Raw genomic sequence first — 57,671 nt, 5'->3', positions numbered from 1 at the left:
CTCTACGACTCGGGCCAACTGGTCTACCTTGCCGCCCCAATTGCGCATCCTGGGCCCGTACGCGCCGAGGAGTACGCCGTCGTCGGCGTACTGGCGCAGCCGCGCGTTGAAGTCGAAGATCCACGGGGCGTCAGAGCCGGACAGATGCCAGACGGTCTCGGCGACCGCGAACGCGGGATTCATGATCCTGGCCGGCGGCGCGTAGAGCAGGCGGGCTCGTGGCTGGGTGAGCTGCAGGTGGACGTCGCGGACTTCCCGGGTGGGCATGCCCCGAGGGCTGACCCGATCGCCGGATCTGACCAACGTGATCGCGCCCGAGAACAGCTCGGCCATCGTGTCGGCGGTGAAGTGCGTCATCGGGCAGGTACTCCTTCGGCCAGGGGCGGCGTTGAGGTCGCGGCAGAGGCATCGCGGTGAACGGGGGCGGATGATCCGACGAGGGTTTCGGCGCGGCGGGTGATGAGACGGGCGATCTGGGCCGCGCTGTCGCCACGCCACCGGCACACCTCGTCCATGGCCGTTCTCGGGACGCGCGGCCTCGGATCGCGTAGGGCGGAGAGCGCCTGTGCGACGTCACCGGCGTTGTGGCAGCGGGTCGCCAGACCGTGGGGTGCCAGGTCCAAAGTGCGTTCGCCAGGTGCGCCGATTTCGAGGACCGGGACGTCGAGCAACGCGGCCTCGATTCCGCATGTCGAGTACGTAGACGCCAGAGCATTGCCGCCGGCAAGGCAGCCCCGCGCGCCGATCCGTGGGTCGGCCACGGCGACGAGCGGACCCCCGCCCAACGTCAGCACCGAGGCGAAGACCTGGGCGTCCTGCGCCGGGTGCGGAGCGATGATGAGCCCCCAGTCCCCATCCGCCGCGCGCAGGCCGTCCAAGAGGAGCTCTGCCTGGGCCTTGAGATGATCGGGACGGAACGGCTGACAGGCCCACACTAGGATCCGGGCAGGAGAGCGACGGTTGCCCGCAGCCAGCAACTTCTCCAGATACCGCCTCTGTTCCTGACGGTCGAGGCCGGTGAGCGCGTCGAAGCGCGGTTGTCCCAGAACGTGCACCTCGGCGGCGGGGTGGCGTATCCATCCCTGGGCCAGGAGCCGGTCTCGTTCGCCCATGACGACGATGTCGCGGCTGTGCAGTGCCGGCCAGGCGACCGACTCCGCTGTCCACGCTCCGTGCTGGACGTGGACCGTGTTGACTCCGCGGCGTTCGGCCGTGTGCGCGGCCAGCGCGCCCAGCGGGCTGGTGTCGTTGCTCAGCAGGACGGTGTGCGGGCGGGACGCCGCCAGCACGCTGTCGAGCCAGCTCTCCGCCCGCACGATGGCGCGCCATGATGGCTGGGTGCACCCGCCGCTGGTCTCGAGGAGCACGGACAACAGCCGTGCGAGGCGAGCGAGCTGGAGGCCGTATCCCTTGACGCGGACGAGGCGCCCGTCGTCGGGCGGTTGCAGGCCCTCGACAGTGCCGGAGAGGGTGAAAAGGTCGCTTGGCGCCGACCAGAGGCCGATGCTCGCGGACGTCGGCGCGGAGCACCGTTCCGCCGGATCGGTGGCGAGGTCGAGCAGAAGGCCCGTCTGTCCGTCACGCTCCAGTTCCACAAGGACCGGCTTTAGGGTGCCCGCATGCCGAGAGGTCCAGGACAGTGCCACGACATCTCGCTGCCGCACATCCGAGGGAAGCGGATCCGGCTCCGTGTTCACCGTGCTGGCATGAGAACGGTTCCGCAATTGGACGGAGTGGGCGGGGTTGTGCGGAGCCTCGGCCCCGAGCAGGTACGCGATACCGGACCAGGTGACGGTATAGACCAGGTACTCCCGCGAACTGCTCGGACGAACGCCGACCAGACCCTCGTCCGGGACACAGGCCAGGGGGCCCGGGGCCGACGCGGATGGTTCCCAGGCGTCCAGGGCCGCCAGCTTGCGCACGATCTCGGCCACGAAGCGCCGAGCGGGAACATGCTGGACGTGGAGCCAGCCAGCGCCGCCCGGTGTGGACGCGAACGATGAGCTGTGATGCTCCAAGGCGTCCATGACGCTATCGACGAGATCGCGTAGTTCCTGCCGGTCGATGGCGACGGCCTCCGGTTCCGCGGTTCTGCTGTGGTCGGACGTAACGTGATCCAGGGCATCGTCGCCGACCAGAGCCCCTCGCTGGTGGCAAGTGACGTCAGAGCGGATCAGGCCCGCGCCGCTGGCCGCACGGGCGCTCACACCGAGCCCCCGTCGATGCACGACACGTCAGCGCTCAGCAGCGTCAACAGTTCCTTCGGTGCGGAGACGATCCGGGGGACGGGTGAGGCGGGCCGCCCATATCCCCAGCCGGCATGGACGTACGCGACACCCGCGCGGGCCGCCGCCTCCTGGTCCACCGCCATATCTCCCACGTACACGGCCGCACCGGGGTCGACGCCAAGGTCGACCAGCGCCAGGAGGATCGGGTCGGGGGCTGGCTTGGCCCTGCCTGCTCCAGCGGGGGTGCGGACGGTGCCGAAGGGGCACTCAAGGCGGGCGAGCAGCGGGGCAGCGCGGTCGACGTGCTTCGACGTCACCACGCCCAACCTCCAACCTGCGGTCACGAAGGCGTGGAGTACCTCCACAACGCCGGTGTACGCATGCGCGAGGTGGGCGGCGGCGACGGATTCCGCCTCGTACGTCTGGCGGACTCCGTCGATGTCGGCGACGCCCAACCGCTGCATGATGTCGCCGAACTCGCGCCCGAGATGGCACTCGTAGTCAGTGAACGGAATGACGACGCCGTGGTTCTCCTGAACCTTCTTCCACGCCCACTGCATCACTGATCGCGTATCGACCAGGACGCCGTCGAGGTCGAGAAGAAGCGCCCGCCGGACACAATCGGTGTGCCGTCTCCCGCCCGTGAGGATGCCGACTGCGCTTGTCGCTGGTGCCGATATCTGAGCGGGAGCGGACATGGTCGTCCTCCTCGTCGGGGGTCGTTACCGGCAGTCGTCGTGGCGACGTATCGACTACGATCTCCGAGCTAGGCCGCGCTGGGAATACCGACTTACGGTCCGACTTGCTGTACCGACTTAGTGTCCGACCTGGCATTGAGCAGCCAAAACGGATGCCGGCGGGGAGGCATGAATCCGCCGACTGGTTCCGGCACGAGTCGGTGGACTGATTGGATCGATGTGCCGCGGCACACGTTCTCGGCCCTACTGGGCATTGTCGTGGCGCAGGGACGCAACAACGCCGAGGCCGCGCGGGCCGCGCTGTAGAGGCCGAACGAGTTGCACGGGGTCATGTCCGGTTCCGGCGGCAGCCGATCGAGGACTGCGTATGCCTCGGCGATCGCTCGCTCGGCAGCCCGGCACCGGCCGAGTTTGCCCAGGGCCCGGGCTTCGCCGTTGACGGCCAGCCGGACGGCTTGTGGGCCACGACCGGCGTGGCGGCGTCCGTCCGGGGCGAGCGCCAAGGCGAGGGGATACCGTCCCGCGTAGTACTCGGCGCGGTCCAGATGCTGCACCGACCATATCCGCCGCTGGTGCCGCTGCCCGGCGTACCTGCGGCCGCCACGGGTGGCGCGAGGTTCATCTGGTTCGACGATTGTGCGACGATGGGCCGGTGGAGCATCGGGATGCTGGCCTTGTGGTTTGGGACGTGGACGGCACGCTGATTCCGGCAGATCTACGCTGGTTGCGCCGTTCTATCGCCCGAACGTACGGGATCGATGAGGCGGCCGTGACCTTCCCGGAGAAGAAGGTCCACGGCTACACCGACGAGTCCATCGTGATCGATACTGCGATCACCTCCGGCATCGCACCCGCCGAAGCCGAAGCCGGCGTCCCACACTTCCACCAGGTCCTAGCGGAAGTCATGGAGGCGGGCCGCGACGAGCTTGCTCACGTTCAGCCACCGTATCCCGGCGTCGCATGCAGTATCGCCGAGCTACACCGGCGAGGCTTCGTGCAGACGGTTCTCACCGGGAACTTGCGAGTGGCGGCCGAGATCAAGATCCAATCAATGGACCTTGGGGGCGAACTGGATCTGGAAATCGGGGGATACGGCTCCGACGAACGAGACCGGTTCCGTCTTCCTGGCGTCGTCGCGCGCCGCTACGAAGGCAAGTACGGACTGGCGGTCTTGCCGCACCGGACTGTGGTGGTCGGAGACGCTCCGAACGACATCGCGTGCGCGAGAAGCGCGGGTTTCCGTGCTGTGGTGGTCGCGCATCGGGCAAGCCGGGAAGAACTATCGAGCTATGGTCCGGATGCTGTGCTGGACTCACTCGAGCCCGACTTGGTCGTCGCGACGATCGCTTCCCTCGTCCAGCAGGTTTGACCTTCAGCTGCCTTCCCTAGACCGCGGCCATCCTCTCGTCCAGTTCCTGTACGGCACGTTCGGCGTTCCATTGGCTCAATCCCTCACGGGCGCGCCGGGCACGAGAGATGCCCCGAAGGTTACCGATCCGCTCAAGCTGTTCGTATGCGTCACCAAGCGTAGTGCAGGCCATGTCCAGGTGACCGGTCAGTGCGTAGGCGCTGGCGAGGTCGACGTGAGCGGCAAGCGCCACGTTCGTGTTGTCTGGGTCCTGGTCGAGGACTGCCGATGCTCGCTCAAGGTGCAGAATGGCGGCTTGCGGTTCTCTGAGCAGGATGCGGCACGTGCCTTCGTATACATCCAGGCGCGAGGGGTTCCAGTCACTGAAGAGGCCGGTCCGGTTGGACGACGTGATCCCGGCAGCTGCCTGCCGCGCTCGGTCCAGCGCGGCTTCAGTTTCCATCCGCATGTTCAGTGCCGCATAGGTCTGGGCCTGCTCCGCGGCGATCCTGGCTTGTGCGGCGCAGCTGAGGTGCTCGGCTGCGGCGGCGGCCTCGTCCAGCAGCCGCAGCCCGGTCATGATGTTGCCGTCGGCATGAATCAGTGTGGAGGCTCCGGAGTGCAGGTTGCTCTCGAAGATCCGGGCGGTCGCACCGAGCCGGATGTTGCCAAGCCGCTCGGCGAGAGTCCGTGCGTAGGCGCAATGGGCGAGCGCCATGGATCGGTTTCCCTGCGCGCTCCACAGCCGGCTAGCGACGATGGATGCTTCACCGACCATCGCGCCGATGGCGGCGCCCGCCGGATCCCCTTCCGCTTTTCGGAACAAGGTCAGTAAACAATCACGGTGCGCCTCCACGAGACTCAGCAGGGCCGCTGGGGCAACCGCTTGCCGCTGCTGGGCAAGCATGCTCGTGATGACAGAGAAGCTGTTCCAATCGTCGTACTCGCCGCTCTCAAGACGAGCTATCTCACCGGTGAGCACCCCGGAGATCCGCGGATCGCCGCTTCCTACCTCGCCGACTGGACGTACATTCATGCTTCCCAAGACCCAGCTCCCCGGCGTCGGCGTAGGCGTGCCGCCGCTGACGGGACCTTCGGTGTGGCGGGGGATGTAGAGGCCGAGTTCGGTGTCGGTGGCGGCGCCGAGGGCGTGGCGGAGGGCGGTGCGGCGTTCGTCGCTGGGCCAGCGGTGTTCGCCGCGTTCGAGTTTGCCGATCCAGCGGCTGTCGACGTAGTGGGCGGTGAGGTCGCGGCCGGGGTAGAGCTGGTCGAGGGCGGTGTTGACGGCGTCGGCGAGTTCGGTGCGGGACATGGCTTGCCCCGGCCGCCAGGGCGATGGTGTCCGCTCGCGGGCTTCGCGCAGGGTGGGGTTCGGTGTGATCACCGCATCGGGACGACGAGGCATCCATACCCCCTTCCATGTCCGGCCCAGGAGTGTTGATGGCGGCGCATCGATCCAAAGGGTGCCATGTCTGTGCGACTTCTTCAGCTGTGGCGTGAGGCGATCCCGGCCGTTCCGCTGTGCGCGCGGTCGCCCTCAGCGGGCGGAGCGCGGCGGCATGTGCAAGCCGAGCTCGGTGTCCGTGGCGACGTGGAGCGCCTGGCGCAGGGCGGCGCGGCGTTGGCCGTTCGGCTAGCGGTGTTCGCCGCGTTCGAGTTTCCCGATCCAACGGACGTCGACATGGTTGCCGGTGGGTCGCACTGCCGGGTCCGCCTGGTTGGGTAGACCGTTGACAGTGCCAGCGAGCTCTGCCCTCGACATGTACCGACCGGCTCTCACGGGTGAAGCGATCCGAAGGCGTGCAGCGGTGATCAAGACGTTGGCGATAACTATGGAGTGGCGGGTCGGAAGCATAGATCCTCTTCAGGAAAAGCCGGTTTGCCGTAGGTGGGCGGTGATGGTTACTTGGTCCGCAATGATGTCAACGATCTGGAAACCGGCGTCCGACAACTGATGGCTGATTGGAGTCGAGGCCCGCGGGGGATTGGTCCGGCAGAGCGCTAGCCACAGCTCGTCGATGAGCGGCAAGTAGCCGGGGGTTGGTTCGGGTTCCGAGCTGATGAGGAGCACTCGCCGAGCACCGTTGCGGTAGGCGTCGTCGAGCCACGGCGCGAGACCTTCACCGAGTTGGTCGAGGTCGGGCAGGCGGAAGTGCACCGCGCTGTGTCCGCCGGGTACCCCTTCGGACACGGCGGCGCCGTCCAGCACCACGTCGGCGGTGCCCCGCAAGATTGCAAGGTGCCGATCGTCTGCAGGACGGTCCGGTTCCTGCTGGCTTTTATGGGCCCAGGTGACGTAGGGGCACCGCCGGCGTGTCGCGGTGAGCCAAGGGCCGAGAACGGCGAAAACCTCTTCGTGCAGGACCCCGGTTTCGACATCGACGCCTGCGCCGGCCAGGACGGCTGCGCCGCCGTCGCCGCGCGAGGTGGGGTCGATGACGCCGAGGACGACTCTGGCGATACCGGCGTCGAGCAGTTCCTGTCGGCAAGCCGGGGTGACACCGACATGGTTGCACGGTTCGAGCGTGACCACGGCCGTGCCACCGCGGGCTGCCGTCCCGGCGGCGGCGAGGGCGTTGACCTCGGCGTGCGGTTCGCCTTTTCGCCGGTGGAACCCGGCCCCGACCGGTGTCCCGTGCGTGTCGAGGATGACGCAGCCGACGGGCGGGTTCGGGCTGGTCGTGCCGAGACCGAGCGCGGACAAGAGGATGGCCTGTCGCATCGCGGCGAGTTCGGCCTGTGACGCCATCAGGCACGCTCCTTGAGATCGTCGAGGAAGGCGCCCACGTGGTTGAGGTTGCGGTAGTCGCGGACGGCTGCGCCGATGTGAGCGAGCTGGTTCAGGGTCCGGCGGGTGCCGGCGTTGCGGGCGATCGGCAGCGCGGTGTGGGCGGTGGCTGCGGCCTGGTCTGGTTGGCCGGCGGCGATGTGCGCGGCGGCCTTGTTGACCAGGGCCGTGGTGTAGTCCTGGCGGTGCAGCGGTGACATCGACGGTAGGGCCGCGTCGAGGACGGCGATGGCTGCGTCCGGGCGTTCGGCCAGGCGCAGGCACGTTCCCCGGTACATTTCGATGTATCCGCTGGTGCAGTACGAGCCGTGCTCTCCGTCGGGTTTACTCGTGTGGCGGTCGGCGGCCCAGCGGTGGGCGCCGTCGAGCAGTCGCTCGGCGGCGCGGTGCTGACCGTTCGCGGCCGACGTATGGGCGTGTTGCACGCGAAGCGCGGCGCGCATCGGACCGGGAAGCTTGGCGTCCAGGCGCATCGCGGCTGCGGCGTCCTTCGCCGCTTTGTGCGGATCACCCGCGAACAGCCAGTGCTGACTGCTGCGATAGCGCGCCCACGCCATCATGACCGGATCCTGGGCCTGATCGGACCATCCCAGCGCTCTGCTCGTCCAGTGGAAGGCGGCGTCACGTTCGTCAAGGGACTGATGCAGCCATGCGGCCGATTCCGCGTACTGGGCAGCAACCCGAATCAGGTCCGGGCGGAACGTCACAGGACCTCCGTCGAGGACCTGCTGCAGGAGCGTCAACTGCGCGGAGACGCCGAGCAGCGCAGCGGCGGGACCGAACAGTCTGTCGGTCTGGACCAGCAGCCTCCACTGCTGCCGGAGCAGAACGGTTCGTTCCTCCCAGTCCCCAGACGAAGGTTTCGGCTTCAGCCCCGCGGGTGTGACGGCGTCTGCGGTGTGGCGGGGGATGTAGAGGCCGAGTTCGGTGTCGGTGGCGGTGCCGAGGGCGTGGCGGAGGGCGGTGCGGCGTTCGTCGCTGGGCCAGCGGTGTTCGCCGCGTTCGAGTTTGCCGATCCAGCGGCTGTCGACGTAGTGGGCGGTGAGGTCGCGGCCGGGGTAGAGCTGGTCGAGGGCGGTGTTGACGGCGTCGGCGAGTTCGGTGCGGGACATGCTCTGTCCTGGCCGCCAGGGCGATGGTGTCCGCTCGCGGGCTTCGCGCAGGGTGGGGTTCGGTGTGATCACCGCATCGGGACGACGAGGCATCGGCTTCCTCTCTCCGCGGCGCACCGCCACTGCCCGCCCGCCTCGTGCCCACAGGCTGGAGGGGGCTCAGCGACGTCCAGCCTATCGGTTGCCCCGGGCTTGTATGCTCCGCCAGCCACGGTCCGCATCCGAATGGTTATCGACCGTTCAGGTGGTCGAGGTGCTGCTGGAAGGATGCGACGAGGCTGGCGAGCAGCATTTGGCCCTTTTCAGGTGTTCCGGCGGAGGGTTTGCCGATGACGCCGGATTCGGTGTAGGCGCGCATGCCATCGACGAGCAGCATCGAGCGGGCGTCGGCGGCGTGATCTCCGTCGCGGTAGCCAGGGCCGACAAGCTGTGGTTGGACGTGCAGGAGGATGGAGACCTCCAGTTCGCCCGCGTGCATGTCGTGGTGGGCGTCGGTGTCGAGGTGCGCGGCGGTGCGGGCGGTGTCCCAGTCGGTTCTGGTGGGGAACAGGCTCATGGATCGTGGTGTGGTGGCGTTGGCGGTTTGGACGATGTTGCTCAGCACGTAGTTGCCGCCGTGGCCGTTGACGAGGATCAGCCGAGTGATGCCGCTGCCGGTCAGCGAGGTGCGGATGTCGTCGATGATGGTGGACAGGGTGTGGTGGCTGATGCTGACGGTGCCGGGCCAGGCGGCGTGTTCGTGGGAGCATGAGATGGTGACCGGCGGCAGGAGCAGCACGTTGTAGTGGGCGGCGGCCGCGCCGGCGATGGCGGTGGCGATGATCGAGTCGGTGGCCAGCGGTAGGAACGGGCCGTGCTGTTCGAAGCTGCCGATGGGTAGGACCGCGACCTGTGAGGCGCTGGCGGCGATGTCGGTGGTCGTGGCGGTCGGGAACATATCCACCGGGCTATCTTGGCACCGGTCCGGTGACGGCTTGGCGGTGCGCGTCGAGGAACGTCTGGATGGTGGGTAGGCTGCGGTGTCGGCGCAGGGCCACGGCGAGCGGTTGCAGGGCCCGGACGGGCCGGTAGGAGCCTGCTTGCGCGCCGAGCTGCAGGGCCAGGCTGCCGTGGTGGGCGGCGCGTTGCGGGTCGGTGGCCTGGTAGCAGTCGCCGAGGTGGGCATGCCACATGCTGGCGTCAAGGGGACCAAGCGCTGGCTCGGTGAGGAGTTCTTCGAGGATCGCGGCGGCCGAGGTGGTGTCGCCGAGCAGGTGCCGGCAGCGGGCGTCGACGGCCGTGACGTACCGCAGGTCGCAGTGATTGGCGAACTCCTCGGCCGGATCGGAGCTGGCGCTTCGGATGCCGCGTCTGGCCTTGGCGATGATCGTGGCGGTCGTGTTGTCGCCGCAGGTGGCTAACGCTTCGGCCGTCCTGGTCAGGCAGAGCACGTGGGTTCGGGCGGGGATCGGACCGTAGGTGAGGGATCGGCGGGCGAGCGTGATCGCGGTGCGGACATCGCCGCCGTCGAGTGCGTGCTGGCTTTGCCGCATCAGCGTGTACGCGCTGAGCACGGGGTCTGCTGCGGCGGTGGCGTGCCGATGTGCTCGGTGCAGCCAGGCGGCGCCGTCAGGCTCGCCGGTGTTATCGGCGAGCCAGCTCAGGAACTCCGACCAGCGTGCGTCGGCCTGCGCTAGGTCGGGACGGGCGCTGTCGCGTTGCAGCCGCTCAAGGATCTGCAGGTGTCGGCGGGCGCGTAGCAACGCATCGGCGGAGATCACGTTGCCGGCTTCGGTGACCAGGTCGCCGAGCCGGCGCAGCCACGCCTCGGCGGAATCCAGTGTCTCGATCCCGGGCTCCGCTTCGTGCAGGGGTGCTGGTGGTCGTCCGGGGTTCGGGACGAGTGCCGGCGTGTCTGGTGCGCGTCGGGTCGGGAACAGGCCGAGCTCGGCGTCGGTGTGGGCGTGCAGGACGTGGCGGAGTGCGGCGCGGCGCTCCTGGGCCGGCCAGCGGTGCTCGCCGCGTTCGAGCTTGCCGATCCAGCGGAAGTCGACGTAGAGGGCGCGCATGTCCTGACCAGGAAACAGCAGGTCGAGGGCCGCGTTGACCGCGTCGGCGACCTCCGAACGGGACATCGGCCGGCCCGGCCACCGTGCGGAGATCAGCCGGTTGCGGGCCTGCGCGAACTGGTCGTTCGGTGCCACCTCGGTATCGCGATGACGTGGCATATGAGCGCCTCCACAGGGTCAGCCTGAGAAGCCGCAGCCAGCTAGCGGCGGCGGGTCAGCGGTCAAAACGGCCGGCGCGGACGTGTCGGGTGAACGCCATCCAGCTGTCCTGGTCGAAGTCGAGCACGGGCCCGCCTGGGTCTTTGGAGTCGCGGACACCGATCGAGCCGCGATCGGAGTGGCCGACTTCGACGCAGTTGCCGTCGTCACTGCGGGGGGATTTACGCCAACCGGTATATGCGGGAGTGGTCACGCTGCTGCTCCTTGCATCGGTGTCAGGTCCTGCGCTGCTGCGGCCAGGGTGTGCAGGCTCGGCGCGGGATCGAGCGCGGCAGCCTTGAGCCGGGCGTGCAGGTGTTGGTACGGGTCGACTTGGTCCGGCTCGGTATGGATGTGGTCTTCGGTGAGGGTGTCGACCGCGACAGCGACCGAATGCTGCGGGTCGCGGTAGCGGTAGATCGAATAGGCAGACCGGGGCGCGCTGTGACCCTTGAGCGAGGCGCCGATCGGCAGCACCCGAACCGTGACGTTCGGATGCTGCGAGCACACGCTGACGATGTGGCGCAGCTGCTCGGCGACGATGTGCGGCTCGGCGGCGCACCGGCGGATCGCGGCCTCGTCGAGCACCACGTCGTAGCGGGGGCCGTCGGGCGCGAGCAGCAGCCGCTGGCGCGTGGCGCGAGCGGCGACTGCGGCCGACGGATCGAAGCGATCGCCGTACCGGGCCGGTTCGCAGCGCAACCGCGCGTCGGCGAACGCTGCCGTCTGCAGCAGACCGGGAACGAGCGCGAAGACGTACTCGGAGATGACGTCCGTGCCACTCTCCAGGTCGGCGTATAGCGCCTGTCGCGGGCCCATCCGTTCGGCGTCGGCCGCCCACCAGCCGCGGGCCCACCCGTCTGTCGCGGCATCCATGATCGCTGCGCGGCGGTTCGCGCCGATGCCGAGATAGTCACAGATGCCGCTGACCAGGTCGATGTCCGGGCCCAGGCGTCCGTTCTCGAGGGCACTGAGCTGCTTGCGCGGGAATCCGAGCACCCGGGCGAGCGGTTCCGCGGCGAGGTTGTACTCCTCCCGCAACCGCCGGATCTCCCGTCCCAACCATCGCCGGCGAATAAGCGGACTCGGGCGGGTCACCGGCAGCCTCCAACGGGTCACTGGGAGCCGGACGGTCGTGCTGCAACCGTCCGGACGATCACAATGTAACCCCGGACCCAGCGGCAGCCGACCGCCGAACCGCCGGGGTGCCGTGACATAAGCCCAGCTCAGCGGCCGGTCGGACAACAAGTCGGTACGGTAAGTCGGACCGTAAGTCGGTATTCCCACCACTCAGCCAGTGCGTGATCGTTGACTCGCACCGAGTCACTGATCAATGGACTGCTGATGGAGCTGTTCGACCAATGTCACCCCCGCGCCCGCACCAGCGCCCGGCATCTGCCGCGCGCCGCCGCCTGCACCGGTTCCCGTGTCGCAGCCGGCGACAGGCGGACCGCTTCGTCGGCCCGACACGCGTGAACGCCATCGGAACGGGACAGCTGACCGCGCTGCACCCGGTCCTCGCGGCGGCTCGGCAATCGCACGAGCTCGACAGCGTGCCGTCATCCATTGCCACAGACGGCAGAGGGCGGGTGCCTGCGGATACGCCGCCCGTCCTCTGCCCGCACACACGACCAGTACGGCCTTGCGGGTCGAAGGCCGGGCCGGGCCGGTCGTCGTTGTACTGCTGAGGCGATCGGCGAATCTCACCCTCAGCGACCGCCTGGGCGGCGGTTGTCACGTGCGTCGCCAGCCGGAGAAGTGCTCGGCACGACTCGGGGCGGACTGACCGCGCACGACGGGCATCGAGGCGGCTGATCAACCAACCAGGTGCAGCTGGATGCACAACAGCAGCCTTCCGTAACGGATAGCCAGCGCGGTCCACCCCGTGGGCCGGGCAATCGACATCTACCTGGGGAGCTTGCAGATGGGACCGACGAGACCTTCGTCGAGGAACATGCCCCCGCGCCGGCTACGCAGCAGCCTGCGCCGGGTGCTGCGACCGGACCCTGACCGGCAGGGCTTTGCGGTGCGGATCGACTGGCCGACCGCCGGCGGACTGGTGAGTCACGACTTCGTGCAGTTCACGGCGAGTTTGCCGCGGGCGCGGCGCCGCGCCGCGAGCGCAGAGAGGTTTTGGCGGCGGGGCCCGTTTCGGCCGCTTGCGGTGACGGTGGCGCCGATGACGTGGTCGGTGTTCGCCGCGCACCGGCAGGGGTGCGGTTCGTTGGCGTGTCCGACGGTGGCGCCGTTGTACGGGATGGCTGGGGGTGCGGCGTGCGTCCAGCGGCTGGGCTGATCCGTCGGCATATCAACGGTTTCAATGCGTGGCAGTTCATGGTGGGGGCGACGTCGCCGATGGCGGTGCTGGTCGGTGGTGTGGTCAATACCTACGCCGCCACTGGTGTGCTCGGCACGCCCCTTGCCTTCCTGATCGTCGGCGGGGCGCTGGGGCTGGTGATGATCGGCTATTTGGCGATGACGAACCGGGAGGGCAACGCCGCGCCGGCGTACGCGTTCCTGGCCTTGGGCCTTGGGCCGGGTTGGGGGATCGCGGGTGGGGCGTTGATGTTCGCGGCGACGAACGCGATCCAGATCTCGTTGTATGGGCTGATCGGCGCCACCGCCGTCGACCTCACCGGTGTCGGTCGCTGGACGTGGTGGGCGGTGGCGGCGTGGGTGGTGGTGGCGGTGTTCGGGGTGGCGAACTTCTCGCTGGGCAAGGTGTTCATCGCCGTGGTCGGGGTGGCTGAGCTGGCGATGATCGGGGCGGTGATCCTGGCCGCGTTCACCCACCCGCATGGCGGGCACGTCACCACGGCGCCGTTGGCGGTCGGGGCGTTGTGGGATCAGCGTGGCCAGGTCGGGTTGGTGTTCGCGTTGACGATGGCGGCGTTCATCGGGACGGAGTCCGGGGCGTCGTTCGCTGAGGAGGGCAAGACCGACAAGACGGTGGTCCGGGCGACGGTGGCGACGCTGGTGGTGCTGCCGGTGGTGTACTGCGCGATGGCGTGGGCGCTGCCGGTGTGGACCGGTCCCGGCCAGATCGTCGCCGCATCCCGGGATGCGGCGCAGACGGGGTTTCCGTTCACGATCGTGGCCGACGGTTATGGCGGCTTCATGGTCTGGGTGGCGCAGGGGCTGATGCTGTCCAGCTTCCTGATCTCGGCGTTGTCGTTCCATCAGGCGATCGGCCGGTACGTGCATGCGATCGCCCGGGAGGGGGTGATCCCGGGCTGGCTGGCGGATGTCGGCCGGCTCGGCGGGCGGATGGCGGGGGCGACCGCGCCCGCATCACTGCTGCAGTCCGTGATTGCCCTGGCCGTGATCGGGGTGTGCACGCTGCTGCAGGTCGACCCGATCGGCGGCATGTTCATCTGGCTGTCCTCGGCCGCGGCGGTCGGGGTCCTGGTGATGCTGATCGGGGTGTCGATCGCCACGATCTTCTACTTCCGTAAGGGCGGCGGCGGGCGTCACGACCCGGTGATCGTGCGGACGGCGGGGCCGGTCCTGGGCGCGATCGCCGGTAGCGGTCTCCTCGCTGTCATCGTGTCCAACCAGTCGGCTGTGCTGGGCGCGACGAGCGCCGGGTTGCAGGCGGTCATCCCGGTCCTGGTCGTCGTGGTCATCCTGGCCGGGTTCGGGTATGCGCGGCGGGTGCGGCGGCGATGGCCGGACCGCTACGCCGAGATCGGCCGGGGCCGCCCGGACGAGGTCACGGTTCCGGACCTGCAGGTGGGTTTCCGTGTCTAGCCGCCCGCACCCGAATCCCCACGACCACGACCACGGCGAGGCGCTGCCGCAGCGCCGACGCACCCGCGCACCGCTGTACCTGGTCCAAGGCCAAACCGACGAGCCGGCCGCGCCTGGCACCGGGGCAGCCGGGCAGGCACCCGGCAGCGTAGCCGCCGACGCGCAGACTACCTGGCTACCGCAGGTCGCGGCGTCCGGTGTGACGTCGGCAGGCGGGTCGTTGCCGCAGCCGCGAGCTCAGGACGGCTATCGGGATGAGGCGACGATGCACCAGCCACGGCAGCTGCCGCTGGCAGCGGTGGCCCGGGATGGGGCTGGCTCGGCGGCGATGCCTGGCCTGTCCTGGCCTGGCCAGCCCGAGCCCGGCCAGTTCGCAGGGTGGCCGGATCAGCCGCCGGCTGGTCAGCCAGGTCCGATGGACGTGCGTATCCCGGAGCCGTTGCCGCGGCTGGGGATGCCGTGGCCGCGCCGCCCGTATGAGCTGCTGCCGCCGTCGCCGGAACTGGCTGGGGAGGTTCGCCGCCGTCCGGACACGGAGATCGACCCGGCGGAGCGGGCTGGGGTGACGCAGTTGCGGTGGGCGGTGGTGCACCGGCTGACCGAGATCACCGTGAACCACGCGGAGGCGGCGTGGCAGCTGCGCTACAGCAAGCCGGTCGCGCCGACGCTGGTGGTGCTGCTGTTCGCGGTGCCGTACACGGATCAGGGCCTGTTGCGGTTCGCGTTGCGGGCGGATGCCCGCACGTGGCATCAGAGCGACCGGGTCGCGGACGCGGCGGCGGTGCTGCAGGAAATGGCGGGAATCGTGCACCGCGGCTGGCGGGACGTGTCGTTCGACGTGCGGGCGGCGCTGACCAACCAGCCCGACGAACAGTGGACCGGCGAAGACTGGCGACGCCGGCCCGAGTTTGTCGGGGTGGCGTTGTCGACATTGGACACCAGCGAGTACGGGACGTGGAACCGGGCACAGGGACGTGCCAGGTTCGGTGATGACGTGCCCTCCGAGGTCCTGGCCCAGTTCACCGACGGCGGCCGGCTGCGGATCATGCGCCACGCGGCCCGGCAGTACCACCGCATCGAACGGCAGGCCAGCATGTCGCTGCACCCGGACCGGCAACCACCGGCGCTGCCGTGGGAGTCCACCCCGGCCCTGAACCGGATCTGGTCCACCGACCCGACCGCCTACACCTGGCACTTCCTGGGCGAGCTGACCCGCACCGTCTACTGGGGGTGGCAGGCATGGCGGTGACCACCGACGGGCCGCTCACCGTGACCGCGGACGGGCCGCTAACCCTGGCCGGGGTGCGGGACCTGCACCGCCGCTGGCTGGACGGGGCAGCATTCGACATCGGCTACCCCAACGCCGCCGACTTCGACCCGTCGATGCTGCTACGGCTGTTCGATGTCACCCTCAACAACGTCGGGCACCCGTTCACGCCGACCAGCGGCTTCTCCGGCCACAGCCTGCCGCTGGAACAACAGCTGATCCGAGAACTCGGCGCGACGTTCCGCTGCCCGCCGGACCTGGTGACCGGATTCGTCACGTCGGGGAGCACGGAGGCGGTACGGGCCGCGCTGCTGGCGGCCCGCCGCCGGTTCCGCCGACGGCTGATCGTCTACGCCTCCACCGCCGCGCACACCTGCGTAGCGAAGCTCGCCGAGGAGCTGTGCCTGCCGCTGCGGCAGGTCCCGGCCCGCGCGGACGGGACGATGGACACCACCGCCCTGGCCGAACTGGTGCAGCAGCGGCGCCGCGGCGTGGCGGTGCTGGTGGTGGCCACGATCGGCACCACCATGCTCGAGGCCGTCGACGACGTCCCGGCGATCCACACGGCGCTCGACGCCGCCGGCGTCCCCGCCAAGTCCCGCTGGGTCCACGCCGACGCCGCCCTCGCCGGCATCCCCCTGGCCATGGCCGATCCGGCCGGCCGGCCCGGATTCGACATCGGCGACGGCGCCGACAGCATCAACATCTCCGGCCACAAGTACCTCGGGGTGCCAACACCGTGCGGGGCGATCGTGCTCCGCACCGACCGCTGCACCCCGCCGGACCTCACGCCCACCTACACCGGCGCGCCGGACCTGACCCCGGCCGGGTCCCGCTCCGGCCACACACCGGTGCTGATGCTCGCCGCGCTGCGCGGCTTCGGCACCGACGGGCTGCGGTCGCGGGCCGAGACCTGCCGGTCGCACGCGGCGACCCTGGTGGAACTGCTCACGGCGGCGGACGTGCCGGCGTGGCGGCACCAGGACGCCTTCACCGTCGTCTTCCCCGCCCCATCCGACCGGCTCCGCGCCCGCTGGCCGCTGCCGGTGCAGGACGGCTGGGGGCACGTCATCTGCATGCCCGGCAAACCCTTCACCAGATACGAACGCTTCGCCGCCGAGTACCTCGCCGACCGCCGCGACCACGGCGGCCACCCCCTGCCCGGCCGGCCACCGGCCGTGGCAGCCGACCTCGAGGACGCGATCGCATGCTGACCCTGCACACCCCCCTGCGGCTGCTACAGCACATCCCGGCCTTGCGCACACCCGCGGCCGCGGCCGACACCACCCTGTATGTGCTGCGCGCCGGGCAGCTCGTCCACATTGGCGCCGCGCCGGGCAGTGACGGCCGCTGGGCCGGCTGGCCACTGGGCGGCGGACACGGGCCGGACTGCCGGGTCATCCTTGACGATGTCGACCTGGCAACAGCCGTCCCGCCGGCCTGGCTGACCGTGGCCGGGTACCCCGACCCGGAGTGTCACCCGGCCGGATACCGGGTCGCCTGGTGCTCCAGCATCTGGCAGCAGCACGGTGCCCGACGCGGCCAAGCCGCCCGTCAGCTTGCCATCGCCGCGTACCCGAGCATGCCGCAGACCGGCACCCCCGCACCGTGGTTCGAGGTTCGTCACGGCCTGCACGGCTATGCACTCGCCGACCACGGCAGCATCCGCCGCTACGCCCTAGCCGCACACATGCACCCGGTCGGGTTCGGGCGCCATGTGACGGCGCTGCTAAAGGCCGGATGGCTGCTGCAGGCATCGATTGCCGGCGAGGAGGTCTTTCGACTTACGTTTCCGCGCGCGGCCGACGGCCCCGAGGCGGCCGCGCACATGCCAGCCCTGATTGGCCGCGCATGAGTGCGCCGCCGACCGATGCCTCGGCCATCGACGGCTGCTCGGGATGCACGGATCTCTTCGACCCGCCGTCGTACCCGCCGGACTGGCGGCCGGTCCAGCCGGGACGGCCGCGGTGAGCACCAACAGCAACGAGCAGCTGCGCCGGCTGCGGGCCGCGGTGCTGGATCTGCTCCCGGAACCGGGTCAGGAGCCGGTGTCGACCAGCGACCTGCGCACCGCGCTGCACCTGTCCGCCTACGAGCACAGCGCTCACCTGTGGCCGATCCTCAACGAGCTCGCCATCGACGGCGTCGCCGAGCGCATCGCCCGGCCCGGACAGACCGTGCGGTACTGGCGGCGCACCCCCGCACCGGCATCAGATGCCGCTTGGCAGCCGCAGGAGCCGCGATGAGCGGCCTGCCGTCCGCGGCCGGTGCCGGTAGCCCATGGACTGCACCCCCGGCGCATCGAGTCCCTGCTGCGCGTGCCGGTCACTCCAGCGCGCTGCAGCCTGTGGGTGGCTGCTGTGGCGTGCTCGCCGGGACGGCTGCGGGGAAACGGTGCCCCCCGCGGCCGTCCCCGCCGCCACCTGGACGCCGGGTGCCGGCCGCCGCCCCGGCCAACGGCGGGGTGTCGACGTGTTGAGCGGGCGGGCCCAGCTGACCGCCGCGATCGCTGTCCTCACCGCCGCCACGGCGGGACCCTGTTCAGGAGTTGCCCGATGAGCGCAGCCACACCATCCGACGACGAGTCGGGCCTGCCTACGGCCGACGACGTCCTGGCCCGGATCGACACGACGGTGGCGCACCCGGCCCGCCGCTACAACTATTGGCTCGGCGGGAAGGACAACTTCGCGGTCGATCGTGCCTCCGGCGACCTGATCGCCGGGCGGTTCCCGGCAGTTCCCGCCGCGGCCCGGGCCAACCGGGCGTTCGCCGGCCGGGCGGTGCAGTACCTGGCCCGCCGGGGCATCCGCCAGTTCCTGGACATCGGCACCGGTCTGCCCGGCCCGGGCAACACCCACGAAGTCGCGCAGCGTATCGACCCGCTCAGCCGGGTCGTCTACGTCGACAACGACCCGATCGTGCTCGCCCACGCCCGGGCGCTGCTCATCGGCGCGACCCAGTACACGGTCGCCTACCTGGACCGTGACCTGCGCGACCCGGACGGCATCCTGCACGACGAGGCCCTGAGCAGCACACTCGATCTCGCCCGGCCGGTCGCGGTGCTGCTGGTCGCGGTCCTGCACTTCATCGACCACCCCGAACCGCACGACATCGTCGCCCGGCTGCGGCAGGCACTCGCCCCGGGCAGCTACGTCGTGCTCAGCCACGGCACCGCCGACTTCCTCAACGAACAGGACCGGGCCGCCCTGCCCGGTCTGACCGCCCGGGACGCTACCGGGTTCTACCCGCGCAGCCGCGACGACCTCCTCGCCCTGCTGGACGGGCTCGACCTCGTCAAGCCGGGACTGGTGTCGGTCCGAGACTGGCGCAACCCCGACGACCCCGGGCCGTTCAGCGCGGAGGAAATCGGCGTCTACGGCGCCGTCGCCCGCATCCCGTAACGCCCGCCCCGCCGTCCCCACATGAGCAGCGTCATCACGCCCCTGCCAACACATCCACCGAGTGTGAAAGGTCGCACCATGCGCCTGCACCATGCCGCGTCGCCTGCAGCACCGCCGTGTCCTGTGGGCCTGGCGCCGGGCGTCCACCCGCTGTTGGACGGGCCGGCCTGGCTGGTGGATCTTGGCGCGGAGGCTGTTGGCCTGCCGGCCGGCCTGCGGCTGGTGGAGGCGTGGTGAGGACCGGTCACCCGACCCGGACCGGGCATCATCGTGGCGACCCGGACGTCGACGGCCCGGGCAGCGGCCAGCACGCGACCCCGCAGACCCCGTTTCAGTTGGTCGATCGGGCCGGGGTGCTGCTGAGCGCCTACGACTTCGGCGGCGCGTACCAGCTCCTTATCGAGCTCCGCTCGCGGATCGAACAGGGCGTGCCGGTCGAGCCCGTCGACGCGGCCGACGCCACCCGCATGCTCGCCGAAACGCTGCTGGCCCTCGGGCAGCCCGACGCCGCCGGCGACCTGCTCGCCGAGTTCGCCACGTGGCCCGGCCTCGGCCCGTACCAAGCGGCGATGCTCACCCTGGCCCAGGCGCGGCTGCTGACCGCGCAGGATCGGCTCGACGACGCCGCGGCCTGCTACCGCGACATCATCGAGCGTGGCACAGGCGGGCACGAAGCGATCCACTGGCCGGTGCTCCTGGCGACGGCCGGCGCCGCCGCGCTCACGGCCACGCAGGGACGTCCGGCGACCGCGGAGCCGGCGCTGCACCTGGCCTACACCCGCCTCGCCGACGAGTATGGCGGCGGCCACGTCGACACTGTCCGGGTCGGTCTCGACCTGGTCCGGGTCCGGATGCAGCTCGGCGGGACGTCCGCCGCCCGGCGGCTGGCAGCGCAGTTGCTGCCGGCGGCGGTCACTGGCCTCGGTGAGCACCATCCACTCGTCGACCGGCTGACTGTACTCGTCGATGACCTCACCGCCCCTCCCCGCGACCGCGGCGGGGCACCGGCTGCGGAACCAGGGCGGCGGGACGCGCTGCGCTCGGCGGCCGCGCGCGAGCCGGCCCTGGGTCGCCGGCGACCGGCCGGGCGGCGGCGGTGGCTGCCGCACTGGGCGATCGTGGCTGTAGTCCTGTGCCTGGCAGCCGTATCGGCGGCCGCGGTCATCATGCTCGCGATCCCCACGTCGACTCCCGCCCGGACACTCGGTGTGGCTCCACGACCGATCACCGGGCAGGCCTCGACCGGGGATTCGTGGACGTCTTCATACCGGCCCGCCGGTGACGTGCGCATCGTCCGGGCCACCGGCACAACGATCGACGTCGCGTGGACTGACCCCACCAACGGCACCCGGCCCACCATCCTGTTCCTCGCCAAAGACGACACCCCGGCGTTCGCCGCCGCGACGGTGCAGGCCGCCACCACCAGCTACCGGCTCACCGGCCTGGACCGTCGCGCACACCGGTACTGCATCGGCGTCGCGGTCGCCTACAGCCCCACCACAGTCGCGCGGGCCCCCGACGTCTGCACCAGCAGACCAGCCACCCACCGCAGCGGCGCGCCCGGACCACCATCGCCGAAAGACCCCGCATCATGAACCACCTCCCAACCGGCCGCGAACACGCCGCCACTGCCGGCTCTGGCCGGCTCGGGAGCTCCGGTCGAGCGTGCGACGGCTCGAGCACCGCACCCGCCGATATCCGGTCCGATGCACATGTGCGCGGCGTAGCCTCCCGCCGTCGTGGCCGTGGGATTTCCGCGCGGTTGTGGCCGTACTGGGCACGTCTGCTCGAGGCCGTGGCGGATGTCGGCGGCTGGCTGCGGCGGGTGTGGCTGCGGTCCGCGTACACCGCCGTTCGTGGTCTGCGCGGGCCCGGGCATCCGTGGACGGCGAACGTGGGGCAGCGTCTGGCGATGGCGTTGTTCCTGCGCCAGGACTATGAGGCCGCGCTCGTCATCCGCCGCGCCGTCGCGGACGCTTACGCGCGGACCGGGCGGTCCGCGGACGTGATCCGGGCCCGGTTCGACCTGGGCTGCACCCTGCACGCCGCTGGCCACTGCGATACCGGCGTCGACAGGGCCCGGCGAGCCTGGCAGGACTACCTGCAGCTGCACGGCGAGGACGTCACCAGCCTGACCAGACTGATCTCCGTCGCGGCGCTGCTGCGCGCCTGCAACCGCCCCGCGAAGCCACCCCGCTGCTGGCCCAGGCCAGGCCCTGGGTCCACCGCGCCGTGCGGGCGCTCTCGCCGGCCGGACGGCCTGGCGCGGCAGCGGTCCTGCTGGCCGTGCAGCCACCAGACCTCGACCGGCATCACCTCGTGTGCGCCCGCCGTGGTGATGCGCCGCCCAGCCACAGCGGGCACCGGCCGACCGCGTCGTACAGCGTCGTCCTGGACGACGTGCTCTGAGCACCGCCTGCGCAGGCCCTCGCACATCCCCGTCTTGTCATCGTTGAAAGGGACGCTGTCCGTTGTCCGTGCCGGCTTACGACCACCCGACCATGTGCACCGCACCGCCGTCATCCACCCCACCGACTGCCCGGCGGGAACGCGAAACCGCGTCCCGGCAGACCAGGCCGCGGCCGGTGCGCTCGGCCAGGGTCGTGGTCGCCGTGGCGCTGCTGGCGAGCGCGGCGCTGCACCCGGCGGCCGTCACCACGACCGCCGCACCGCGCACACGCTCAGCTGCGCACGTGAACGCTCAGGGGTTCCAGGTGTCCAGCGCGGCGCTGGCGTTCCTCGCCGACCGGCTCCAGCCCGCTCCGGTCGACCAGCAGCCCGGCAACACCGACTATGTCGAGTTCCGATTCGGCGACGACCTGTACGAGGTCAACGGTGGCCGGCCGATCCAGTACGCGCGGCTGCAGGCATGGGCCCGGGCAGGCGGCATCCACTGGACCCGGGTCCTACGCGAAACCGGAGACACCGCGCGCTGCGACGTGATGTGGCAGGACTTCACCGACTTCGACGACGACAGGCCGGCGTGGTTCGACGTCCCGCCTGACGACCCGGCCGCCCTGGACCGGTTCCTCCTAACCAACCCGTACCCGCCCGTTCGTGGCGACACCGCGGACCTGTACCTGCTGTACCGCATCAGCTGGCTCGCCCAGGAACACGTCGGCACCCTCCGGCAACGCCAGACAATCCTGCGGACCCTCGCCCGCCATCCCGGCCTGGCCGTACAGCTCGGCACCCGCGATGACGCCGGCCGGCCCACGATCACCGTCAGCGCGGCCGGGATCGAACACGACCCGGCGTTCCGAGAAATGTCCGTCCAGCCCGTCCGCCGGGTGCTGGTCTTCGACGCCGGCACTGGGCTGCTGCTGACCGAAACCCTCTACCAGCAGCCAACCGTGCTCCTCGCCGGACCGCACACGGCACCACACCCCCACGGATCGAGCGTCCTCGACCGCGTCGTCTTCGTCGACCGCCAGCACGTCCCCGACCCCACCACCCCGACACTCGGCTGCCCACTGAGCCCACAGCCATCCAGCGCGTAACACCCCACCCGGTCCGGCAACCGGCGACGGACACCGGGCGGAGCACCAAACCGCCCGGCGCTCCCGGCGGTGGGACTCGTCCCAATGAACGTCCACTACCTGCCCAATAGAGTCTTGCCAGGAGCTGACGTGTTTCTCGATCGCCCGACGGTGCTGCGCCCCCGCGCGCTGCCCGGTATGCCCGCTGGTAGCGAGGTCCTCCGGGTGCCGTTCGCGGATGTGGTCGCTACCGCGCTGGGTGTGCGGGCCGTTGCCCTCGCCCGACGCGCGGGCGGGGGGCGGCTGGTTATCGCGGTCTGCGAGGGCTGCCGGTCCTGCGAGTTGTTCGGCACCGCCCTCGCCGCCGCCGCCACACCACACGACATCCGTCTCACGATGCTGTATCCCAGGCACGGCGGCGGCCGCACCGGACCGGGCGGGCCGGGGGGTGCCGGGTCCGGGGGCGGGTGGGGTGCCGGCGTCGGGTGGCCGCAGTGGTTTCTGCTGGCGGACCTGGAGCCGTTCGCGGGCAGCTATGCCGGTGCGGTGCGGGCGAGCCGGGAACGCGCCCGGCAGCTTGCCGGCGCTGTGGACGGCAACGTTCCGGGCCCGGCCGGCAACCACGGCCAGTACGCGCTCGCGGTGCATCTGGTCGAGGCGCTGAGTGTCCTGCCGGATCCGCCGGCGACGATCTGGCTGCCGTACGATCCCGCCACCTGCGCCGCCCTCGACAGTGCCGTGCGCCTCCTCGGCTGGCCCAGCACCCTGGCCGCGGTTGCCGCCACGCCCCAGCCGGACGGGTGGCCGACCTCGGCGCTGGACCCGTACCTGTGCCCGCGCGACACCGACGCCGACCGGGTCGAGCCGCTCGACCCCGACCCCCGTGCCCGCGCCATCGCCCGGCAGATCCTTGCTGACGCCGCTATGCCCAGCGGCCAGGCGCGCTCCGGTGACGGCCTGGCCGGTCTGCTCACCGCCCACCGCACCGGCCGGCAGGTCAGCGGCGACCTCGTCCTGGTGCCGGTGCCCTCCCTGGCGGACATGTACGGGGATGCGTCGTGACGCCGTTCGGCGGGCCGCCGGCCCGGGATGGACGCGGCATCCACGGCCCGTCGCGAGCTGCGGCCGCCAGGCCGGAGGTGTGGGTCGCCGACGATCCGCGCGACAGCGTGCCGACCGCGGCCGAGGTGTGCAATGTGTTGTACGGCGGGTTCCACAACAGCACCGAATCCCGGCGCCTCGCCGGCGAACTCGCGGCTGCGTGGCCGCCGCTGCGCCACCACACCTACGCCGGAAGGGCCCTGGTGCGGCGGATGGTGCAGCACCTGATCGCCGCTGGCGTCGAGCAGTTCCTCGACATCGGCGGCGGCATCGCCCAACACGGCGCCACCCACGAGATCATCGCCGACACCATCACCGACCCCAGCGCCCGACCTCTTCCCGGTCTCACACCGGCTGGTGGTCCGGCGCAGCGGGCCCGGGTCGTCTGCGCCGACCTCGACCCCATCGCCACCGATGTGAACCGCCGCCACCTGGAGGATCTCGCCTGGGCGACGGCCGTCGTGGGTGACCTGCGCCGCCCGCACAGCATCCTGGACGACCCCGTGGTGAACACGACCCTCAACCTTGACCGGCCGGTCGGGGTGCTCCTGCTCGGCGTCCTGCACCACCTGCCACCCGACGCCGACCTGGTCCAGATCCTCCGCACCACCGCCGACGCGCTCACGCCGGGCAGCTACCTGGCCGTCTCCCTTCTCACCATCGATCCCGACCCTGCGGGGGCCGCCGCCCAGCGCCACGCCGCCGCCCTGTACACCCGCACCCCGACACCTCTGCACCTGCGCCCCGCCCGAAACATCACCGACCTGCTGCAACACCCGCAGCTGCCCGACCTGCACCTCGTCGACCCCGGCGTCGTCCCCGCGCACCACTGGCAACCCGATCCCGACGACGAACCCGGCTTCCCCGCACCACACCTGCTCGCCGCCCTCGCCCGGATCGGCCCCGCCGCACCCAGCGACACGGCCGGCTCCCGTCCGGGGCCTCCATGCTGAGCCACGCCGCCCAGCTCGGCAGGACACGGCCAGTCTGGGCGGTGGGTCCGCGGTGACGGGCCCCGTGGTCGCTACTGGCAGAGATCGGTGAGCATGGGGACGCCTGCCAGCACCCACCGCCCGGGCGGCAGATCAGTGCGGGCCACGGCCGGGCGGCAGTCGCCCGGCACCGGCGTGCTCATCGCCCGCTTCCGGGCGCTGTCCGTCGACAGGCACGCCCGATTCGCGGTCATCGACGCGTTCGGGCCGATCACCTTCGCCGAGCTGTGGCGGCGCGCCTACACCGTGATCACGCGGACACCACCAGTCCGGCCGGGCGCGGTCCAGCCGCTGCTCGGCCGGCCGACCGCCGACATGATCGCCCGCCTGGTCGCGGCGTGGCTCACCGACACCGTGCCGATGCCCATCCGCCTGGGCACCCCACCCGCCACGGTCGCCGCCGCGGTGCGGGCGGCGGCAAGCACCGGCCGACACGACTGCGGGCCGTGGCTGGCCCACCTCACCAGCCACGGCGCGGTCCTGCTCGGCGGCGCCCCACCCACCAGCCACCGCACCGCCGCCGCGTTCGGGCTGCACCCAGCCAGCTCACTGCTGCTCGGCGCCGACCCCGCACACCCCCTCGCTGCTGAACTCGCGATCCGGCAGCTGGTCCTCGGCGGCACGGTCGTCCTCGCCGGCGGCGACCCCGACGTGTGGCGCAGCACGCTGGACCTGTACCGGCCCACCGTCACCCTCGCCAGCAGCGAGCTCATCCGCCGGCTGCGCCACTACCCCCACGGCCTACCGGCCAGCGTCCGCACCGCCGGCACACTGCGCCGCATCCTCGTCCCGGCTGAGATCACCGACACCGACGCCGACTGGCTCACCGCCGCGGCCCCCGACATCACCGTCACCGCCGTCTACCACCGCCCCGGCGTTGGCACCGCCACCAGCACCCTGACAGCCGGCGCGCCCGCCGCGGCCGTGTTCACCGCCGTGGCGGGCACCGTACTACGCGTCGCGGGCCCAAACGGCCGCCACGTGCCCGCCAAACGCGTCGGGCTGCTCGAAGCCAGCAGCCACATCGGGGAAACCGCCCACCACGCCGGGCAGCCGTGCACCCCCGCCGGGACCTGGCGCACCGCCGGAGACCTCGCCACCACAACCGCCGACGGCGGCATCGTGCTGTGCCGACTCCCACCACCGGACACCTACACCGCCGCGGACGGCCAGCGCATCACCGTCGCCGCCCTGACCGCCGCCACGCAACGCCTCCCCGGCGTCGCCGCCGTCCACGTCCTGGCCCTGCCCGATCCCCAAGGAATCGTCCGGGCCCACCTCAGGGTCACAAGCGGCCGGCCCGGCCTGAACGCCGCCGCGGTAGCCACAGCCTGCGCTGCGGCCGGCACACCGATCCCGGCCCGTGCCATCACTATCACCCGCACCACGGCGCCGGCGTCGTCGCCGTGATCAAGGCTCCCGGCGGGACATCGTCGGGGCACGGCCGCGCATCACCTGGTTGCTACGGACAACTGCCACGCAGCCGGTAGCTGGCGCGAACCAGGCCCGGCATCCCTGACCACCAACACGATCATCAAAGGGGACCCATGACCATCGACCCCGGCAGCACGTTCCCGTCCCGGACGAAGATCCTCGCGATCCTCGGCGCAGCCGCGGCCACGTTGACGACACTCGCGGGCGTCTCCATCCTTGCGGCGTGCTCGAGCGTGCCATCTCCAGGCGAGGCGACACCCAGCGTCGGTCCGTCGCCGCGACCGGCCCGTACCGACGCGGTGTGCACCGCCCCGTACGGCTTCACCCCGCCAACACCGACCAGCAGCGACGAGGCGTCCATCCTGGAATTCGCCACCCGGCTGCACCCGTCCACCGACGACGGCGGCAGCGGCGACCACACCTACGTGCGCTACCGGCTCGCCACCGCTCAACCCGCTGGCACCGACGACCGGGCCGCTGACCTGGGCACCGTGGCCGGGTTCGTCGTCGTCGACTACGAGTACTGGATCAGCGACCGCCACGGCGGCGCCGCCGCCATCACCCACTACCCGGCCGGCGCCGCGGACCCGCAGCCCGGCACGCCAGGCGCGAGCACCGAGCACCACACCTACCCGCCCAACCGCATCTACCCACGGTTCCCGACCCCGTTCATCGGCGACCGCACCGCCGCGCCGGTCCCGTCCCTCGACCCCCATCACACCGACCGCGACGGCATCCGCGACGCCGTCGCGCTCACCGAAGTCGCCGCGATGCCCTGCCAGCAGCGGGTCGTCGTCCTCGCCGGCCTCGCCGCGACCGGCGTCACATACCAGGGCGGCAGCACCGACCGCGCAGGCCGGCCAGGCATCGCCATCACCGCCGGCATCGGCAACACTGCCGGCACGGCCGACGTCGGCGACTCCCGCGCCCGCGACACGCTCATCCTCGACCCGGACACCGGCACCATCCTCAGCTACGAACAGCAGACCATGCCCGCCCCGGGCTCCGCCGGGCCGTCCCGGACCACGCTGTACCTGCTGTTCTACGCCAATCGCCGCACCACCCTCCCCGCCTGGGCCACGTCATCGCCGCCGGCATGAGCCCGCCACCCAGCGGCGCAGACGCTGCGACTGCCGTGACCGACGCCGTTCCCGCCAGCGTGTGCATCCGATACCCGCCCCGCGGCCGCGGATCGACCCGAGGTAACCCAACCGGCAGAGCAACAGGAGGACTACCGATGCCGACCCTGGTCACGATCAACGCGTTGGACTTGTACGGCGACGACACCGACGAGCAGCAGCGCCGGTACGAGGGAGTGGAGGCGCTGCTGCGGGAGCTCGACGCGGACATCATCGCGGTGCAGGAGCTGCGGGTGCCCCGACCGGCACCCACGCCCCGCCGGGTGCAGCGGGCAGCTGCGGCGGCCCGGTTGCTGCGCCACGCCGAGGCGGCGCAGCAGGTCGGTGCGCAGGTCCGGTTACGGCGCCTCGCCGAGGCGGTCGGCCGCCGCTGCGACACCGGGGACCGCACCGACAACCTGCTGCTCGGTGTCGGTGGCGGCGTGCACCACGTCGGGCTGCTGTGGAACGACGACACCGTCGCCGCGCTGCCGGGCCGGGTACAGCGGTTCGGCCGGGACGCGGGCATGTGGCACTCGATGGTCACTGCCGTGTTCGACCTCGGCAACGGTGTCCTGGCCCGGGTCGGCAGCGTCCACCTGCCGCCGTTCGACCAGACCTGGGCGATCCGGGACACCAGCCAGATCCTGCGCGCCATACACGCCGATACCCTTCCCGGGTTCCTCGGCGGCGACTTCAACAACCTCTCCGCCGTCAAAGTCGCCGACCCAGCGGCACCCGGGGCCGAGGCGTACTTCGACCCCGACCCGTACGCCGGGCTGGCGTGGCATCCCCAGCACGTCTACCAGCTCGACGCCGACGGCGTGGCCGACCGGCGTGCCGCCCACCGCCTGGAGGCCGAGCACCTCGGCCGGATGCATGACTGCGCCGTCCTCACCGGCCAGCCGTGGACACCGGACGACCGGGCACCACCCCAGCGACGAGCATCCACCCCGGCGGCTGGACCGCTGGTACGCCACCCACCACGTCCCGGCCGCGGCGGTCCGCCGGCACTGGGTCGTCCCCGCCGCGCAGGTTGGCGTCCTGACTGACCACCGCCCAGTCGGCATCACCATCGACCCTGCCCGGCTCCGCGACGGTGGACCGTGACCGGAGCACCGAGGATCCGCGATCGCCCTCATGAACCGTTGGCGAACGGCGCCGCTGCACCGGCGGCAGTAGCGAGCCTGGAACCGACATCATCGCGCTGTAGCCGAGGTGCACACCATGCTGATCTCGTTCGGCCGAACGTTGCATAGGGTGAGCCAGCAGGGCATCCGAGCAGTGCGGCCGAGATCCGCTTCAGAACATCCGTTGCGCGTTGCTGTGGCCGGAATCGTGGCGCAGGTCGGTGACGTGGAGCTTGATTCCTTGGTACCGCCGTACGCCTCTGGTACCGCGGCCTGCTGTCACCCCGAGCCGTTGTAAACGCTGCGTGAGCACTTTCGCCGTCACCGGCGTCTCGTCGTTCTCGGCGCACCACAGCTCATACGCGTTGCGCAGCGTGCCGGTGGCCACGTGCACGGCGGGTTGGTCCACGGCCAGTGCGCAGCGGTCGGCGACGAACCCTGCAACGTTGTCCTGCTCTCTGGCGTAGGCGGCGGTCGCGGCCCGGACCGCGTCCGGCTCGCCGATCCCTTCACGCAGGTACGCGACCGCGCCCTGCACGACCCACGCCAGGACGGCCGGTGCTTCCTCCTGCAACCGCTCGGGCAGGTGCGGGTCTTGCCGGTCCTCTGGCACCGACTGGGAGAACGGCACCAGCCGCAGGCGCCGCCAGAACGCAGGCCCGCCGGCGCTGGCCGCAGGGCGGTGATTGCCGAGCAGGAACAGGGAGTGAGAGGGCCGGAACGAGAACCAGTTCCCGTGCATGAACCGCGCGGGGATGATGTCGGGGCTGGTAAGCAGTTTGACTCGGGCTTCGGCGAAGCGCCGCCCCTCGTCGAGCTCGGAGCACACGACGAGCCGTGCACCGGCCAGCTGCGCCAGCTCAGTGGGGTGGTCGGCATGCTGACGTTGGAGCAGCAGGTCCGAGGACGCCGCGATCGCGTACCCGGTCTTGTCGATGCCGAGGACGAGAGGCCGTTGACAGGCCTGGACCGTGAGCGTCCCGAGACCGCGGTGCGGTTACCGGCTGGAGGTCGCGTCTGCGGTACGCGCCTGAGGCCCGCGATGGTGGGGGTGATCTCGGTTCGGCAACGGATGCTGGCCGTTCGGCGCTGTTGTTGTGGATTGCCGCTTTTTCCGAATCACGAAAGCGGCTTGTTCGATGTCGGCGGACAGCATGTGCGGAACTCATGCAATGACGTGCAGCGACAACTCGTGACCGTCGAACACTGCGGTTTTCCGCAAGGCGCATCAGCGGTAGAGAATACGCAGCGTGACCGTGGTGGCGGGCGGTGGCACTCGACCGGCCAGTCCTGGCCCCGACCAGCGGGAAGAATTTCTTGGCAGAGTTTTCTGGCCAGTCCACACGCCGTCGGAGGGTTTGTCTGACCGCAGAAAAAGCTTCTAGTTGTCTTCGCTGAGCAGCCTTTCCCGTCCCTTGCCAACGTGTTCGAAAGCGTCCAATATCACGCGGGACGGCGGCCGGGCGGATGCAATTTGCATCTGTACCCGTTCGATGGTTCCTGTGGCCTGCCGCCGTCCGGCCACAGGTGGCCGAGGTTGGGAGGATATTGGTGAGTAGTGCACGACGGCCCGGCACTCGTACGGGCGGTCGCTGGCCGGCGGTGGTGGCGCTCGCGCTGCTGCTCGGGTTCACCCTCGCGGTGCTGGGCTGGGGGTTGTTGTCGCTGCAGAGCGCTGTTGTGGCGTGTGCGGCGTTGGCGACGCTCGCCGTTCGGGTCGCACCGGCCCGGGCGCGGCCGGCCGGTCGGCGTGGGCGGAGGTGGGGGTCTTCCGCTGCGACAGAAGACCCCCGTTCCCGCGCCCGCTGAATCCCTACGTTGGCCGTGAGGTCGGACCGGGAGTCTCAAGTGACGGCAGCGTCACCAGTGCCGTGGACCCTACCCCACGTTCAGGCACTGTCATAGCCCCGTACCGGGGGCACTGAACCGGCCAGGCGGTGGATGCCCACCCGTAGCAGACACCGGCTGGTCCACCCATACCCGAATGGGTGCCATCAATGCAGCTCACGACGCTGATCGATGGCGCCGATCCGCGCCCTGGCAGGCGCATGAATGGCTTTCATGCGCGCTGTTCATGCTTGCGATCTTTCGGCTATGTGTCGTTTGGGCTAGCGCCGGACCAACACAGATGGAAACATGTGCGACGGTCTCAGGCCCGGCACGTCGATGGCTGCGAACCGCGATGTGCCATATCAGGGCCTTGTTGACCAGCGCACAACGCTGAATCCCAACGGGGACGCTCCGCCTGGCCTCCAGCGGAGCGTCACCAACCCCTCGTACCAACGGCCGTGAATCCGGAAGGCAACGGTGCCGACCTACGAATACAGCGCCAATCCCAGACGGCGTGGGCTCGACCACGCCAACGGCCCGGTCCGGGCGTGCGTCGCGCAGCCGCGGCGCCGCCGCCCAGGGCACGCTGCACGCTGCCGATGGAGCGGGAGCAGTCGATGGTAGCGGCCAGCCGCGGGCCAGGCCGTCCGTTCGGCGAGCCGCACGAGTGCAGCCCGACCGTGCCGTTCCTCGACGATCTCCGCAAGACGATGAAACGGCTCCGCATTCCCGGATCACTGCTCGGCAAATACAGCACCCAGATCATGGCCGGAGCACGGTTCATTTCCGATGACGACCTGGTGGCGCTGTTCGCCGATCATCCGGAGGAGCTGCCGCGGCTGCGCGCCCTTCGCGACAAGGCGGACGCGGAGCTGGCCCGGCGCCTACCGCCGAAGGACAGCCAGTTCCGGAGCCCATCGGAGCTGCTGGACGGGGCGATTGTGATGGGCGACGCCCTCGGCATCGCCTTCGCCGACGTCGCCAAGCGTGCCACGGTGGAGTACAGATCGAGTGTCGTCGACCATCTGCGGGTCGGACCGCCACCGTCGGCCGACGACGTGACCGCCGAGCTTGTCGACCGGACGCGGACGCTGACGCCGACGATGCTGGCCCGCGTCGTGGCCGGCTACGGCGGTGGCCACGACGAGGTCGTCGCCTGGCGGAACGAGCTGGACGTAGTTCTCGGCCGACGGGCCGCAGCGTCGCCCAGCGATGCCCCGCCGCCCGAGCCGGCCGCGACGACGCCGGCCGGACAGCCGGACATCGCCCCGCTCGCGAACACGCCGGACCCGACCGGTGAGGGGCCTGCCGCGGCAGCCGAACCCGAGCCGGAATCGCCGCAACCGCAACCGCAACCGTCTCCGCGCCTGGCTCCTGTGCCGCCGGCGCGGGCCCGCCGACGGTGGTGGTCACCACCCGCCCAGCTGGCGGTCGGCGCGGCCGTGCTGCTGGTGCTCGCCCTCGTCGCCGGGGCATGGGCTGGCCTCTGGCCGGTCGCCTGGGGCCAGCATCACGACCCGGCGGCCACGGTCGCCGCCTCGGGCCCTGCATCGCTGGACGACACCCGTGAGCCCGACGGGAAGGGCCCGCAGCGCCTCCTCGAGCTGGCCGACGCGGCCAGGGCCTCGACCGATCTCGACCCGACCCCGGCGGGTCAGTACCGCTATCGCTGGCGGCTGGTCGAGTCGTGGCCAGCGGGCGCGACGCCGTCGGACGCGACGCGGACCGCCACCGAGGAGCAGACCTGGTGCGATGCCGAGAATATCGGCTTCCGCCTGGTCACCAGATCCGAGCCGGGCAAACCCACGTCCACGTACCCGGCCGACCCGGCCTGTCACGGCCCACTGCCGGACCCGCCGTCGACCGACTGCGCCGTCCTGCGCGGGCAGCTCGACCACCTGCGCCGCGAGCCGGCCGGGACGGCGGTGCGGTGGCTGCGCTCCTGGGCCGCGGTCAACGACGGCTTCTGGCTGACGCCGGCGCAGCGCGCCGCCGGTCTGTGCGTCCTGGCCAGCCGGCCCGGCCTTCGCTACGACGTCGACGCCTCCGACGCGCGGAACCGGCCCGGGATCGCCGTGAGCGCCGTCGATCCCAACACCGGCTTCCGGGAGACGCTCGTGTTCGCCCTCGGCGCGCTGCCCCGCACGGGGGACACCGGCCCGACCGGCGTGGGGTCCCTGCTCAGCTACGAGGTCGTCGAAACCCGCGGCGGGCCGGCGCGGGAACGGTTGCAGACCCGCACGCTGTACCTGGGCCAGGAACACACAGTCAGCCACGGGTGAGGCAAGCCAGCCGCCCGGCCCACCGGCACCGCGGGAGCGCTGCGGACGGCGCGACGGCGTCGGGGTCGGCTCGGCGCCGTCGTCGGTCCTGGACCTGTGTCGATTACTGGTAGCAGTAGCGGTACACGTGGGTGGCCCAACCGGCGTAGGCGCCCGCGTCGGGGAGGCCCCGGCTCGCCGTGCCGACCCGGAACAGCCCGTAGGAGGGGCCGTAGCGGAACTCGACGGAGCCGCTGTCGAGGTTGTAGTACGCGGACACCACCTGGTACTGCCAGCTCCAGGTGGCCAGGTCCTGCAGACCGCAGTCCTGCAGCTTGCCCATCCGGCCGGTGTAGCCGGCCTGGTTCCAGAAGCAGAAGTAGTTGCGCGGGCAGCCGGTCGGGGCGGCGTTCGCCACGTCCGCACGGCCCGCGTTCGCCGGCACCACGGCCGCGGCGACGCCGATCGGCACCCTCGCGGCGGTTGCAGTGCCAGTGACGGCGTTGACCGGGCCGGCCATGGCCGGACTGGACGAGATTGCCGTCAGCAGGCCGGCGACGAGGAGCACGGCCGCGCCGGACAGCAGCCACCGCCGCCGGCTCCTGATGGGGGGATGTCGACGTTGCATGTACGCCTCGCAGTTCTAGCACCACATGGAGTAACGGGATGGCGCAAGCGTAGGCATCCACGCTCAGTGATGGAAGGTGGGTTCACATAGCGTCACTCATGAATTTTCTGGAATTCATGTCGGCTGGTCAGCGGGTTTCTTGTCGTTCGGGTCCGAGACCGAACGATCAGCTCCAGAAAATGTTTGCCGACACCGTCCGTGACCTGCCTGCAGGCGCTCCCGCGGCACGGCCGTGGCGGCGCGACGCGAGCGGACAACGGTTGGCCTCTGCGCGCCCGCAATCGACCCCGGCGGACGGTTGTCCACAGCCCGCACCATCTGGGCGATCACCGCGAGCGCCGCGCTCGGCCGCAAGTTGCAGACGCTTGACCCATGCGGCGGACTTGGCCGCCAGGAGCGCAGAGACAGGCCGGGCGTATGGCAGGAACTTTAGGAATGGTTGCAAAGGGTTTGCGCGGGCCGCCCTGACGGGCGGCCGGCCGCGGGGATGAGGCTCAGGCGGATTTGGTCAGCCGCGCGCGGGCTGCGGCGTTAGCCGATGCCGTGGATGGCGGGGCGGTGGACCCGGTCGTGCGGCCGGCGGGCGGTCGGCTGTGCTGGTGACCGCGGGACCCTTAGGGGTGCCCCATTCCGCTCGCGGTTGCGGTGGCGAGCGCGCAGGTCGCCGCTGACATCGCGCCGTCCCGTCGTGTATGGCGGTTTCTCCCTGCCGCCGCGACGCTGCTTGCTTGCGGTCAGTGGCCGCGCACCCGGATGCGCGCTTCGTCGGCCGCAGTGAGGACCCTGGTCGGCAGGTGGGTGACCTGTCCGGCGGGCGCCTGCGGAATGTGGGCCGGGTGCGCGGCGTGGTGGGGTGGCCGGGAGATTGGCGGGAGTGGGGACATGCTGGGGCTCCTCGACGGTGCTGGAGGGATGGTGGTGCGGGCCATGGGCGGCTGTGCCCGGTCGAGCAGGGTCCGGGCACAGCCGCTGTGGGCTCGGGGGGTTGGGATCCGGTTAGGGCATGCCGACGCCGATCCACGCGGACGGGTGGCCGCGGACGATGGTCAGATCGCGGTGAGACAGGGCGATCAACTCGAAGACGAGGTGCGGATGGTCACCGGCGAGCCGGAACCCGTCGTCGCCGCAGCCGGCACCGGTCGGCATCTCCGCGTCCTGTCCGGGTTCCTGGACCGCGAACAGGTACGCCCGCGCGGTCTCGGGCCGGTACAGGAACCAGAACACGGTCCGGTCCTCGCCGATCACAGCGACCTGGCCCGGGTCACGGTCACTGGTGGTCAAGACCCGGTCGATCCGGGCCGGGCCGGTGCGCAGCGCCGCGTCGAACCGCTCTCGCATCGCGGCCGGGTCGGTGACGTTCATGCCGTCACACCCGTTCGGTTGCCGGAGTGCGCGTTCGCGCGCGTGGTCGTGGCAAAAGGCCTGGACGATGGCCGGTTGGCTTGGCGCCGGCCGGGGGGTGCGGCGAGCCCGGCATAAGTTCGGACGTGCCGTGGCAACGGGGGTGTCGGTGGCTGGCGATGGTGCGGTACTGGGCAATTGGCGCTCCCGGTGAGCGGTGCGGTTGGCGAGATGGCATAGAGCCGCTGCGGCGCCTGGGCGGCGGGTTTCTGGAGGGACGAGGGGCGGTTGAGAGATCAGCGCCGATGGAAAGCGTGATGCTGAGCTGGCGCGGCGATCTGTGGTGGAGTCGCGTGTGCTGAAGTGAGGCGGGGTGCCGTCGGACGCGGTCGATCACGGCAGGGCCGGACAGACGAGAACTGGGCAGTTCCGGCGCGCTGTCTGGCGGAGACCGGCGGCGGATCAACCATCTGTGTCGCGCCCAGCTCAAGGTTTCGGATGGTCAAGGCGCTGACCGGCTACTCGCAAGGTAGGTCCGAACGCTGGCGGAACCGGGTATCCGGACCTACCTTGCGGATTCCCGGCACCGAGCCGACACCAATGTGCCGGGGCAGACGGATTCGTGTCCCTGGCAGGGCGGCTCACCCGTGACGAAACTGCCCAATTAGCTCAAGCACGGTTCCCGCCGACCCGGCACGATCACATCCGTCCAGATACGTGATGGAGGGAGAGTATGAACATCCCGGACCTACGTCATGACCCAGTCGGGCACGTCCTGGCCAGTCTGCCGCAGAACGACCAGTTGATCATCGTGGCCGCATCCGTCATCGGGTGCTCGGATCGCGCCGTCGCCCGTCTCGTCCCCCGCGCAGCATGGCGTACCCCAGCGCACCATTACCGCGGGGCACGCCTGAGCCCGCAAGCCCACCGTATCCCGCGGCGTATCTCCGCGGCTCACAAGCGACTCCACCTGAAAGTCGTAGAGGTGGAGTTTGCCACCGAAGAGATCCGTGCCAGTTTCCGTATTGGGCCTGCCGCGTACCACGAATCTGCATACGTACGGGCGCTCTGCGCGGAACTGGACATACGACCCGCCGAGGTCCGCCAGTGCGCCGCAGCGGACTGCACGGTCACCTGGACGGTACTGCCCGGACCCGGTCGTCCACGGCGGTTCTGCTCGCCCGCGTGCCGGCAACGCCAGTACCGGCTCAGAGTTCGCCCGCGGACACCGACAAGTTCGCGCGGACAGGACATCTGATGTCCGTCAGGTTGAAGGTTGCGGATGACCAAGGCACTGACCAGCGCCTCGCAAGGTAGGTCAGGACATTGAACGCCTGGGCTCAGAGCCGGTCACACACCGCGGACCAGACCCGGTCGGCGTCCGGGGCGCGGCGGATCTGCTCGCCGACGTGTTCCGCGCCGATCCGATACGACGGGTCGGCGAGCACGCCGCGGACCGCCACACCGGCCTGGGCGGGGTCGTCGACGACGATGCCGGCGCCGGCCGCGGCGACCCGCTGGGCGTTCGTCGGCTTCTCGGCCCCTTAGACCGCGGGTCGCGCGCTGCCCGGGTGGAGCAGCCGGCCCAGTCCGAGGAGGTCGAGCAGCCGCCGGACCGGCCGGCTGGCGGCCGCCACGACGACACCGCCGCCTACGATCGCGAGGCGGCGCTCGGCGGCGCACAGCTCGGCAACCGCAGTGCCTGAGCAGAACGTCACCCCGCCTAGATCCAGTTCCAGCAGGCTTGGGTCCGCGGCAGCCGCAGCGGCCAGCGCCGCCCGCAGTTGCGGGCACGCTGCCGCGTCGAGCTCGCCGGCGACACGGACCTGGACCACACCCCGCCGCGTCGGATGCGCGGCCACCGCGACCTGCAGCACATCACCCGATGTCATCCCGCCGACGTTACGGACATCGACCCCCCGAATCACTCATCCGACAGGACGTGGTCACACCCCGTACCGGCAGACTGCCCGGGCCGACGTCCTCAACCGGTCAGCGGTCACCATCGCCACTATGGGCGGTGCGCTGCAACGCCGTGGCGGCCAGGTTCGGCCCACCGCTGGCGGGGCCGGCTACCCGACGCGGCGGGCCTGCCGCGGTGCCTCGCACGCCGCGCCCTGCTCTACCAGCTCTGGGCCTGCGCGGCACCGCTGTGCATACTCCGGCCGTCTTCCGCGACCGCAACCACGCCGTGGCCTTTGCCTGTACGCGCGACCTCGAGGCCTTGTGCGAATCGACCAGGCGATGGGGTAACGCGTCATCTCGGTGTCGCTGGCGCGTCGAGAGGAGCCACCCTGGCCGAACGTTTACTCCCCAACCTCGCGGGCAGGGCCGCAGGGTGGTGCGCAGTCGGCCACGCCCGCTTGGTGATGAAGTTCGCCTCCCGCGTGGTGAACGCATGCACAGTCCACGATCAACATACCGTCACTGCCTACCGCCAGCCCTGGCAATGGTCGGCCTGGGGCAGGGGAACCGTCCCGCCGATCTGCGGCGCTTCCGACTCCGCGAAGGCAGCCGGACGTGGAGGTTTGACGTCGATTTCATTGGTCCGCCGGAAGGAGTCATGATGGTCGACCTGCCGGGCCATGACCTGGTCGCCGACCGTGTCGCGTCGACCCGACTACCGACGTCCGTCGAGGCCGCAGCTCCCACGGCAACATCGTGGGCGCGTGCTGTGCGCTTGTCCTGGTTCGCGGGGGGCGAAGACCGGTTGCCCGTCTGGTTCTGGGCATTGCTGACCGGCTCGGCACTCGGCGGGTGGGGACTGCTCGCCTGCCTCGCCTGGGCCGCCGTCAGGCTAGCCTTGGCCCTTCATTGAGGGCTGCCCACATGATGGGTAGGTGAGAGACGGGTGCCTTCCAAACTGGGACGATAGGACTTGCTGAGGGCCTCGTCCATCCCGACGAGAGGCGCCGGCAGGGTGAAGGCTACCGGAACACGTCCGAAGGTCGTCGTGAGTCGAACCCCGCGACGGCGCCGAGATCTGCGAGCTGACCGGCCTCATCGGCGATGACGGGTTCCCGGCCGCCGGCGGACACGTCATGCTGGTTCTGGCACGAATTATGTGATGGGTGTTCAGCGATGATCGGCTCGATCTGCGTGTGGGCTGTTCGGACCATGCCTACAGGGGCAGTAACTCACACTAGACCGGGCGACCGACCAGTCCCCGGTCATAGGGACGATAACGGGCCTCAGCGGCTTGCGAGGTTCTCCCGGTAGAAGCCGGTGAGCAGTTCGACGGCTGGCCCGACGTACTCGGGCTTGTCGTAGAGGTCGTTGTGGCTGGCGCCGTCGATCCAGTGGAACGCCTTCGGACCGACAAGATGCTGGAACGCTGCGACGCTCATCCACGAGGTGACGGCCCGCCGTCCGGCGATGATCATTGCTGGACGTTGTCCGATCATCGGGATGGGCGAGTAGGCGTCGAACGTGGCCAGCTTGTCGATGCTCGTCCAGTCGAGCACCTTTGCGGAGCGCGGATGCTGCCCGCGCGGCGTGCAGTAGTACTCGAAGCCCTCGGCTCCGTATTCGCCGCCGTGCGCGCGGGCCTGCTCAATCGTGTCGGGGAACAGCCGCATGCTCTCCGGCTTCCCGCCGTATGCCCGCTCGGTGCGTGCGGCGGCCGCCCGGTCCAGCAGCGACTGGTACGCGGCCGGGTCGGCCGTGCCGTCAGGGCCGAGGCGGAAGTGGCGGGCGATGTCGACACCGCTGACCGTGGCGACGGCTCGGATGCGGTGATCGGTGGCCGCGGTTACGAGCGAGTACCCGCCCGATGCGCAGATGCCGAGGATGCCGATGCGGTCCGGGTCGACGCGTTTGTGTGTCGACAGGAACGAGACGCCCGCCTTCATGTCCTCGATGCGGTGTGCCGGGTCTTCGAGGTCTCTCGGCTGGCCGCTGGACTCGCCCTGGAAGGCGGAGTCGTACGCGAGCGTCACGAAGCCTTCCTCGGCCAGCAACCGCGCGTAGAGGCCCGCGGCCTGCTCCTTGACACCACTGCCAGGGTGTCCGACGACCAGCGCCGGGAGTAAGGCACTGCCGTCGGATGCTGGAGTGTAGAGATGGCCGGCAAGCGTGATGCCGGCGCTGTCGTAGCTGACGGGTGTCGGGTCCATGAGTGTTCTCCTGTTCGCAATGCCGTCGCTCTGTCCGCGGCCAGAGCCGTCTGGGCTCGAGCACCACTCTCGTAGCGATACGCAGCCGGGAAAATCGTCGACTCTTTGAGGGGTAAAGATCTGGGCCACCCTCCGCCGAGCCCGCGCGAGGACAATGGGGGCATGAGCAGTTCGGTGGATCCTGGGGCGCTGGGGGCCTTCCTACGCGCGCGACGGCAGGGGCTGACTCCTGAGGAGGTGGGGCTGCCGTCCGGCCCTGGTCACCGGCGCGTGACTGGGCTTCGGCGCACTGAGGCGGCGCAACTGGCGAACATCAGCATCGAGTACTACACCCGTCTTGAGCAAGGACGTGTGCGGGCGTCCGCCACGGTGCTCGCGAGCCTCGTGCGGGCGCTTCGGCTCGATGACGACGCCCAGCGGTATGTCTACGAACTGGCGGGCCGGGCGGACGGGCAAACACGGCGGCGCAGCGTGCGCGAGGCGCCTCGGCCGGCGATCCGGCGGCTGCTGGACCGGCTCGAAGGGACGCCGGCGATCGTGCTCGCCAGGCGACTGAACATCGTCGGCTGGAACGATGCGGCGGCCGCGCTGTACCTCGACTTCGGCGCGCTCCCAGTCAAGGAGCGGAACTATCTGCGGTTGATGTTCCTCCATCCCGGCTTCCGCGCCCTGCACCGGGAGTGGGAGCATGACGCGCGTACGGCGGTCGGCGCGGTGCGGCTGGAAGCAGCCGGCGACCTCCATGATTCCGCACTCGCAGAACTGGTGGGGGAGCTCTCGCTGCGAGACGATGACTTCCGCGCCTGGTGGGCCCAGCAGCAGCTTTCGGGCAGATATCAGGGTGTCAAGCACTATCGGCACCCGCTCGTCGGCGAGCTCGCCCTCGACTGCGACACCTGGAACAGCCCGGACGGGTCTGGTCAACGCCTGATGGTCCTCACCGCGGAGCCCGGAACACCATCCGCCGACGCGCTGCGCATCCTCACCGCCTGGCAGGAGCCGGGCGAGGCGTACCGACCCGAGCAGCACAGTGCACGGTGAGCCGGTGAACGAAAGCAGCGAGTGGACACGGGCGCAGCAGGAATTCTTCGAAGCGGCCGACCATCTCACGCTCGCCGTGGACGACGGTTCCGACCTGACGGTGGACGTAGGGATGGTCGTCGTCAACGGCAGGGTGTACGTCCGAGCCTTCGGCGGCAGGGGCTCGCAATGGTTTCGAGCGGCGGTCCGCCATCGCGCGGGAAGGATTACAGTGAGGCAGGAGACCTTCGCCGTTCGTCTTGCCCAGGCCGATGACGACATGGCAGAAGCGGTCGATGACGGCTATCGCCGCCGCTACGCGGAAAGCAGTGCCCTCGTGCTCAGTGAGCGCGTCCGCCAAGCCACGCTCTGCATCTATCCGCACGAAGACCGCGCTTCAGGTGAGGGCTGATGTCGCGGGTCGGCCAACGGGCTCACCGTGCATGGCGAGGTCGACGGAGTGAACACGATCTGGCAGGCCCACGCCGTCGCTGACGGCACGATGACCGTGGTGTGCCCAAGAACACGGGCCGGCTGAGCGCGTGCGGTGGCCAGTTCCTGGCCGATGCGCAGGACGAGCAGATCTCTGGCGGCGCAGGGCTCTCGCGCAAGCGCTTGCCCGGGGGATAGCTTCCGAGCTGAGGCCCTCGCGCGTGGCCGTGATGCCGCGGCGGCTTCCACCGGGCCGGACAAAGGGGTAAGGGTTGCCAGTGACGACGATGGCGGAGGTGGCCAGGCTCGCGGGGGTGTCGACGACGACCGTGTCGCACGTACTGAACAAGACGCGGAGGGTCGCGCCCGAGACCGAGGAACTGGTCCGGCAGACGGTTGCCCGGACCGGGTACCGGCATAACCTCGCAGCGCGAGCTCTGGCCACTCAATCGACCGACACGATTGGTGTGGCCATGTCTGTGGCCACCAACCCGTACTTCGCCGAACTGTTCCGATGCATCGACCGGCTACTGAGGCGCGCCGGGTACACGATAGTCCTGGCCGACACCAACGACGACCCCGTGGTCGAGGTGGACGTCATCAACCACCTGCTGGCGCGCCGGGCCAGCGGGCTGATCGTGAACCCGCTCGAGGGCAATGCCGAACTCGTTGGCTGCCTGCGCGGGCTGCTGGATGACGGGTTTCCGCTGTTGCTGCTGGACCGGCGGTCAACGCTACCCGGCGACCAGGTCTACTCCGAGTGTGTGGACTCGACCTACCAACTGACGGCGCACCTGGCCACGCAGGGGCACCGGCGCATCGGCTTCGTGCAGGGCAACCTGACCACCATGTCCGCGCATGACCGGCTCGAAGGCTATCGCAAGGCCGTCGCCGAACTGGGCCTGGACGACGACCCGCGGCTGGTCATTGCCGGCGAGTCCGACGAGCGCATTGCCGAGCAGCGGGTCGTGGCGCACCTGGCGACTGCGGACGAACCGACCACCGCGCTGGTCGTGTCCAACAACCAGATGACGCTGGGCACCATGCGAGCCATCCGGCACCGCCAGCTGAAGGTGCCTCGCGACATCGCGTTGGTCTGCTACGACGACTTCGAGTGGGCCGACCTGTGCGACCCGCAGATCACGGCGATGGCCCAGGACGTGGACGCGCTCGCTGCGACTGCGGTGGATCTCCTGCTGGCCCGGATCGAGGCCCCGGACCGCCCACCGCAGGCTGTGACGGTACCGACGGAGTTCCACCACCGCGACTCGTGCGGCTGCGGGCGTCGTAGGCGCCAGGGGACGGCCCGGTGACCGCGACGGCGCCGACTGCCCGCCGCGGCGCGGCTCGACCCGCCAACCCCCGGTAGCTCAGATACAAACCGCGTACCTAGCGAGGCAGGGTGGATGTCTGTGGCTCACTCACCGCTGACGGACCGCGCGTTGCGTGCCATCGGCATGCTCGCGGCCAAGGGGCTGCCAACTCAGACGGTCGTTGAGGAGATCGTCCATCGGGTGGTGGAGGTGGTCCATGTCGAGGCGTTCTTCGTGGCCGCGACCGACCCCCTCAGCGGTCTGTGCCTCGGTGCCGGGATGGCCTACAACCTCTCTCGCGATCTGTGCCATCCCTACTGGGAGCATGAGCTGCAGGTGCCGGATTACAACAAGTTCGTCGACCTCGGACCTGGCCGTGCGGTGGCCGATTTGCGTGAGGCCACTGGAGGGAGGCTGTCACGCAGCCCCCGCTTCCGGGTGCTCAACCGGATTTGTGATCTCGAGGACGAACTTCGAGCCGTTTTCCATGCCGGCGGAAGGACCTGGGGGATCCTCCAGCTGAATCGCAAGTCGGGAGGTCGCCCGTTCAGCGCCGCTGAACGGACGTTTGTATCAAGCGTCGCGCCGCTGGCCGGCAAGGTGCTCCGGGCGGCCGCGCTCACCGAGCCGACAACGCCGATGCCCGATCGGATGCCGGGGATATTGGTACTGGGAGCAGACGGAAAGGTTCTCGATGCAACCACCGAGGCCCGGGCCTGGCTTGAGGACGTCGCCGCGGGCTGGCGCATCTATAACGACGGCCTTCTGCTCCACCCCGAACTGCTGAACCTCGCCCTGGCCGCGGGCGAGCAACGAGCCGGGCTGCCACGCCGGGCCAGATTGCGGACCAGATCCGGTCTGTGGTTGACAGCGCAGGTGTCGCCACTGACCGGCTCCGGCAACGTCGCCGTCATGGTTCAGCCCGCCAAGGCGTCCGAAATGGCACTCCTGCTCGCCAACGCGTACGGCCTCACCAGCCGGGAGATCCAAATCGCGCAGTTGATCTCCCGAGGCAGGAGCACAGACGAGATCGCGAAGAATCTGTGCCTTTCACCGCACACCATCCGTGACCACGTGAAGGCGATCTTGGACAAGGTCGACGTGACATCTCGCGGCGGCCTCACATCCAAGCTGTACTTCGAACAACACTTCCCACTCGTCGAGACCGCCGTCCTCGGCGCGCTGGACCGAGTTCGCGTCGCGGATTCGCCCACCGAGTACCGACGGCAGGCGGGGATAACTGCCAGCCGGCAATTATCCACCCGCCCTATCGTTTCCTGAGTACTGCCGCTGGACGAATCCGGCTTCGTCGACGATTGGCCCACCGTCGCGGTCACCCAGATTCTCGCAAGACCAGCCGTACATCGAGACCCGCGCTGACCACAGCGGACGCTCGACGAGCGTAAAGGCGACACACCTCAATGAGACACGCGCGGGTAGGGAACGTGGCGGTCATGCGCCCTCGCGTCCGCCAACACGCCAGTGCCGCGATCAACCCGGCGGTTGATCGCAGCGCCGGGCGACGGGTCAGACCGCGGCGGCCTTCTCGGCGCCGAGGTGGGCGCCGTAGAACTCGGTTAGCTTCTCGATGGCGGGGTCGACGTATTCGGGCTTGTCGTAGAGGTCGACGTGGCTGGCGCCCTCGACCCAGATGATCTCCTTGGGCCCGGTGATCCTCTGGAAAGCTTCGACGGCCATCCATGCGGTCACGGCCTCGCGGCCGACGATGAACAGCGTGGGCCGCTGGCCGATGAGGGGGATGTCGTAGAAGGCGTCGAAGGTGGCCATCCGGTCGACGCTGGTCCAGGTGAAGAACTTGGCCGAGCGCGGGTGGAACGCCCGAGGGCTGCAGTAGTAGCTGAAGCCGTCGGCGCCGTGGGCGCCTCCCATGGTTCGGGCCTCGTCCTCGGTTCGGGGGAAGATCGGGAAGGTTTGCTGGCTGTCCTCGCCGCGGGCAAGGGCGCTGCGGGCCGTTGCGGCGGCGTCGAGCATGGCCTGGAAGACCGAGGGGTCCTGCGTACCGTCGGCCCCGAAGCGGAACTGGCGCGCGATGTCGACCCCGCTGACGGTGGCGATGGCCTTGATCCGGTGATCAGAGGCGCTGGCGGTGAGGACGTAACCTCCCGACGCGCAGATCCCGAGGACGCCGATGCGGTCGGGGTCGACCTCCTCGCGGGTGGTGAGGTAGGAGACGGCAGCCTTGATGTCCTCGACGCGGTGGGCCGGGTCCTCCTGCCCGTGCGGTTCACCTCCGCTCTCGCCCTGGAATGCCGCGTCGAAGGCCAGCGTCACGTAGCCGCGTTCGCTGAGCAGGCGGGCGTAGAGCCCGGCGGCCTGCTCCTTGACACCGCTGCCCGGGTGGCTGACCACGAGGGCCGGGCGGGGGCTGTCGCTGGGCGTGCCGGGCAGATACAGGTGTCCTGCGAGTCTGATGCCGGCGCTGTCGAAGGTGACGTCGCTCCTGCTCATGTTTCGTGTCTCCATTCTGCTCCCGCGCTCGGCCGAGCCAAGACGCACATGGTCTGTTTGGCCTGAATAGCAAGCCCGAGGAAGTCGACCAGGACTGCCTGGAGCGCGTCAGACCCGCTCGGACGGCCCCAAGCCGTGCCGGAGCTCGCCGGCCGGCTCGGAGACTTGAACGTCGTTGTGGTCGGATATTGGCTGTTCCGCGCGATCGGTGGGCCGGGCCTCCGGCTACGCAAGGGCAGCGCGGAGATACTCGGTGGCCTGCACGATGGCCGCCGATGCGGCGTTGGTGGACCGCAGTGCGTTGAGCATCACGAAGTCATGGATGATGCCCTCGTAGCGGACGGCCGTGACATCGACGCCGGCTTCGCGAAGCTTGCGGCCATAGGCTTCGCCCTCGTCGCGCAGCACATCTGCCTCGGCGGTGATCACGAGCGCCTTGGGGAGTCCGGCGAGATCGTCGGTGGACGCCCGCAGCGGCGACGCCGTGACCTCGTTGCGCTGACTCTCGTCGGTCGTGTACTGATCCCAGAACCATTGCATGGCGTCACGGCGCAGGAAGTAGCCCTCGCCGAACCGATGATAGGAGTCGGTGTCGAATGCCGCGTCGGTGACTGGGTAGAAGAGCACTTGGGCTGCCAGCTTCGGCCCTAGGAGCTGCTTGGCCATGAGCGTGATCGCCGCGCTCATATTGCCGCCGACGGAGTCGCCGGCGACCGCGATCCTCGAACCGTCCAGCCGCTTGTCGGTGCCATGCTGTGCGATCCACTCGAGGACCGCGTAGATCTCGTTGATCGCCGTGGGATAGCGAGCTTCCGGGGACAGGCTGTAGTTGGCGAACACCACCGCCGCGCCGGTGCCTGCGGCGAGCTCACGGATGAGACGGTCGTGGGTGTGCGCGTTGCCGAAGACCCATCCGGCGCCATGTGTGTAGAGGATGACCGGCAGGTTGCCGTCGGCACCGACAGGGCGCAGGACCCGCACCGACACCTCACCCGACGGTCCACCCGGAACGGTCGTGTCTTCGACGGCCACCTCGGGCCGCTCGATGTCGCCGGACTGGACCTCATCCACGACCTTCCGGCCTTCGATCGGCCCAAGGTCGAACAGGTAGGGCGGGTTGGCTGTCGCCCGGGCGAACTCCTGCGCCGCCGGTTCAAGCGCAACGCCTGAGGTGGACGTGTCGTCGCGCATAGCAATCTCCATTCCTCGATGGCTGGCACGTCGAACGAGCGCTCATGCTCACGCTGTGCCGTGCCCGACTGGCGCCGGTTCGGTCGCCGAACCGGACCACATCGGTGTGTCCTTGGAAGCTTCCGATCCAGCGATGATCCACGTCAGCCCCCCGTACGAGTGGACACGCACCACGAAGGACCCCTCATTTGAGGGATTCGTTTCCTACCGTGATGCGCTTGGCCTGCCCAAAGAGCTGTCGCCGCACTCGCTGCGCCACTCCTATGTGACCCACCTGACCGAGGACGGCGTCGATCGCCGGTTCATCCAGGAGCAGGTCGGCCATCGCTGCGACACCTCGACGGCGGTCTACACCCATGTCAGCGGGGACTTCATGAACACCGCGCTGCGCAAGGCGCTGACCCCGGCTTGAACCAGGACTGGCTGAGCGGGGAAGGATGCGGCGATGACACGCAAACTCGACTACCGGTGGCATCTGCGGCAGGTGATGGCGGCCAAGGGCATGTTCTCCACCACTGACTTGATCCCGCTGCTGGCACAACGCGGCATCGACCTGTCGTCCAGCCAGGTCTATCGGCTCGTCGTCGAGCGCCCCGAACGGCTCAGTCTCAAGATCTTGATGGCGTTGCTGGACATCCTCGACTGCACGATGGAGGACCTCATCGAGCCGATCGCCGTTGCTGCACCGGCTCGCCGGAAGAAGGCCGCCGGCGGCGAGGAGGCCGGTCTCGGCGATCTGCGGCCGAAGCGAGCTCGCATCGCCCCGGTCAACGACTGACCCGTGCCCGTCTTCGCCCCGGCGGTGCTCGCCGATCCGCTCGACGTCATCGTCGGCCTCGTCACCGGTATCGACCCCTCGCTGGACGCCGTGACCGTCCAGAAGATCACCGAGGCCACCGCCTCGGGCCGGGCCAAGCGACGCAAGCTCGCACAGGCCCTGCTCGAAAGGCCGTCGCTGCTGGTCGACGGCCGCTCGCCGGCGCCACGAGCGGTCGGCGACCTGCTCATAGCCCTGCGCCGGGCCGGTTCCATCGCCGTGTCGGCACCCGTCTGCACCGAGTGCGGAGAACAGCTGCGCGCCCTGCAACGCCGCGGCGAGGACTGGTACTGCGGTGTCTGCGGCCCGATCCGGGAACCCTGCACCGGCTGCGGCAAGGTCCGACGGTTGCACTCCCGCGACCGGAACGGCCGGCCCCGATGCGTCGCCTGCCGACCCGACAGCCAGGACGCGACCGCCACGGTGGTCGGCATTGTCGCCCGCATCGACCCCGCTCTGCAGGCCGAAGTGGTCGCCGCCGCGGTCATCGCCGCGGTGAGCCAGCCCGGGCAACGCCAGCAGCTCGGCTGGGCGCTGCAGGACCGGCCCGACCTGTTGACCGGCGCAGGCGCCGAAGCACCCGTTCCGTCGGTGCTGCGCCTCATCGACCTGCTCTGCGGCGCGGGTTCCACGAAGGTCGTCCGGCCGCCCTGCCCGCACTGCGGACGCGTGCTGTCCCTGGTCAAACCCTGCGACGGGCTGCGCCTTTGCCGCAACTGCGTCGCCAAATCCCGAGCCGAGACCTGCGCCGGCCGCGGGGTCATCCGGGAAGCCGCCACCCGCGGCGAACACGGCGAACCGCTGTGTCCGCGCTGCCTGATCACCGACCCCGCCAACCAGGAAATCTGCCTCGACTGCGGCCGCCACCGGCCGTGAGCATCCGCACCCCGGACGGGCCGATCTGCCCATCCTGCCGAACCGAACCCGTGTTGAACTGCGCCATCTGCGCACACACCGCACCCTGCGCGATCAACCAGGCAACCGGTGCACCATGGTGCAAGGCATGCCGGCAGTGGTGGGCGCGTTGCAGCCGCTGCGACCAGGTCCGCGGCGGCACCCGCGGCCAGCCTCTCTGCGCCACCTGCACTCGACCGGGGCCCGGTTTCTGGCGCAGTTGCCCAGGCTGTGGTCTGGAAGGCCAGTTCGGCGCCGGGCCATGCACCCGTTGCAACATCGACGCCCGGCTGCGCGAGCTCCTCGACGACGGCACCGGGAGCATCCGGCCCGAGCTGACGTCGCTGCACCACTACCTGCTGCACGCCGAACAGCCCGACACCGTGTTGTCCTGGCTGGCCAAGAACTCCGGCGCCGCCATTCTGCGCCAGCTCGCCGCCGCCGACCGCGCGCTCACCCACGAAGCGCTCGACGGACTGCCGGACACCAAGCCGCTCAAACATCTGCGTGCGATCCTCGTCGCCACCGGCGCCCTGCTCGCCCGCGACGAACACATGGCCACGCTGGAACAGACGGTCGCCCGCACTATCGGTCGGCGCGACAACCCCGACGAGCAGCGCCTCCTGCGTCGCTACGCGATCTGGTACATGCTGCGCCGCCTTCGCAGCCGCAACCGTGGTGCCGAGACGACCTCGATCCAGGCCGCGAACCTGATGCGGCATCTGCGAGGCGCGCTGCAACTGCTCGACTGGCTTACCGAGCGCGGACTCACCCTGCGAACGGCTCGTCAGGGCGATCTCGACAGATGGCTGACCAGCGACGGAGCCAACCTGCATCGAGAGGTGGGGCACTTCATTCGCTGGGCCAGGTCCCAGAAGCTCACCGACCTCGAGCTCCCCGCCGTCAAGTGGGCCGGTCCCCAGCAGGCCATCGACACCGAAACACGCTGGGAGCACGCCCGCCGGCTCCTGCACGACGACACGCTCAAACCTGAGGACCGGGTCGCCGGGCTGTTCGTCCTGCTCTACGCTCAATGGCCCGCGGCCATCTGCCGACTCACCACCGACCACGTCACCACCGACGGCCAAACGGTCCGGCTGCTCCTCGGCGACGAGCCTGTCGAACTACCTGAACCGCTCGCCGGTCTCGCCCTGCAACTCGTCGCCACCCGCCGCGACCATGCCCGGCTCGGTGACCAAGGCACCTCTCAATGGCTGTTCCCCGGAGGCCAACCCGAGCGACACGTCAGCTCTTCCCGCCTCACTGCACGACTCCGCCAACTCGGGCTGCGGCCCGGACAAGACCGATCCGCCGCGCTGTTCCACCTCAGCACCGAACTCCCGGCGGCTCTCCTCGCCTGCATGCTCGGCATTCACATCACCGTCGCGGTCGCCTGGCAACGCGCCAGCGCCGGCGACTGGACCACCTACGCCGCCCACGTCAGCCGCCGTCCCAACAGACAAGGAGCCCAACCCGGTGAAGCCCACTGACCGGTGGAAACAGCTGCTCGACGAACGACTCCACGAAGCCATCACCGTGCTCGGGCAAACCCCGGGCGTCCACGGACTCATCGTCGCCGGCAGCGTCGGGCGCGGGGAGCCCTGGCCCATGTCCGACATCGACCTGCTCCCCATCTACGACGACTCCACCGATCCGGCAGCATCCGCAGCCCAGCTCGACCAGCGCCGCGCCGCACTCGTCGATTGGTGGACCGGATCCGGCCGCGCCCAAGCGCTCGACGTCGGCTGGCTGGCCTTCACCACCACCGAGATCCGCGACGCGGTCGCCGCCGGGCCCGACCACGCAGTCGCCCGCATTGCCGAACCGCGCTGGTTCCACGGCATCGACAAGGCATACGGCGGGCACGCCGCCGACCCTGAGGACGAGCTCGGCAACACGTTCGCCACGTGGATACGAACCGTCCGGTTCCACCCCACGGTCGTCGCCGCGCGCATCAACATCTGGCGTCAGCACGCCACCGATGCCCTCGCCGAAGCGATCCAAGCCCAAACCGAAGACCCCGCCAATGCCACGCACCTGCTGCGTGTCTCCGCTCGCGCGCTGCGCCTGGTCCTCATCGAACGGTGGGGTGAACGACTCGGCTCCCTGGGCCGGGAATGGACCCGGTTCGAACGCATGGCAGAACGCCACGGCCAACCGGCTCTCGCCGCCCGGATCGCCGCCTTGGCCGCCGCTGACCCGGCGGCCGCGGAGCAACGCGCCGAACTCGCCCCAGCATGGCTGCAGGAACGTATCGACCTGTCCTACGCCGCCCGCATCACGGTCGGTGAGGACGTCAGCTGGGCCGAGAACGCCCGCGACCAGATCGCCGCCTTCACCGACCTCGTCTCCCGACGACCCCACTTCCGCGGACCCTGGACCGGCGCACCCGACCCCGCCCTCGACGCCCACCTGGCCGAACTCCGCGAACTGATCACCCAACACGGCTGATCCACAGCGCGGGAAGGCGGGAAGGCATTCGGACAGTTGCGATATCCGACGTCGCCAGAGAGAGGCGATCTACCCCGAGGACGTGATCGCGCATCACCGGGCCTTCATCGCCCGCCGCCGCGCCGAGCGACCCAGCGAGGAATACCGTGAGCTCACCGCCGCGGAATGGGACCAGTTCCTCGCGCACTTCGAGTTGCGGAAGGTCGCTCTCGGAACCTGCGGTCGCGACCACGGAACGCCTTGCCAGCACGAAAATGCGTGTGTCAGATGCCCACTCCTTCGGGTTGACCCAGCTCAGCTGCCGCGGCTGGAGGAAATCCATGCCAATCTCGCCGACCGGCTCCAGGAGGCCAAACAGCAAGGCTGGATGGGCGAGGTCGCCGCGATCGAGACGACCATGGCGGCCGAGGTGGCGATGAAGGACCCCGGCCGCCCAGGCGCCGATCCTCGCATCTCCCGGCAGTCATTCACTTTTCGCCGTCGTCTGAGGTGCTGCAGCCCGCCGGTGCGTGGCCGCAATCGCTGTGGGCACGGGCTGGTCGTGCAGATCCACGGCCACTCGAGCCGATACTCGCAAAAGATGTCGACTGGCAGGACTCGGCAGCGGTAGCATCCTGGTTCGATGTGGAGCGGAGCAACCCCGCCGACGACGACTCAGGTCCGCGACGCCTTCGGTGTCGAGGTGGGCGAGCTGCGGCCCCACCCGGGCGGGTTCGAAGCGGATGCGTTCACGGACGGGCGCTGGTTCGTGAAACTCTGGCGTCAGCAGCCCGACAGCGACGCCGCACTTGCGCTGACCGCTGAGCTGGCGGCTCGGGGCATCCCCGTTCCTGCGGCGCAGCGAGCGCTCGACGGCTCGTACACCTCCGAGCACCATGGCCGGCGCTACGCGCTGTTCCCGTTCGTCGACGGCCGCCAGGCAACGTGGAACGACGCCGACGCGATCGCGCGGGCGATGCGCGCCGTGCACGAGATCGCCGACCTCGTCCTACCCCGCACCGATATGGACGAGTGGTGCATCGAGGTGCTGCGCGACCGGCACGACCACCCGTGGATCGTCGACCGCCGCGACGAGGTCATGGCCAACGTCGACCGCCTCGAAGCGGTGATCGAACGGGCCCGCGCGATCGACGTGCCCCACATCGTGTGCCACCACGACCTGTTCCCTCACAACGTCCTCGTCGACCGCGACGGTCGCGTCGCGACGCTGCTCGACTGGGGTCAGACGATGCTGGCACCGCGCGAGCACGACCTGTTCGCCGCCCTGTGCGGACCCGACCCTGTGCGCTTCCTGCACGCCTACGGCGCGCAACGACTCGACCTCACCCACCTCGAGTACGCCCGGCTCGCCCGCTCGCTGCACGACCTTGCAGCTCGCATCTACAACGAGGTCGACCTGGACGGCGTCAACACGTGGGGTTTCGACCTGCTGCGCCGAGTGGACGCCGACCTCGCGCTCGCCCGACCATTTTGCGACCGCTGAGGCCGCCCGATACGCCGATCGACGAGATTACGGCGCGACCGACGCCGGATCACGTCGATCCGCGCTTCAGCGTCGGGACGGACTCCATCGCCTCGGCCAGCCGACCAAGCTTGCTTGCGGGGAGGTGTGTGGTCGACGACGCATGCTAGCGGTAGTTCGTTGACTTCAGGGTGGTAGGTAGAGGTCGATGCCGTGGCCGCGGGCGAGGGCGTCGAGGAGTTGTTGGAGTTCAGTGGGCGGGGGCTTGTCGGACCAGGCGTTCCACCAGCGTTGCAGGCGCAGCCAGGGGGGTCAGCCAGGCACGCACTGCGCGGAGCGTCTTGGGCCAGCACGGGTGTGGTGCTGGCTGCGGCGGTGGAGGGCCCCCTCTCTGCGGACGCGTCGGGTGACGGGTCCGCGCTCGGTTCTCTGGGAGTGTCGATTGTGGACGGTTGATCGGTGTCGTGGTCGAACCAGGCCTTCCAGCAGAACGAGAATGCGCAGTGGACCAGGGTCTGGTGTCGCCCGATCGCGACGGCGGAGCGGACCTGGAAGTCGGCCCAGCCGAGCTCGTCCTTGACCTGCTTGTAGCTCTGCTCGATCCAGTTCCGCATCCCGTATAGCCGCACCACCTCGGCCAGACCCGCGGCATCGTGCCGGCTTTCGGGTGTGTCATGGGGGCCGCCGGGGCGGGGCAGGTTGGTCGCCAGGTTCACCAACCCGACCAGCCGCCTGCGGCCCGGACACGCTCCCCGCACCGTGCTGCTACCCTGACCGAGCAGGACTACCGGGATCTGAGCGCAGCCTGCACCAGCCCGATGCACGACCTGGTGCTCGCCCTCGCCGGGGTGCACGCGGCCAGTCCCCACCAGATCCGGCACCTGCTGCTCGAGGACATCGACGTCGGCAACCGCCGGTTGCTGATCGGCACGGTGGAACGCCACCTCGACGGCTACACCATGCGCGCGCTCGACGCATGGCTGCGGCACCGCCGCGAACGATGGCCCTACGCGATGAACCGGCACCTGCTCATCAGCAACTACACCGCCCGCACGTCCGGACCGATCAGCAGCTACACCCTCACGCACCTGTTCGGGCCCCCGCTTCCGGCTGTGGACCGGGTTCGCCGGGACCGGCAACTCGAAGAAGCCCTCAGCCATGGGCCCGACCCCCTGCACCTGGCCATCATGTTCGGCATCAGCGGGACCACCGCCGCGTTCTACGCCGACAGCGCCCGGCAACTACTCGAGCAAGCGACCACGCCGCCGTCGTGATGACCGGGCTACGGCAGGCGGCGGCCTCAACGCATCTCAGCCGTGGGTCAAGCAGCCGACACCGGGAAGGAACCAGCCGGCGTGTCGGCGTACACGTTGCAGTGCAGAGACCCGTACGCCACCGCATGCACAGCCGCCATCGACATCCGGTTCGGGGTTGAAGGCAACGACCCCATCCTCAGTTCGTTCCGCGCGCCCAACCCAGATGGCGTCTTCGAAACGATCGGCGCCCCAATGCCGTAGACGAACCACGCAGGCTGGGCTCTCGATGTTGCAGCCACGTGCCCGTCGGAGCCGACGGCCCCAGGTCCCTACCGGATGAGCTTGGTTCGCAGGTTTCGCCAGCACAGTGGTGAGCGGCGGTGACCCGTATCGGCGTGGCCCCGCCAAACGCACGCTTCTTGCCGCGATTGGGAAGGCGACCGACAGGGCCTCGGTGGGCTGCTCCTCATCAAATGGTTCGTCGCTCCAGCGCCGCCACGCAGTATCCCCGTCGACATGCAAGAGGAACTCGGGGACTTCGCCGGCATGGGGGTAGCGGAGGGTGAGGGCCGCTCGTATGGCGGCGTAAGCGGCCTCCCAGGCGTCCACATCGTCGTCGACTCGATCGAGCAGTCGCAGTTCCTCGGCGAACAAAAGCCCAACGTCCTCGAACGCCGTTTGTGCGCGGACTTGAGCTTCGAGCCGAGGGAAGTCGCTGCCAATTGAAGACGAGGTCGGCGAGCCCGCTCATCGCCGCGGTACAACGACCAGACATCGCCATCAGACGGGCGGCGCGACGGGTATGAACACGCCACTATCTGGCGCATCCCCACGAGGTGAACCGCAGCCGACACCACGCCCGGAGGTCGCGGGGTGATGATCGAGAACACGTGACGATGCGTAGCGCGCGGTCCATGGGTCCGATGTGGACAGTGTCATCCCGGAGGGCATACGAGGCTGCCAGGGCTTGGTGAGGCGCTGTCGCAGGGATGACTGTGTCATGACCTTCCGACGCGCCGTCTTGTCAGGCCACCGCAGCAGTGCCCCGGCTTGGCCGATACCCGACATGGCACTCTGCCCGCGCTGGGCCTGCAATTCCGCTTGTGTAACTACCGTGCTGACTGTATATAGTGTATATGTACAGGCGAAGGAGGGACGGAGGGCTCTCGTGCGGGTGGTGTTGTCCAACAGCGCTGGCGTGCCGCTCTATCAGCAGATCAAGGAGCAGGTCGGTACGGCCATCCTGTCAGGGGAACTCGCTGAGGGCAGCGCTCTGCCCTCCGTGCGGGCACTTGCTCGTGATCTGCGGATCAGCATCATCACCACCACCCGCGCCTACGCGGAGCTGGCCGGCGAGGGGTTCATCGCAACGGTCCCCGGCAAGGGCGCCTACGTCCTGCCGCTGGACTCGGCGCTCGTACGCGAGCAGCTGCTGCGCCGGGTGGAGGACGGCCTGCAGACCGCTCTGGACGCCGCCCTTCGGGCCGGCCTCGACCGTGAGGATCTCATCCAGATCCTGGACGGATTAATACAGGCCGAGCATGAGTACGCGTCAGCTCAGGAGGGGATGAGTCGGTGACCGGCGATCTCGCGTTCGCCCTACGTGGCGTGGGCTGCGTGGTGGGCAACGGCTTCGCGTTGCGTGATGTGAGCTTCGAGCTGCCGACCGGCTATGTCATGGGTCTGATCGGTGCGAATGGGGCCGGCAAGACGACGACGATCCGTTGCCTGCTGGGCATGCGCGGGATCGAGACCGGCGATATCGAGCTGCTGGGCCACCGGGTGCCCGGACCGGTCGCGCTCCGCCAGGACGTCGGGGTGGTGCTCGACCACACCTATCTCGTGGGCGACTGGCGGCTTTCCGAGGTCGAGCGGACGCTGCGGCCCTTCTACGACCGGTGGGACGCCGTCCGCTATCGACAGTTGCTCGAGGAGTTCGGCCTGGATCTGCGGGCGAAGGTCAAGGACCTGTCCCGCGGTATGGCGATGAAGCTGATGATCGCCGTGGCGCTGTCGCATCGGGCGCGGCTGCTCGTCTTCGATGAGCCGACCAGTGGCCTTGACCCCGTGGCCCGCGATGAGCTCGTCGGTATCATCGGGGACTTCCTGCTCGACGAGGGGCACAGCGTCCTGTTCTCGACGCACATCACCGCCGACCTGGATCGCATCGGCGATTACGTGACGCTCATTCATGGCGGTCGCATCGTCCGAACCGGCAGCAAGGACGAGATCCTGGATGCTTACCGGGTTGTGCGGGGCGGGCCCCACGATCTGAGGGACCTTGTCGGCGTCGAGCTGATCGGCGTCAAGGAGTCATCGAGCGGGGCGCAGGCTCTGGTCCGCACCGAAGAGGCCGACTTTCTCGGCGGGGGCGTCCTCGTTGAGGTTCCCACACTGGAGGAGATCGCCGTCCACATCGGATTGTCGTCAAGGAAGCCAGCGGGAGGAGTGCCCAACGGCCGGCACGAGGAGTGCGCATGACCGCCGTCGCCCGCATGACCGTGCTCCACCTGCGCACCGTTGCGCCGTACCGGACGCAGGGCCTACTCGTGTTCGGCGTGATCGTCCTGATTGATTCCCGCAGCTTGGTAGGTCTCCTACCGGCGCTCGCGCTGCTGCTCGCCCCGTTGGTCGCCGCACAGCCGTTCCTGGTCGCCGACAAGGCGGACCTGCAGACGCTGTACGCCGTCCTGCCCCTGTCTCGCCGCACGGTGCTGCTCGGGCATTACGCCTGGGCCCTGATGAGCTTTTTCGCCATCGTCATCACGGGTACAGCCCTGGCCGCTCTCCTCGCGCAGGCCCAGCACATGGCGTTCGGCGGTCGTAGCCTGGCAACGCTGCTGACGCTGTCCTGGGCGCTGTTCGCCGTCAACATCTCGATCCAGCTCCCATTGCTGATCCGATTCGGATACACCCGCATCAGCGTCCTGGCCACCACCGTGCCGCTGGCGCTGGTCATGCTGGCCGTCATTCGGGTCCACCTGGACCTCGAGTCGATCCAGGACTGGCTGCCACTCTTCTGGGCGGCCGGCGCGGCCGCGATAGCGACGTCCGCTGCCCTGGCGTCGTGTGCTTCGAGCCAACTGCAGCGCTCCTGAGATGGCACTGCCGCCGGACGCACACATGTCCTCGTTCCAGCATCCAAGGGGTTCCCGATGGTGGCCGGTGCCATGGCCGGTGTGGCTGGTGGCCGGGCTGATGGTCGCCGGGTTGGTCAGCCTGTCGCGGGCCTATGGCTTCCATGGCGACGAGATGTACTTCGTGGTGGCCGGGCAGCATCCCGCGTTCGGGTATGTGGATCAGCCGCCGCTGACGCCGTTGCTGTCGGCGGCGTCGGTCGCGGTCTTGGGGGTCTCGCCCACGGCGGTGCGGATCCTGCCGGCGCTGGAGATGGCCCTGGTCGTGATCATCGTGGGGTTCATCGCCCGTGATCTGGGTGGCTCACGCCGGGCGCAGGTGCTGGCCGCGGTGACGGCCGGCGTCTCGGGGTATCTCGCCGCCGGGCATCTCGACACCACCACCGAGCCGGACCTGCTGATCTGGGCGGCGGTGATGTGGTTGCTGGTGCGGGTGCTCGCCGGTGGGGACCGGCGGCTGTGGGTGGCGGTGGGGGTGAGCGCGGGCATCGGGCTGGAGAACAAGGACACGCTGCTGTTCCTCGCCGCGGGGCTCACCGTCGGGGTACTGCTGTGCCGGCGCTGGGAAGTCGTCCGCTCGTCGTGGGTGTGGGCCGCGGTCGTGATCGCGGCCGTGATGTGGGCGCCGAACCTGGCGTGGCAGGCCGTGCACGGCTGGCCGCAGCTGACGATGGCCTCGCAGATCGCCGGGTACGCGGCGACGAACCGGGCCCAGGTCCTACCGTTCCTATGGCTGTTCTGCGGTCCCTTGCTGTTCCCGGTCTGCATCGCGGGCCTGGTCTGGGTGCTGGGGTCGCGGGCGGCCGCGCCGTGGCGACCGCTCGGGCTCGCCGCCCTCGTGGCCATGGCCCTGGACCTCGTCAGTGGCGGCAAGGCGTACTACGTGATCGGCAGCGTCTCGCTGTTCATAGCGGCTGGCGGGATCGTCCTGGACGGGTGGATCGCCCGGGGCCATCGACGGCTCAAGACCGGGGGGTTCGCCGCAGCGGCCGTCGCCTCCGGCGGGCTGATCGCGATCCTGACCCTGCCGGTCCTGCCGGTCGCCGATTACGCCAAGACCACCCTGCCGGCCACGGTGCCCGACGTGGCCAACCAGATCGGCTGGCCACAGTTCGTCGCGACCGTCGAACAGATCGTGGCCGGGCTACCCCCGGCGCAGCGCGACCATGCGGTGATCCTGAGCAATGACTACAGCGAGGCCAGCCCGCTCATCCTCCTCGGCAAGGGACTGCCGCCGGTCTACTCCGGTCACAATTCCTACTGGACCTGGGGACCCCCACCCGCCGAGCGCACTGTCGTGGTCCACGTCGGGGATTGGCGACCGACCAACTGGGCCCGGTACTTCACCGGCTGCCGGGATGTCGCCCATATCGACAACCGGCTTGGAATCGACAACAGTGAACAGGGCGTCCCGGTCACGGTGTGCACCGGCATCAGCGCCCCATGGACGACGATCTGGCCTGCTCTCCGCACCGTCAGCTGACCCAGCAAGCCCGCGCTCACTACCGCTCGGCAGGTCGGCTCGGCAAGGAAAGCGCCAAGCACAACATCCGGAATGCCGCGACCCGGGCGCCGGCCCGCCCCACCGGTAACTCAGGGTGAGTAGCGGAAGCGAATCGCCGAGCCGGCGATCGTCGCAGGACCGGGAGTACTCCGCGTCCTCGGCCTATGCACATTCGGCGTACTTGACTCTGCACCCGGAACCCGTACGCCGACACGGCGTGTGCCGCGTACTCCCGATACGCCGGCCTGTGGGGTGCCCAGCAGGTAAGGCTCCTCGACCGCGCGGACCTGAATCTGCACCTGTCGCCCGCCATTGCGCGATCGATCGCCAGCCGAATGCGGTGGCCAGCGCGAGCAGCAACATCACCAACGCGGTCACGGCAGCGGCGGTCATCGGCGCGCCCCACCAGAACAGCAACCGTCGGTGCAGCCCGGACCGCAGCCGTCCGGTTCGGCGCCGCCGGCCGGCAGGGCGCAGTCCTCGCAATGCTCCCCGCGCCACGCCTCAACACCTTCACGGACCGCGACCGCGGCGATGGCCAGGGCGGCAACCGGATCCGCCCACCACCAACCGACGGTGGCGTTGAGCAGCAGACCCACCAGCACGATCACGGACAGGTAGGTACACAGCATCGTCTGCATGCTGTCGGCCACGACCGTTGCCGAGCCGAGCTCCCGGCCGGTCCGCCGTTTCGCCCACACCAGCAACGGCATGACCCCCACAGACACCGTGGCGATACCGATGCCGACCGGCGAAGCGTCCGGCCGCTCCGCTCCGCACCGACCAATGCGGTGACCGCGTCGAAGCTGATCCACACCGCGAGAGCGAAGAACGACACCGCGATACCGCGCAGCGCCAGCCGCTCCCGGGCCTCGGGAACACGCGACCGGAACTGCCAAATCACCACCAGCGCGCTGGAAACCTCGACGAAAGAGTCCAGACCGAAACCGAGCAACGCCGTCGACGACGCCGCAGCGCCCGCAGCGACCGCGACGACCCCTTCGACAAGGTTGTAGCCAGCCGTCGCGTACGCCAGGTGCAGGCTGCGCCGGCTCAGCAGGCGCCGCCGTTCGGCGGTCAAGCCCGCAGTGGACATCAGCGTGCCTCCCTCAGGCGAACCGTGTGGTGTTCCTGCCGGCCGCTGGCAGCCCGCGCTCCCGGCCGCGCCCGCCGCCACCGTGGCCGGCACTCACGCGCTGAGCTCCTGCTCGCCATGCCCATAGACCGGGCACAGATCCACCGCGTTGCCGGTCGCCGCGAGCAACTCCTCGGCCGAACCCAGCAACGTCAACAGCTGCGGATGCGTCAACCGATACAGCATCTGCCGACCCACCGCCCGACCCTCGACCAGGCCGCAGTCGCGAAGGCACGCGACGTGCGCACGCGGTGACCTCGACTCGTTCGGGCAGTCGCCGGTCGATGTCCCGCTCTGGTGATCTCGACGAGTTTGGCGCGGCC

The 57,671-nt window shown here is 69.8% G+C and carries 53 protein-coding genes and 1 pseudogene (1 of these 54 only partly in view); 32 read left to right on the top strand and 22 right to left on the bottom strand.

All coding sequences use genetic code 11. The features are described from left to right. The 3 genes in view from ABD352_RS13065 to ABD352_RS13055 are tightly spaced (each overlapping or abutting the next) and all read right to left on the bottom strand, a layout consistent with a single transcriptional unit that may run on beyond the window. Positions 1 to 357, bottom strand: the 5' end (the start) of a protein-coding gene (locus ABD352_RS13065) for a thymidylate synthase (protein WP_344612566.1). 594 nt of this gene lie to the left of the window's left edge; 357 of the gene's 951 nt are visible here — the first part of the coding sequence; the start codon lies at positions 355 to 357; its stop codon lies beyond the left edge, outside the window. Continuing rightward, a complete protein-coding gene (locus ABD352_RS13060) occupies positions 354 to 2,207 on the bottom strand; it encodes a hypothetical protein (protein ID WP_344612565.1) in 1,854 nt (617 codons plus the stop codon). Before ABD352_RS13060 ends, ABD352_RS13065 begins: the two co-directional genes overlap by 4 nt. Then, on the bottom strand, positions 2,204 to 2,926 hold the full coding sequence (locus ABD352_RS13055) for an HAD family hydrolase (protein ID WP_344612564.1): 723 nt from the start codon (positions 2,924 to 2,926) through the stop codon (positions 2,204 to 2,206). Before ABD352_RS13055 ends, ABD352_RS13060 begins: the two co-directional genes overlap by 4 nt. Before the next feature lie 652 nt (positions 2,927 to 3,578). On the opposite strand from ABD352_RS13055, the gene ABD352_RS13050 reads away from it, so the two are divergent. Continuing rightward, a complete protein-coding gene (locus tag ABD352_RS13050; RefSeq protein ID WP_344612563.1) occupies positions 3,579 to 4,295 on the top strand; it encodes an HAD family hydrolase in 717 nt (238 codons plus the stop codon). A 16-nt stretch (positions 4,296 to 4,311) separates the two neighbouring features. On the opposite strand, the gene ABD352_RS13045 is transcribed toward ABD352_RS13050, so the two are convergent. From ABD352_RS13045 to ABD352_RS13015, 7 genes are all read right to left on the bottom strand, one after another. Then, positions 4,312 to 5,679, bottom strand: a complete 1,368-nt coding sequence (locus tag ABD352_RS13045) for an NsdA family TPR-like regulatory protein (RefSeq protein WP_344612562.1) — start codon at positions 5,677 to 5,679, stop codon at positions 4,312 to 4,314. A gap of 459 nt (positions 5,680 to 6,138) precedes the next feature. Further along, entirely contained in the window at positions 6,139 to 7,023 is an 885-nt protein-coding gene (locus tag ABD352_RS13040) for a bifunctional diaminohydroxyphosphoribosylaminopyrimidine deaminase/5-amino-6-(5-phosphoribosylamino)uracil reductase RibD (protein ID WP_344612561.1), read from the bottom strand. Beyond that, a complete protein-coding gene (locus tag ABD352_RS13035) occupies positions 7,023 to 8,174 on the bottom strand; it encodes an NsdA family TPR-like regulatory protein (RefSeq protein ID WP_344612560.1) in 1,152 nt (383 codons plus the stop codon). The genes ABD352_RS13040 and ABD352_RS13035 overlap by 1 nt, the downstream gene beginning before the upstream one ends. A 229-nt stretch (positions 8,175 to 8,403) precedes the next feature. Continuing rightward, positions 8,404 to 9,117: a creatininase family protein gene (locus ABD352_RS13030; protein WP_344612559.1), complete on the bottom strand. Its 714-nt coding sequence runs from the start codon at positions 9,115 to 9,117 to the stop codon at positions 8,404 to 8,406. A 4-nt stretch (positions 9,118 to 9,121) separates the two neighbouring features. Beyond that, entirely contained in the window at positions 9,122 to 10,357 is a 1,236-nt protein-coding gene (locus ABD352_RS13025) for an NsdA family TPR-like regulatory protein (RefSeq protein ID WP_344612558.1), read from the bottom strand. Positions 10,358 to 10,436: 79 nt separating this feature from the next. Continuing rightward, the gene (locus tag ABD352_RS13020; RefSeq protein ID WP_344612557.1) at positions 10,437 to 10,634 is read right to left on the bottom strand and encodes a DUF397 domain-containing protein; all 198 of its coding nucleotides are present in this window, start codon (positions 10,632 to 10,634) and stop codon (positions 10,437 to 10,439) included. After that, a complete protein-coding gene (locus ABD352_RS13015) occupies positions 10,631 to 11,518 on the bottom strand; it encodes a helix-turn-helix domain-containing protein (protein WP_344612556.1) in 888 nt (295 codons plus the stop codon). Before ABD352_RS13015 ends, ABD352_RS13020 begins: the two co-directional genes overlap by 4 nt. A 1,131-nt stretch (positions 11,519 to 12,649) precedes the next feature. Here ABD352_RS13015 and ABD352_RS13010 point away from each other — a divergent pair. From ABD352_RS13010 to ABD352_RS12950, 13 genes are all read left to right on the top strand, one after another. Beyond that, complete coding sequence (locus ABD352_RS13010; protein WP_344612555.1) at positions 12,650 to 14,170, top strand: APC family permease; 1,521 nt, start codon at positions 12,650 to 12,652, stop codon at positions 14,168 to 14,170. A 415-nt stretch (positions 14,171 to 14,585) separates the two neighbouring features. Then, positions 14,586 to 15,419 carry a hypothetical protein gene (locus tag ABD352_RS13005; protein WP_344612554.1) on the top strand — a complete coding sequence of 278 codons (834 nt, stop codon included), beginning with the start codon at positions 14,586 to 14,588 and terminating at the stop codon, positions 15,417 to 15,419. Next, complete coding sequence (locus ABD352_RS13000; RefSeq protein WP_344612553.1) at positions 15,410 to 16,651, top strand: pyridoxal-dependent decarboxylase; 1,242 nt, start codon at positions 15,410 to 15,412, stop codon at positions 16,649 to 16,651. Before ABD352_RS13005 ends, ABD352_RS13000 begins: the two co-directional genes overlap by 10 nt. Then, positions 16,645 to 17,292 carry a hypothetical protein gene (locus ABD352_RS12995; RefSeq protein ID WP_344612552.1) on the top strand — a complete coding sequence of 216 codons (648 nt, stop codon included), beginning with the start codon at positions 16,645 to 16,647 and terminating at the stop codon, positions 17,290 to 17,292. The genes ABD352_RS13000 and ABD352_RS12995 overlap by 7 nt, the downstream gene beginning before the upstream one ends. Positions 17,293 to 17,404: 112 nt before the next feature. Beyond that, positions 17,405 to 17,683 carry a hypothetical protein gene (locus tag ABD352_RS12990; protein WP_344612551.1) on the top strand — a complete coding sequence of 93 codons (279 nt, stop codon included), beginning with the start codon at positions 17,405 to 17,407 and terminating at the stop codon, positions 17,681 to 17,683. Positions 17,684 to 17,992: 309 nt separating this feature from the next. Next, a complete protein-coding gene (locus tag ABD352_RS12985) occupies positions 17,993 to 18,838 on the top strand; it encodes an SAM-dependent methyltransferase (protein WP_344612550.1) in 846 nt (281 codons plus the stop codon). A gap of 233 nt (positions 18,839 to 19,071) precedes the next feature. Continuing rightward, positions 19,072 to 20,433, top strand: a complete 1,362-nt coding sequence (locus tag ABD352_RS12980; RefSeq protein WP_344612549.1) for a tetratricopeptide repeat protein — start codon at positions 19,072 to 19,074, stop codon at positions 20,431 to 20,433. Positions 20,434 to 21,423: 990 nt separating this feature from the next. After that, complete coding sequence (locus tag ABD352_RS12975) at positions 21,424 to 22,338, top strand: hypothetical protein (RefSeq protein ID WP_344612548.1); 915 nt, start codon at positions 21,424 to 21,426, stop codon at positions 22,336 to 22,338. Between the two features lie 129 nt (positions 22,339 to 22,467). After that, on the top strand, positions 22,468 to 23,379 hold the full coding sequence (locus ABD352_RS12970) for a hypothetical protein (protein ID WP_344612547.1): 912 nt from the start codon (positions 22,468 to 22,470) through the stop codon (positions 23,377 to 23,379). Further along, a complete protein-coding gene (locus ABD352_RS12965) occupies positions 23,376 to 24,371 on the top strand; it encodes an SAM-dependent methyltransferase (RefSeq protein ID WP_344612546.1) in 996 nt (331 codons plus the stop codon). Before ABD352_RS12970 ends, ABD352_RS12965 begins: the two co-directional genes overlap by 4 nt. Before the next feature lie 93 nt (positions 24,372 to 24,464). After that, positions 24,465 to 25,820 (top strand): acyl-CoA synthetase family protein, encoded by a 1,356-nt coding sequence (locus ABD352_RS12960; RefSeq protein ID WP_344612545.1) that lies wholly within the window; start codon positions 24,465 to 24,467, stop codon positions 25,818 to 25,820. A 137-nt stretch (positions 25,821 to 25,957) separates the two neighbouring features. Further along, complete coding sequence (locus ABD352_RS12955; RefSeq protein ID WP_344612544.1) at positions 25,958 to 26,944, top strand: hypothetical protein; 987 nt, start codon at positions 25,958 to 25,960, stop codon at positions 26,942 to 26,944. A gap of 137 nt (positions 26,945 to 27,081) precedes the next feature. Then, on the top strand, positions 27,082 to 28,014 hold the full coding sequence (locus tag ABD352_RS12950; RefSeq protein ID WP_344612543.1) for an endonuclease/exonuclease/phosphatase family protein: 933 nt from the start codon (positions 27,082 to 27,084) through the stop codon (positions 28,012 to 28,014). Positions 28,015 to 28,264: 250 nt separating this feature from the next. Here ABD352_RS12950 and ABD352_RS12945 read toward each other — a convergent pair whose 3' ends face one another. Further along, on the bottom strand, positions 28,265 to 29,008 hold the full coding sequence (locus tag ABD352_RS12945) for a DNA primase family protein (protein ID WP_344612592.1): 744 nt from the start codon (positions 29,006 to 29,008) through the stop codon (positions 28,265 to 28,267). 1,531 nt (positions 29,009 to 30,539) lie between these two features. On the opposite strand from ABD352_RS12945, the gene ABD352_RS12940 reads away from it, so the two are divergent. After that, positions 30,540 to 32,204: a hypothetical protein gene (locus ABD352_RS12940; RefSeq protein WP_344612542.1), complete on the top strand. Its 1,665-nt coding sequence runs from the start codon at positions 30,540 to 30,542 to the stop codon at positions 32,202 to 32,204. A gap of 103 nt (positions 32,205 to 32,307) precedes the next feature. Here ABD352_RS12940 and ABD352_RS12935 read toward each other — a convergent pair whose 3' ends face one another. From ABD352_RS12935 to ABD352_RS57630, 5 genes are all read right to left on the bottom strand, one after another. After that, on the bottom strand, positions 32,308 to 32,811 hold the full coding sequence (locus tag ABD352_RS12935) for a peptidase inhibitor family I36 protein (protein ID WP_344612541.1): 504 nt from the start codon (positions 32,809 to 32,811) through the stop codon (positions 32,308 to 32,310). Positions 32,812 to 33,545: 734 nt separating this feature from the next. After that, entirely contained in the window at positions 33,546 to 33,695 is a 150-nt protein-coding gene (locus tag ABD352_RS12930; protein WP_344612540.1) for a hypothetical protein, read from the bottom strand. Positions 33,696 to 33,807: 112 nt separating this feature from the next. Next, positions 33,808 to 34,173, bottom strand: coding sequence for a hypothetical protein (locus ABD352_RS12925; RefSeq protein ID WP_344612539.1), 366 nt, complete (start codon positions 34,171 to 34,173; stop codon positions 33,808 to 33,810). A 1,319-nt stretch (positions 34,174 to 35,492) separates the two neighbouring features. After that, positions 35,493 to 35,615 (bottom strand): hypothetical protein, encoded by a 123-nt coding sequence (locus ABD352_RS57635; protein ID WP_425553532.1) that lies wholly within the window; start codon positions 35,613 to 35,615, stop codon positions 35,493 to 35,495. 81 nt (positions 35,616 to 35,696) lie between these two features. After that, entirely contained in the window at positions 35,697 to 36,044 is a 348-nt protein-coding gene (locus tag ABD352_RS57630; RefSeq protein WP_425553531.1) for an STAS domain-containing protein, read from the bottom strand. 671 nt (positions 36,045 to 36,715) lie between these two features. Here ABD352_RS57630 and ABD352_RS12915 point away from each other — a divergent pair. After that, positions 36,716 to 36,970: a hypothetical protein gene (locus ABD352_RS12915; RefSeq protein WP_344612537.1), complete on the top strand. Its 255-nt coding sequence runs from the start codon at positions 36,716 to 36,718 to the stop codon at positions 36,968 to 36,970. Between the two features lie 373 nt (positions 36,971 to 37,343). Here the strand turns inward: ABD352_RS12915 and ABD352_RS12910 are convergent, their stop codons facing one another. Beyond that, a complete protein-coding gene (locus ABD352_RS12910) occupies positions 37,344 to 38,396 on the bottom strand; it encodes an alpha/beta hydrolase (protein ID WP_344612536.1) in 1,053 nt (350 codons plus the stop codon). Positions 38,397 to 38,429: 33 nt separating this feature from the next. On the opposite strand from ABD352_RS12910, the gene ABD352_RS12905 reads away from it, so the two are divergent. The 4 genes from ABD352_RS12905 (at position 38,430) to ABD352_RS12890 (ending at position 42,313) form a co-directional block, all read left to right on the top strand. Beyond that, on the top strand, positions 38,430 to 39,308 hold the full coding sequence (locus ABD352_RS12905) for a helix-turn-helix domain-containing protein (RefSeq protein ID WP_344612535.1): 879 nt from the start codon (positions 38,430 to 38,432) through the stop codon (positions 39,306 to 39,308). Positions 39,309 to 39,312: 4 nt separating this feature from the next. After that, on the top strand, positions 39,313 to 39,699 hold the full coding sequence (locus tag ABD352_RS12900) for a DUF2255 family protein (protein ID WP_344612534.1): 387 nt from the start codon (positions 39,313 to 39,315) through the stop codon (positions 39,697 to 39,699). Positions 39,700 to 40,006: 307 nt separating this feature from the next. Then, on the top strand, positions 40,007 to 41,032 hold the full coding sequence (locus ABD352_RS12895) for a LacI family DNA-binding transcriptional regulator (RefSeq protein WP_344612591.1): 1,026 nt from the start codon (positions 40,007 to 40,009) through the stop codon (positions 41,030 to 41,032). A gap of 93 nt (positions 41,033 to 41,125) precedes the next feature. Then, a complete protein-coding gene (locus ABD352_RS12890; RefSeq protein WP_344612533.1) occupies positions 41,126 to 42,313 on the top strand; it encodes a LuxR C-terminal-related transcriptional regulator in 1,188 nt (395 codons plus the stop codon). A 246-nt stretch (positions 42,314 to 42,559) separates the two neighbouring features. On the opposite strand, the gene ABD352_RS12885 is transcribed toward ABD352_RS12890, so the two are convergent. Both ABD352_RS12885 and ABD352_RS12880 read right to left on the bottom strand, forming a co-directional pair. Beyond that, positions 42,560 to 43,501, bottom strand: a complete 942-nt coding sequence (locus ABD352_RS12885) for an alpha/beta hydrolase (RefSeq protein WP_344612532.1) — start codon at positions 43,499 to 43,501, stop codon at positions 42,560 to 42,562. Between the two features lie 225 nt (positions 43,502 to 43,726). Beyond that, positions 43,727 to 44,692, bottom strand: a complete 966-nt coding sequence (locus ABD352_RS12880) for an alpha/beta hydrolase (protein WP_344612531.1) — start codon at positions 44,690 to 44,692, stop codon at positions 43,727 to 43,729. A 133-nt stretch (positions 44,693 to 44,825) separates the two neighbouring features. On the opposite strand from ABD352_RS12880, the gene ABD352_RS12875 reads away from it, so the two are divergent. The 5 genes from ABD352_RS12875 to ABD352_RS12855 are packed head-to-tail and all read left to right on the top strand — an operon-like array spanning position 44,826 to position 48,854. Beyond that, entirely contained in the window at positions 44,826 to 45,104 is a 279-nt protein-coding gene (locus ABD352_RS12875) for a tyrosine-type recombinase/integrase (protein WP_344612530.1), read from the top strand. Positions 45,105 to 45,137: 33 nt separating this feature from the next. Further along, positions 45,138 to 45,470, top strand: a complete 333-nt coding sequence (locus ABD352_RS12870) for a helix-turn-helix domain-containing protein (RefSeq protein WP_344612529.1) — start codon at positions 45,138 to 45,140, stop codon at positions 45,468 to 45,470. Between the two features lie 3 nt (positions 45,471 to 45,473). Then, positions 45,474 to 46,385 (top strand): hypothetical protein, encoded by a 912-nt coding sequence (locus ABD352_RS12865; protein WP_344612528.1) that lies wholly within the window; start codon positions 45,474 to 45,476, stop codon positions 46,383 to 46,385. Beyond that, entirely contained in the window at positions 46,382 to 47,893 is a 1,512-nt protein-coding gene (locus tag ABD352_RS12860) for a hypothetical protein (protein WP_344612527.1), read from the top strand. Before ABD352_RS12865 ends, ABD352_RS12860 begins: the two co-directional genes overlap by 4 nt. Then, positions 47,880 to 48,854 carry a nucleotidyltransferase domain-containing protein gene (locus tag ABD352_RS12855; RefSeq protein WP_344612526.1) on the top strand — a complete coding sequence of 325 codons (975 nt, stop codon included), beginning with the start codon at positions 47,880 to 47,882 and terminating at the stop codon, positions 48,852 to 48,854. The genes ABD352_RS12860 and ABD352_RS12855 overlap by 14 nt, the downstream gene beginning before the upstream one ends. Here the strand turns inward: ABD352_RS12855 and ABD352_RS12850 are convergent. Next, complete coding sequence (locus ABD352_RS12850; RefSeq protein ID WP_344612525.1) at positions 48,838 to 49,215, bottom strand: hypothetical protein; 378 nt, start codon at positions 49,213 to 49,215, stop codon at positions 48,838 to 48,840. The genes ABD352_RS12855 and ABD352_RS12850 overlap by 17 nt on opposite strands. Positions 49,216 to 49,476: 261 nt before the next feature. On the opposite strand from ABD352_RS12850, the gene ABD352_RS12845 reads away from it, so the two are divergent. The 7 genes from ABD352_RS12845 to ABD352_RS12815 all read left to right on the top strand — a co-directional run bounded on the left by ABD352_RS12845 (position 49,477) and on the right by ABD352_RS12815 (position 56,192). After that, positions 49,477 to 50,337 (top strand): phosphotransferase enzyme family protein, encoded by an 861-nt coding sequence (locus ABD352_RS12845; protein ID WP_344612524.1) that lies wholly within the window; start codon positions 49,477 to 49,479, stop codon positions 50,335 to 50,337. Between the two features lie 797 nt (positions 50,338 to 51,134). Beyond that, the gene (locus ABD352_RS12840; RefSeq protein ID WP_344612523.1) at positions 51,135 to 51,590 is read left to right on the top strand and encodes a hypothetical protein; all 456 of its coding nucleotides are present in this window, start codon (positions 51,135 to 51,137) and stop codon (positions 51,588 to 51,590) included. 498 nt (positions 51,591 to 52,088) lie between these two features. Further along, positions 52,089 to 52,298 (top strand): hypothetical protein, encoded by a 210-nt coding sequence (locus ABD352_RS12835; RefSeq protein WP_344612522.1) that lies wholly within the window; start codon positions 52,089 to 52,091, stop codon positions 52,296 to 52,298. A gap of 442 nt (positions 52,299 to 52,740) precedes the next feature. After that, a complete protein-coding gene (locus ABD352_RS12830; RefSeq protein WP_344612521.1) occupies positions 52,741 to 53,151 on the top strand; it encodes a GntR family transcriptional regulator in 411 nt (136 codons plus the stop codon). Further along, on the top strand, positions 53,148 to 54,053 hold the full coding sequence (locus ABD352_RS12825; RefSeq protein ID WP_344612520.1) for an ABC transporter ATP-binding protein: 906 nt from the start codon (positions 53,148 to 53,150) through the stop codon (positions 54,051 to 54,053). Before ABD352_RS12830 ends, ABD352_RS12825 begins: the two co-directional genes overlap by 4 nt. After that, a complete protein-coding gene (locus tag ABD352_RS12820) occupies positions 54,050 to 54,670 on the top strand; it encodes an ABC-2 transporter permease (RefSeq protein WP_344612519.1) in 621 nt (206 codons plus the stop codon). The genes ABD352_RS12825 and ABD352_RS12820 overlap by 4 nt, the downstream gene beginning before the upstream one ends. A gap of 67 nt (positions 54,671 to 54,737) precedes the next feature. Beyond that, positions 54,738 to 56,192, top strand: a complete 1,455-nt coding sequence (locus ABD352_RS12815; RefSeq protein WP_344612518.1) for a glycosyltransferase family 39 protein — start codon at positions 54,738 to 54,740, stop codon at positions 56,190 to 56,192. Positions 56,193 to 56,602: 410 nt separating this feature from the next. Here ABD352_RS12815 and ABD352_RS12810 read toward each other — a convergent pair. Together ABD352_RS12810 and ABD352_RS12805 are read right to left on the bottom strand one after the other, a co-directional pair. Then, a pseudogene (locus ABD352_RS12810) lies at positions 56,603 to 57,309 on the bottom strand (cation efflux transmembrane domain-containing protein). Between the two features lie 93 nt (positions 57,310 to 57,402). Beyond that, positions 57,403 to 57,671: ArsR/SmtB family transcription factor (locus tag ABD352_RS12805; protein WP_425553530.1), on the bottom strand; the 269-nt coding region annotated here is incomplete at its 5' end.

Origin of the sequence: Dactylosporangium salmoneum (genome assembly GCF_039532525.1) — a bacterium.
Classification (GTDB): Bacteria; Actinomycetota; Actinomycetes; order Mycobacteriales; family Micromonosporaceae; genus Dactylosporangium; species Dactylosporangium salmoneum.
This window is presented reverse-complemented; position numbering and strand designations above follow the sequence as displayed.

Excerpts from the sequence above, each read along its gene's own strand:
- ABD352_RS13055 (WP_344612564.1), bottom strand. The coding sequence starts at position 2,926 with ATGTCCGCTCCCGCTCAGATATCGGCACCAGCGACAAGCGCAGTCGGC.
- ABD352_RS13045 (WP_344612562.1), bottom strand. The coding sequence starts at position 5,679 with ATGCCTCGTCGTCCCGATGCGGTGATCACACCGAACCCCACCCTGCGC.
- ABD352_RS13040 (WP_344612561.1), bottom strand. The coding sequence starts at position 7,023 with ATGGCGTCACAGGCCGAACTCGCCGCGATGCGACAGGCCATCCTCTTG.
- ABD352_RS13035 (WP_344612560.1), bottom strand. The coding sequence starts at position 8,174 with ATGTCCCGCACCGAACTCGCCGACGCCGTCAACACCGCCCTCGACCAG.
- ABD352_RS13005 (WP_344612554.1), top strand. The coding sequence starts at position 14,586 with ATGGACGTGCGTATCCCGGAGCCGTTGCCGCGGCTGGGGATGCCGTGG.
- ABD352_RS13000 (WP_344612553.1), top strand. The coding sequence starts at position 15,410 with ATGGCGGTGACCACCGACGGGCCGCTCACCGTGACCGCGGACGGGCCG.
- ABD352_RS12995 (WP_344612552.1), top strand. The coding sequence starts at position 16,645 with ATGCTGACCCTGCACACCCCCCTGCGGCTGCTACAGCACATCCCGGCC.
- ABD352_RS12985 (WP_344612550.1), top strand. The coding sequence starts at position 17,993 with ATGAGCGCAGCCACACCATCCGACGACGAGTCGGGCCTGCCTACGGCC.
- ABD352_RS12960 (WP_344612545.1), top strand. The coding sequence starts at position 24,465 with ATGGGGACGCCTGCCAGCACCCACCGCCCGGGCGGCAGATCAGTGCGG.
- ABD352_RS12955 (WP_344612544.1), top strand. The coding sequence starts at position 25,958 with ATGACCATCGACCCCGGCAGCACGTTCCCGTCCCGGACGAAGATCCTC.
- ABD352_RS12950 (WP_344612543.1), top strand. The coding sequence starts at position 27,082 with ATGCCGACCCTGGTCACGATCAACGCGTTGGACTTGTACGGCGACGAC.
- ABD352_RS12940 (WP_344612542.1), top strand. The coding sequence starts at position 30,540 with ATGGTAGCGGCCAGCCGCGGGCCAGGCCGTCCGTTCGGCGAGCCGCAC.
- ABD352_RS12935 (WP_344612541.1), bottom strand. The coding sequence starts at position 32,811 with ATGCAACGTCGACATCCCCCCATCAGGAGCCGGCGGCGGTGGCTGCTG.
- ABD352_RS12930 (WP_344612540.1), bottom strand. The coding sequence starts at position 33,695 with ATGTCCCCACTCCCGCCAATCTCCCGGCCACCCCACCACGCCGCGCAC.
- ABD352_RS12925 (WP_344612539.1), bottom strand. The coding sequence starts at position 34,173 with ATGAACGTCACCGACCCGGCCGCGATGCGAGAGCGGTTCGACGCGGCG.
- ABD352_RS57630 (WP_425553531.1), bottom strand. The coding sequence starts at position 36,044 with ATGACATCGGGTGATGTGCTGCAGGTCGCGGTGGCCGCGCATCCGACG.
- ABD352_RS12915 (WP_344612537.1), top strand. The coding sequence starts at position 36,716 with ATGATGGTCGACCTGCCGGGCCATGACCTGGTCGCCGACCGTGTCGCG.
- ABD352_RS12905 (WP_344612535.1), top strand. The coding sequence starts at position 38,430 with ATGAGCAGTTCGGTGGATCCTGGGGCGCTGGGGGCCTTCCTACGCGCG.
- ABD352_RS12895 (WP_344612591.1), top strand. The coding sequence starts at position 40,007 with ATGGCGGAGGTGGCCAGGCTCGCGGGGGTGTCGACGACGACCGTGTCG.
- ABD352_RS12890 (WP_344612533.1), top strand. The coding sequence starts at position 41,126 with ATGTCTGTGGCTCACTCACCGCTGACGGACCGCGCGTTGCGTGCCATC.
- ABD352_RS12885 (WP_344612532.1), bottom strand. The coding sequence starts at position 43,501 with ATGAGCAGGAGCGACGTCACCTTCGACAGCGCCGGCATCAGACTCGCA.
- ABD352_RS12880 (WP_344612531.1), bottom strand. The coding sequence starts at position 44,692 with ATGCGCGACGACACGTCCACCTCAGGCGTTGCGCTTGAACCGGCGGCG.
- ABD352_RS12875 (WP_344612530.1), top strand. The coding sequence starts at position 44,826 with ATGATCCACGTCAGCCCCCCGTACGAGTGGACACGCACCACGAAGGAC.
- ABD352_RS12870 (WP_344612529.1), top strand. The coding sequence starts at position 45,138 with ATGACACGCAAACTCGACTACCGGTGGCATCTGCGGCAGGTGATGGCG.
- ABD352_RS12845 (WP_344612524.1), top strand. The coding sequence starts at position 49,477 with ATGTGGAGCGGAGCAACCCCGCCGACGACGACTCAGGTCCGCGACGCC.
- ABD352_RS12840 (WP_344612523.1), top strand. The coding sequence starts at position 51,135 with ATGCACGACCTGGTGCTCGCCCTCGCCGGGGTGCACGCGGCCAGTCCC.
- ABD352_RS12835 (WP_344612522.1), top strand. The coding sequence starts at position 52,089 with ATGCAAGAGGAACTCGGGGACTTCGCCGGCATGGGGGTAGCGGAGGGT.
- ABD352_RS12820 (WP_344612519.1), top strand. The coding sequence starts at position 54,050 with ATGACCGCCGTCGCCCGCATGACCGTGCTCCACCTGCGCACCGTTGCG.